A 57,671-nucleotide genomic window follows, 5' to 3' on the forward strand; every position below is an offset into this window, starting at 1 on the left:
AAGCCACCTTTTATAATTGAACCATGCGGTTCAATCAAGCATCCGGTATTAGCCCCGGTTTCCCGGAGTTATCCCAGTCTTACAGGCAGGTTACCCACGTGTTACTCACCCGTCCGCCGCTGACCTAAGGGAGCAAGCTCCCGTCGGTCCGCTCGACTTGCATGTATTAGGCACGCCGCCAGCGTTCGTCCTGAGCCAGGATCAAACTCTCCATGAAGTTTGATAATGACTACGCACATTCGCATGTGCGATTTATTTAATGAATTAACAGGTACGTTTTGTCTTGTTTAGTTTTCAAAGAACTTCGTTGCCGCTCTCAAAGCGACCACTTAAATATAACATTTATGAGACAAGCGGTCAATACTTTTTTTGAAAAAGTTTTTGTTGTTACTTTTATAAGCGACCAAAAGAAATTATAGCACATGATCTTTCTGATGAAAAGATAATATTTGAATTTGAATAGAAAAACATGCAGCCCTTTGGCTGCATGTTTTTATGATTCGTCTGCTTCCTGTTCCTGTTCTTCTGCATCGTTCTCTTCATCTTTTTCAACTAAAGCGACAGTCGCGACATGCTCTTGTTCACCTAAGCGGATAAGACGCACACCCTGAGTGACGCGGCCGGTCGTGGAAATATCTTTAATATCCATCCGAATGATCACGCCGCTGGCAGTGATGATCATTAAATCTTCTTCTCCTGTTGTTGCTTTCACTGTCACAAGAGATCCGTTATTTTCGGTGATTTTGCAGGTTTTCAGCCCTTTTCCTCCACGGCTTTGAACCCTGTATTCTGAAGCCGGCGTCAGTTTTCCGTAGCCTTTTTCAGTTACGATTAGCACATGATAATCCTCTTCCAAAATCTCCATGCCGACGACAACATCGTCATCTGTCAGAGTGATGCCTTTAACGCCGGCTGCTGTTCTTCCCATTTGCCTTACATCTGTTTCAGGGAAACGGATCAGCAGACCGTTCTTCGTACCGATAATCATTTGTTTATTTCCGTCCGTCAGGCGGACGGCCATCAATTCATCCTCATCGCGGAGGCTTAAGGCGATCAATCCGTTATTGCGGATATTCGCGAATTGGGAAAGCGGCGTGCGTTTTGATATTCCGTGTTTTGTCGTGAAGAACAAATAAGACTCGTCATCAAATTCGCTTACCGGGATAATCGCGTTGATCCATTCTCCTTTTTCCACTTCAAGCAGGTTAATAATCGGAATTCCCTTTGCTGTCCGTCCGAATTCAGGGATCTCATATCCTTTCGCACGGTACACCTTCCCTTTATTTGAAAAGAAGAGAATGGTGTCATGGGTGGATGTTGAAATCAGGTGTTCAACGAAGTCGTCTTCGTTTGTCCCCATGCCCTGAATGCCTTTCCCGCCCCGTTTTTGGCTGCGGTAAGTGGAGGAAGGCAGACGTTTGATATATCCGTTATGGGTTAAAGTCACAACGATATTCTCGCGCGTGATGAGATCTTCGTCCTCAATCGTCTCAAGGCCTGATGTCACGATTTCTGTACGGCGCTCATCATTAAAGCGCTCTTTAACTTCCGTAAGCTCTTCCCGAATGATTTCAAGAACCTTTTCTTCGTCTGCTAAGATGGCTTTTAGCTCTGCAATCAACTCAACAAGGCCTTGATATTCCTCTTCGATTTTTTCGCGTTCCAGTCCTGTTAAACGCTGAAGACGCATGTCCAAAATCGCTTGAGCCTGTTTTTCGGTCAAAGAAAACTTCTCGATCAATCCGTTTTTTGCGATTTCAGCCGTTTGCGAATTTCTAATTAGGGAAATAACTTCATCAAGATGATCAAGCGCCACTCTCAAGCCCTCAAGAATATGGGCCCGCGCTTCCGCTTTGCGAAGCTCGAATGCCGTGCGCCTTCTGATCACGACTTTTTGATGGTCAAGATAATGCTCCAGACACTGCTTCAGGCTCAATACTTTCGGCTGTCCGTCAACAAGCGCCAAAAGATTAATGCCGAATGATGTTTGAAGAGCGGTCTGCTTGTACAAGTTATTTAACAGTACATTAGCGTTTGCGTCCCTTCTCAGTTCAATGACGATGCGCATTCCGTTTCGGTCTGATTCATCGCGGAGATCCGTAATGCCGTCGATTTTCTTATCGCGCACTAGATCCGCGATTTTTTCGATCAGCCTAGCTTTATTCACCTGGTACGGTATTTCCGTAATAATGATTACCGGTTTGCCGGAAGATGTTTCTTCGATTTGAGCTTTGGCTCGAAGCGTAATAGATCCCCGGCCTGTTTCATAGGCTTTCCGAATGCCGCTTCTCCCCAAGATCAGCCCTGCTGTTGGGAAATCAGGCCCAGGAATGATTTCCATCAATTCCGGCAGCGTGATTTCAGGGTTCTTGCTGACCGCCAAGACCCCGTCAATGACTTCACCGAGCTGATGCGGCGGAATGTTCGTAGCCATACCTACAGCAATACCGGCCGCTCCGTTGACAAGCAGGTTTGGAAATCTCGCGGGCATGACAACCGGCTCTTTTTCCGATCCGTCATAGTTGTCCTGGTAATCGATTGTGTCTTTATTGATGTCGCGCAGAATTTCCATTGATATTTTAGACATTCTCGCTTCTGTGTAACGCATGGCCGCAGCCGAGTCGCCGTCAACAGAACCGAAGTTTCCGTGGCCTTGAACGAGCATGTACCGATAGTTAAAATCCTGCGCCATTCTGACCATCGCTTCGTAAACAGCAGAATCACCATGCGGGTGGTACTTACCGATAACTTCGCCGACAATACGCGCGGATTTTTTATACGGCTTATCACTTGTCATCCCAAGGTCGTTCATCGCATACAATATTCTTCTGTGCACCGGCTTCAGACCGTCTCTTACGTCCGGAAGAGCGCGGGAAACAATAACACTCATTGCGTAATCTAAAAAAGATGTGCGCATTTCCTGACTGATATTGACTTCCTGAACTTGGGGCTTATGTTGTTCACTCATTAAAAAACCTCCCTGGAGAATCTACATGAGTTGTGTGGGAGTAGATTTGTATTTATACTCTTCAACGAATTAGGCTATTCTCCATTATATCAATAATCTTGATTTTATACACATCAAATGACTAGAGCGCCAAAGGCTCATTCTAGAAAAGACCTTATTTCAAATAAGCGAAAATAAGGTCTTACAATCATTAAATATCCAAATTCTTCACATATCGGGCATTCTCTTCGATAAAGTTGCGGCGCGGCTCAACCTTGTCGCCCATCAGCATTTCAAAGGTTTCATCCGCATCGATCGCATCTTTGAGCGTTACTTGAAGCAATGTCCGCGTTTCAGGATCCATCGTCGTTTCCCAAAGCTGTGTCGCGTTCATCTCGCCCAAACCTTTATAGCGCTGCAGGCCTGGCTTCGGATTTTGCGGAAGCTCTTTTAAAATTTCTTCGAGCTGCTGGTCATTGTACGCATACTCAACGCGTTTCCCCTGCTGTATTTTGTAAAGCGGCGGCTGAGCGATGTAGACATATCCTTGTTCGATGATCTGCCTCATGTAGCGGTAGAAAAAGGTCAGCAGCAATGTTCTGATGTGGGCACCGTCGACATCGGCATCCGTCATAATCACGACTTTGTGGTAGCGGGCTTTTTCAAGATTGAAATCTTCCCCGATTCCGGTGCCAAGTGCGGTGATCATAGAACGAACCTCATTGTTGGACAAAATTTTGTCCAGGCGTGCTTTTTCGACGTTCAAGATTTTCCCTCTCAAAGGCAAAATGGCTTGGAAATGACGATCGCGGCCCTGTTTTGCCGATCCGCCCGCAGAGTCACCCTCAACGATGTAAAGTTCGGAAATCGTCGGGTCTTTAGAAGAACAGTCAGCCAGTTTCCCCGGCAGATTTGACACTTCAAGGGCGCTTTTTCTGCGCGTCAATTCGCGCGCTTTCTTTGCAGCCATTCGTGCTCTGGCAGCCATAACCCCTTTTTCAACGATTTTTTTCGCTGAATCCGGGTTTTCAAGCAGAAACTTTTCGAGCGCTTCTGAAAATAGCGCATCTGTTATCGTACGCGCTTCTGAGTTGCCAAGCTTTGTTTTCGTCTGACCTTCAAATTGAGGATCCGGGTGTTTGATTGAAATGATCGCTGTCAACCCTTCCCGGACATCTTCCCCGCTTAAGTTTGGATCGCTTTCTTTGAAGACGCCGTTTCTTCTCGCGTAATCATTGATGACCCTCGTCAAACCTGTCTTAAAGCCGGCTTCATGCGTTCCGCCTTCATACGTATGAATGTTGTTAGCAAACGAATAAATGTTGCTGGTATAGCTGTCGTTGTATTGAAGCGCCACCTCGACGGTAATGCCGTCTTTGGATCCTTCAATGTAGACCGGCTCTTCATGAACAACTTCCCGCGAACGGTTCAAATGTTCAACATAGCTTTTAATACCGCCTTCATAGCAGTATTCATTCTTGCGTTCTTTTCCATCTCGTTTATCTTCGATCGTGATTTTGACGCCTTTTGTCAAGAAAGCGAGCTCCCGGACACGAGTGGCAAGCGTATCATAGTCGTATTCAGTCGTTTCCGTGAATATTTCCGGATCAGGCTTGAAGTGAGTGGTCGTTCCCGTCACTTCCGTCTCTCCGATGACTTTCAGATCAGCTTTCGGAACGCCCCGTTCAAATTCCTGATAATGGACTTTTCCATCTCTGTAAACCGTTACATCGAGCTCGGTTGAAAGGGCGTTAACAACAGAAGCACCAACGCCGTGCAGACCGCCTGAAACTTTATATCCGCTTCCGTCAAACTTTCCTCCGGCGTGCAAGACAGTCATGATGACTTCAACAGCGGGACGGCCCATCTTCTCGTGAATACCGACAGGAATCCCCCGTCCGTTGTCTTTTACAGTGATGCTGTTGTCTTTTTCAATTTCGACATTGATTTCAGTGCAGTAACCGGCCAATGCTTCATCGATGCTGTTATCGACAATTTCCCATACTAAATGGTGCAGACCTTTGCCGCTTGTCGACCCGATGTACATTCCGGGTCTTTTCCGAACGGCTTCCAATCCCTCTAGAACCTGTATCTGATTTTCATCGTAATTATTTTGCTGTTCCATTGCCACGCACATTCACCTACACTTTTCTTCAAACATAATAAATTTATAGTTAAGATTCTTTTATGAATCGATTTCCGGCTTGGATTGCGCCCGTTTTTTCAACGTGCTTGAGGCTAAAGGAGAAAAATAAATCGATTGTAATGTGACAACAATTGACTTCGGCGTGCTGTTAGAAGAGACAATCAGCTGTTTTTGCTTGTTTAAAAACTCTTCAACAATCGGCGATGTCTTTGCCTTGTAATCAAAAATAGCCACAATTTCACGCGTTGAGACGACAAAATCGTCACCTAAGTGGATATACAATCCCTCACCCCATTTTCTCAGTCCGATAGCGTGCCATTTTCAACTCGAAAGATTTCCGCTTCGTTTAAGGTTTTATGATCAATTCCATCAACGCTTGTCGTTGTTACGAAAGTTTGAACACGGCCTTGAATGGTGTGGAGCAAGTGAGACTGCCGATAGTCGTCCAGCTCTGATAAAACATCATCCAAAAGCAAAATCGGGTATTCTCCTATCTCTTCCTGAATCAAATCGATTTCAGCCAATTTAAGCGACAATGCAGTCGTTCGCTGCTGGCCCTGCGATCCGTAAGTCTGCACATCACGGCCATTGACGTAGAAGAGAACATCATCCCTGTGGGGACCTGACAGAGATACCCCCCGTTCTATTTCTTTATCTCTTAATTTAGAAAACGTTTCTTGATAACTATTGATCATTTTCGACAAATCGGGCGAATCTGATACGTGAAGAGACGTATGATACTTTAGCGTCAGCTCTTCCAGACCTCTTGAAATTCCGGAATGAATGGGCTGAGCCCATTTTTCAAGCTGATCGACAAACTGAAGCCGTTTCATCACAACCTTTGCTGCGAATTCCGTCAGCTGTTCCGTCAGCACGTCAAGCATCGTTTGATCGGTTTGCTTTCTCGTTTGAAGCTGTTTCAGGAAATGATTCCGTTGTGAAAGGATTTTTTGGTAAAGAGAAAGGTCATGAAGATAGACAGGTGATACTTGGCCGATTTCCATATCGAGAAACCTTCTTCTGACCTGAGGACTTCCTTTTACAAGGTTTAAATCCTCCGGCGCGAACATAATCGTGTTGACAGCCCCGACATACTGGCTCAGCTTCTGCTGTTCAATATGATTAACTTTACCTTTTTTTCCTTTTTTGGAAATCACGAGCTGAATGGGAACAGAACCGTTTTTTTTAATGACCCTGCCTTCTATTTTAGCATAGTCTTCATCCCATCGTATGAGTTCTTTATCATTTGACGTCCGATGGGATTTGGCCATCGCAAGCACATAGATCGCTTCCATCAAATTCGTTTTTCCTTGAGCGTTCTCTCCGATAATCACGTTCACTTTGTTCTCAAATTGAAGGTCAAGGCGCTCATAATTACGGTAAGACGACAATGTTAGATTTTGGATATACAATCAATACCACCTGCTTTTAGCCGACGACTTGAAATGAACCGAATCCTTCAATCGTCACCACATCTCCGACATACAGTTTTCGTCCGCGGCGGTTATCCGGCTCGTCATTGACGAGTACTTCATATTCCGATAAAAACCATTTTGCCATTCCTCCGGACTGAATGACATCCGCCAATTTCAAAAACTGGCCGAGGGTAATCATCTCTGTATCAATAGCCACCGTCTTTGTCATTATATCGACCTCTTTCAATATCACTAATATCTAATTGTACTAAAAAACAGGGAAAGAAGGAAAGGGGAAACTTGCGGTATGAACAACCAAGGCAGGGCGAGAGCGCTTTTCTCCCGAAAAAATAAGAGAAGCTGCCGGACCAGCCGGCAACTTTCTATTCCAACAAATTAATACGTCCGGACAGGAAGAATTAATTGGACGATCGAATCGTCATTCGGCGTACGGATCAGAAAAGGCCTCATAGCGCCCGTGAAACTCACGTGAATGTCCTCTCCTTCAAGAACTTTAAGGGCATCCAGCATATATTTCGGACTAAAGGATATCTTTAAGTCTTCCCCTTCAATCTGCTCGGCATTCACCGTCTCGACAACCTTTCCGATTTCCGGAGAGTTTGAAGAAATTTCGATCGACTCATTGGCAGCTGCGGAAAGTTTCACCACATTGTTTCGTCCTTCTCTCGCCAAGAGCGAAGCCCTGTCGATCGCCTGAAGAAACTCCTTTGTATTGACGATCAGGTTCGTTTTGCTTTCCTGAGGAATCAGGCGGTTTGTATCCGGATAGTTTCCGTCAAGCAGCCTGGAGAAAAACAGCACGTTTTTTGTTTTAAACAACACTTGTGTTTCGGTAATCACAATATCGACTAGCTCCTGGTGGTCATCAAGGATCTTGCTCAGCTCGGTTAAGCTTTTTCCTGGGATGACGACATTGTAAGAACTGTCTTCGTGAATGTCGAGCTTAGCTTTTCTTAGCGCCAGACGGTGACTATCCGTCGCAGTGCATATTAATTCACCGCCCGCGACATTCCAGTTTACACCTGTCAAGATCGGGCGTGTTTCTGAGGTGGACACTGCGAAAACGGTTTGGCGGATCAGGTTTTTCAGCAGATCGGTCGGAATTTGAAAAGCGTGATGCTCTTCAATTTGCGGCAAAAGCGGATATTCGCTCGCATCTAAACCGTTTAAGTTAAACTCTGCTTTGCCGGAGCGGATGATCGTTAAGTATTGATTTTGAACCTCGATTTCCACCGTTGACATCGGCAGCTTTTTGACAATTTCACTGAAAAAACGGGCTTGAAGCACAATGCTGCCGGGCTGTTCAATTGTCACGACCTCTAAATCGCCGTCTTCTTTCGGGATAAACGATTCAATCGAAATATCGGAATCGCTGCCCGTCAGAGAGACACCTTCATCAGAGGCCACAATTTTAATACCGGTTAAGATCGGAATCGTCGTTCTTGAAGAAACGGCTTTTAACACATCTTGGACACCTTCGACTAGGCGGTCTTTTTGAATTGTAAACTTCATAATCATCCTCCTTGCAGGAATCTATTAATTATTATGTTTTATAAAAATAGCAGAAGTACTAGTAGGGGCTGTGGATTTGTGGATAAGTGTAAAAAACGAACGGAAATACAGCCTATCCACATGTGGACAGACTGTGTAAGACTATGTTCAAGTTATTCACACTTTCCCGCTCACCACTTATCTCAGCTGCTCTTTAATTTCTTTAATCTGCTGCTGGAGCTGTTCATCATCGCTCAGCAGTTTTGATATTTTCTCATGGGCATGGATGACCGTCGTGTGGTCGCGTCCGCCAAACTCTTCGCCGATCTTCGGAAGAGAAGAATCTGTCATTTCTCTTGATAGATACATAGCGATCTGCCTCGGAAAAGCTACCGATTTTGTCCGTTTCTTCGCCTTGAAATCTTCCAGCTTGATATTGAACTGCTGGCCGACGATTCTTTGGATGTCTTTGATCGTAATGACTTTCGGCTTTGAAGACGGAATGATATCTTTCAAAGCTTCGGCAGCCAGATCGGCGTTGATGTCTTTATTGATCAGGGAAGAATATGCGACAACCCTGATTAATGCTCCTTCCAGCTCCCTGATATTGCTGTCGATCTGATTGGCAATATAAAGCATGACTTCATTCGGGATATCAAGTCCTTCTGCTTTTGCTTTCTTTCTTAAAATCGCAATTCTTGTTTCCAGATCAGGAGGCGTGATGTCTGTGATCAATCCCCATTCAAAACGGGAGCGCAAACGGTCTTCAAGCGTTGGGATCTCTTTTGGAGGCCGGTCGCTGGAAATGACGATCTGCTTTGTTTCTTCATGCAGCGTATTAAACGTATGGAAAAATTCCTCTTGCGTTTGTTCTTTTCCGGCTAAAAATTGAATATCATCTATCAAAAGAACGTCAACATTTCGATAGCGATTGCGAAAATCGACAGCTTTATTGTCACGGATCGAGTTAATGAACTCATTTGTAAATTTCTCAGATGACAAATAAACCACTTTTGCAGATGGATTGTGATCGATGACATAGTGCCCGATCGCATGCATTAAGTGAGTCTTTCCAAGTCCGACTCCCCCATAAATAAACAGCGGATTGTAAGCTTTCGCCGGGGCTTCGGCCACTGCCAAAGACGCCGCATGGGCGAATCGGTTTCCTGAACCGATAACGAACGTATCGAATGTATATTTGGGATTCAGCATGTTTTGCGGAAAATCAGCCGGTTCTTCTTTCGACATTTTTTTTATTGGAGACTTAGGCATAAAATCTTCTTCATTTTGATTCTGAGGAATGACAAATTTAATGCTCAATTCTTCTCCTGTCAGATCGTAGATCGTATCGGCGATCAGGTGCAGGTATCTTGATTCAAGCCAGTCTCTGGCGAACTCGTTCGGTGCGGTGATGATCAGCGTATCGCCCTGCAATGAATGGGCCTTTGTCGATTTCATCCATGTTTCAAAGCTGGGTTTGCTCAATTTTTTTTCGATCTGCCCCAAAGCTTGATTCCAAAGATCCGATATGTTTTTCATAATGGCGGTTCGTCCCTCCTTTACCAGCAATATTTGCTTGTCCAACCTGTTATAGAACACAAAAAAAGAGCAAATGGATGAGTCCATTCGTTAATGAAATGTTGAAAACATATAATATAGTAGAAAAACGTCTTTTCGACATTCTTCACAAGATGTGGACAAATTACTGCACACCCTGTGAAAAAACTTTCCACAACTTATCCACAGTTTGTGGATAATGGATTGGCAGCCAATTTGTTATCAAGAGTTAAAACACAAATATAATATCAGAATAAGCGAGTGGTTGCAATGGTTGCGAGGAACTTATCCACACACTATACAAACTGTTGAAGAAATATTGTCCACAGCAGTTAGTTTTGTGAAAATGTTGTCGATAATGATTGTGGATAGAAAAAACGAGGCGAAAGATATCCACATTGGCTTTTTTTCGCTGCGCTCATTCCATTTTCCCGCTTCCAAAAAAATCTTTTAAGCTAAAATTGAGGAAAAATGAAATTAGGCTTTCGAAGAAAATTGATATGTGTTATCCTATTATGGTGCAAAAAAGAAATGTGTGAGCGAAGTTGACAATGAACTGCTCATCCCAATATAATAAATTAGACTGTCTTTAACAGCTATTCCTCGAGGGAGGTGTCATACATGAAAAGAACATTTCAACCAAATAACCGTAAGCGCAGCAAAGTTCATGGCTTTCGCAGCCGTATGAGTTCTAAAAATGGACGTCTTGTATTAGCACGTCGTCGCCGCAAAGGAAGAAAAGTATTATCAGCTTAGGCCACTGAATAATGTCAGTGGTCTTTTTTACATAGAGGAATGACCAGGCCCATTTGCCAGCTTGTTATCGGAGTGAAAGAAGATATGAAAAAGCGAAATCGATTAAAGAAAAATGAAGATTTTCAAAAAGTATTTAAAAAAGGCAAATCGATGGCAAACCGGCAATATGTTTTATACGTGCTTCACCAGCCTGAGGCGAAAGAGTTTCGGGTGGGACTGTCGGTCAGCAAGAAAATCGGAAACGCAGTCGTGCGCAACCGGGTAAAGCGGCTGATTCGCCAGGTCATCCAAGAAGAGCGGGATCTGTTAAAACAAGAAAATGACTACATTATCATCGCAAGAAAGCCTGCAGCTGAATTGTCATATGAAGAGACGAAAAAAAGTTTGCAGCACCTTTTCAGAAAGTCGTTTGTCTACCGGAAAAAACCGAATCAGCCATCATAGTCCGGGTTAAAAAGATGTTATGGCCCTCATTTTTAAGCGCTTCCTTTAGCTCCTGAAAAATGTCGTCGCCCATTCGGGGAGAAAGATGATAAAATACGAGAAAGTATGTCTTTTTAATGGTCATAACCGAATAACACCGGTTGAAGAATGAAGATTTAGGAGGAAATATTGTTGAAGAGGCGAATTTTATTATTGTTCAGTATGATCGGCGTTATCGTGCTGTTAGCTGGATGTACGGAAATCAACCAGCCGATCACTGCAGAAAGCGAAGGGTTTTGGAACACGTATATCGTATACCCGCTGTCACAGCTGATCACGTATGTAGCAAATTTAACGAATGAAAACTTCGGACTCGCGATTATCATCGTCACGATCTTAGTCAGACTTTTAATTTTGCCGCTGATGATCAAGCAGACGAAGAGTTCGAAAGCGATGCAGGCCCTCCAGCCTGAAATGCAAAAACTTCGCGAAAAATACAGTTCTAAAGATCAAAAAACGCAGCAGAAGCTTCAACAGGAAACGATGGCTCTCATGCAGAAGCACGGGGTTAACCCGCTTGCCGGATGTTTCCCGATCTTAATTCAAATGCCGATTTTAATCGGATTCTATCATGCCATTATGAGAACGCGGGAAATCGCAGAACACAGCTTTTTATGGTTTGACCTTGGGGAGCGTGATCCGTATTTCATTTTGCCGATTCTCGCCGGTGTGTTCACATTCATTCAGCAAAAGCTGATGATGGCGGGAACAGCGCAGCAAAATCCGCAGATGGCGATGATGCTTTGGCTGATGCCGATCATGATCGTTGTATTTGCGGTCAGTTTCCCGGCGGCTCTTTCCCTGTACTGGGTAGTCGGTAACTTATTCATGATTGCTCAAACCTTCTTTATCAAAGGGCCTGATTTAAAGGCAGAGAGGCAGGAAGCGGCAGCCGGAGGAAAAAAATCCGGAGGTAAGAAAAAGTGAAGGAACTGACTGCTACTGGACGTACCGTCGATGAAGCAGTGCAATCCGGGCTTGAACAGCTGGGCCTTCATGCAGATGATGTCGAAGTCGACGTAGTTGATGAAGGAAAAAAGGGATTATTCGGCATTTTCGGTCATCGGTCTGCAGTCGTGAACATTCGGGAAAAAATAGACCCGGTTAAAGAAGCGAAACAGTATTTGGAAAATGTAATTTCGAATATGGGAATACAAGCCCAGGTGACGGCAGAAGAGGAGTCAAAACGAGTGGTTTTTCAGTTGAAAGGCGATAAAACAGCCCTTTTAATTGGAAAAAGGGGACAAACTTTAAATGCCCTTGAAACGCTGACGCAGCTCGTGCTCAATCGTCATTCCGACAAATATATCCAAGCGGTGGTTGACGCCGAAGGATACCGCGCAAAGCGGAAGGAAACACTGGCTCAGCTTGCATTGAAGCTTGCTGACCAGGCGGCCAGGCAGAAAAAAGACATTCACCTGGAGCCGATGCCTTCCAGTGAGCGCAAGGTCATCCATGATACGCTTGCGGGCTACTCGCAGCATATCGAAACTTATTCTACCGGAGAAGACCATAACCGGCACCTTGTCATCTCATATAAAAAATAACATGAAAACCGAAGTTCCCAAAATTGGGGCTTCGGTTTTTTGCCGTTGCAAAATCGATAAATGCAGACCAAATTGGTTTAAGCTTTAGTTTCTTCGGTGTAAGCTGTTGATGAAAATGAAATTTAATTGTTATTCACATGTGGATAAGTTAAAGTAAGTAATGATGGCTTAGAACGGTTGTGGATAACGGTTCAAGTCACTTCCACTTCAATTGAAACTATGTTATCTTTAAATTTTGATTACAATAAAAGTTTTTCATCCATATACGATGTTTGGAAGATGATCCGGACAAATGGGGATAATAGATAGAGGAATGAAAAAGAGAGGTGAAAGCCATGGATACCATCGCTGCGATTTCAACGCCGATGGGAGAAGGGGCGATTGCGATCGTCCGGATGAGCGGCCCTGAGGCTCTTGCGATCGCCGATAAAGTATATAAAGGACCCCGCGGGAAAAGGCTGAGTTCCGTCGATTCACATACGATTAACTACGGTCATATCGTTGATCCCGAAACGGAAAAAGTCGTGGAAGAAGTCATGGTTTCAGTACTGAAAGCGCCGAAAACTTTTACGCGGGAAGATATTGTAGAAATCAACTGCCATGGCGGAATTGTAACCGTCAACCAGGTGCTTCAGCTCGTTTTGAGAGAGGGAGCGCGCCTTGCGGAACCGGGGGAATTTACGAAAAGAGCCTTTTTGAACGGAAGAATCGATCTTTCCCAGGCTGAGGCTGTCATGGATCTCATCAGGGCCAAAACAGACCGCGCTATGAATGTGGCCATGAATCAGATGGAAGGAAGGCTGTCTTCACTGATCAAACGGTTGCGAGCCGAGATTCTTGAAACATTGGCCCATGTTGAAGTGAATATAGACTATCCGGAATACGATGATGTCGAAGAAATGACCCATAAGATGCTGATTGAAAAGGCGACAAAGGTCAAAAAGGAAATCGAGGCGCTGCTGACGACTTCAGAGCAGGGTAAAATATTAAGAGAAGGCATCTCGACGGTTATCATCGGGCGGCCAAATGTCGGCAAGTCCTCGCTTTTAAACAGTCTCGTCCATGAGACAAAAGCGATTGTAACGGACATTCCGGGTACGACGCGGGATGTCATTGAAGAATATGTGAATGTCAGGGGCGTGCCGCTGCGGCTTGTCGATACAGCCGGGATCCGTGAGACCGAAGACATCGTCGAACGAATCGGCGTTGAACGTTCAAGACAGGTATTAAAAGAAGCCGATTTGATTTTGCTTGTCCTCAATTACAGCGAGCCCCTTTCGGAAGAAGACATCAAGCTCTTTGAAGCAACGAAGGGAATGGACATCATCGTCATCGTCAATAAGACCGATCTTGAGCAAAAGCTTGATCTTGATCGGGTTCGGGAATTGGCGGGAAATCAGCCTGTCGTCACGACATCCTTATTGAAAGAGGAAGGGATTGATGAGCTGGAGGAAGCCATTCAATCGCTGTTTTTCACAGGAACGATCGAGAGCGGCGACTTGACATATGTCAGCAATACAAGGCACATCTCACTGCTGCATGAGGCGAAGCGCGCCATTACTGACGCATTGGAGGGCATCGAAAACGATGTCCCGATCGATATGGTTCAAATTGATTTAACAAGATGCTGGGAAGTTCTCGGAGAGATCATTGGCGATGCTGTACACGAAAGCCTGATCGATCAGCTCTTCTCTCAATTTTGCTTAGGAAAATAAAGGAGGAACAAAGCATATGGGCTATGAAGCAGGCCAATATGACGTCGTTGTCGTCGGCGCCGGACACGCCGGTGTTGAAGCGGCGCTGGCGTCAGCCAGACAAGGCGCAAAAACGCTTGTCTTAACGATCAACCTTGATATGGTTGCTTTCATGCCATGTAACCCGTCTGTCGGCGGACCTGCAAAAGGAATCGTCGTCCGCGAAATCGATGCGCTCGGCGGGGAAATGGCTAAAAATATCGATAAAACTCATATTCAAATGAGGCTTTTAAATACAGGAAAAGGACCTGCCGTCCGGGCGCTGCGGGCTCAGGCTGATAAATTCCAATATCAGCATGAAATGAAAAAGACACTTGAAAATGAACCGAATTTGACCATGCTGCAAGGAATGGTCGAACGCCTTCTTATTGAAGACGGGGAATGCCGGGGCGTTGTAACCCAAACAGGGGCGGAGTACCGTTCTAAGACCGTTGTTCTGACGACGGGGACATTTTTGAGAGGAAAAATCATTCTTGGTGATCTGTCATACTCGAGCGGACCGAACAACCAGCAGCCGTCCATCAAGCTGTCAGAACATCTTGAAGAGCTCGGCTTTGATCTCGTCCGCTTTAAAACAGGAACGCCGCCGCGGGTCAACAGCCATTCAATTGACTACAGCAAAACGGAAATTCAGCCCGGCGATGAAGTGCCGCGGGCCTTTTCGTATGAGACGGTGGAATATATTACAGACCAGCTTCCATGCTGGCTCACATATACAAGTCCGGAAACGCACGAAATCATTGACAACAATCTGCATCGCTCACCGATGTATTCCGGTATGATTAAAGGAACGGGGCCAAGATATTGTCCTTCTATTGAAGACAAGGTCGTCCGCTTTAACGACAAGCCGAGACACCAGATCTTCCTTGAGCCTGAAGGGCGCAACACCCAGGAAGTATATGTCCAGGGATTGTCGACAAGTCTTCCGGAAGATGTGCAGCGAAAAATGCTTTCAACTATTCCCGGTCTTGAAAATGTGCAAATGATGCGGGCAGGATACGCGATTGAATATGATGCGATCGTACCGACACAGCTGTGGCCGACACTGGAAACGAAAAAAATTCCGGGACTCTTCACAGCCGGACAGATTAACGGAACATCAGGCTATGAAGAAGCGGCCGGACAGGGAATTATGGCCGGCATCAATGCGGGCCGGAAAGCGCTTGGCAAAGAAGAGGTCATTCTCAGCCGTTCTGACGCTTATATCGGCGTATTGATCGACGACCTTGTGACGAAAGGAACAAACGAACCGTACCGCCTGCTGACTTCGCGTGCGGAGTACAGGCTGCTTCTGCGTCACGACAATGCAGACTTGCGCCTGACCGAGATCGGCTATCAAATCGGCTTGATTTCTGAAGAACGATATCAAAAGTTCCAAGAGAAAAAAGCGGCCATTGAAGCAGAGAAAAAACGCCTTCATTCTGTTATTATCAAACCGACAAAGGAAAATCAGGAATATATCCGTTCATTGGGCGGCAGCGAGCTCAAAGACGGCATTCGCGCGACCGACCTGATGAAGCGGCCGGAAATGAATTATGAAACCGTTACTGCTCTTGCGCCGCCTGAACAAAAAGTCGCCGGCGACGTTGCTGAACAGGTTGAAATTCAAATTAAGTATGAAGGATATATTGAAAAGTCCTTGCAGCAGGTCGAAAAACTAAAGAAAATGGAAAACAAAAAGATTCCTGACAGAATCGACTATGACGCGATCAAAGGTATTGCAACGGAAGCGCGCCAAAAATTGAAAGAGGTCAGACCGCTGTCGGTCGCACAAGCCTCACGGATTTCCGGCGTCAATCCTGCTGATATTTCCATTCTGCTCGTCTACTTAGAGCAGGGACGGATTGCCAAGGTTGCGGAATAGAAAGGGTGACGGCATGAACATTGAGCAATTTACAGCCGGTTTGGAGGAGAAAGGCATCTCCCTTTCCTCCTTCCAGCTGGAGCAATTTGAGACCTATTACGAATGGCTTGTTGAGTGGAACGAAAAAATGAATTTAACCTCGATTACCGAGAGAAAAGAAGTGTATTTAAAGCATTTTTACGATTCCATCGCCGCTTCTTTTTATGTTGATTTCAAAAAGATGAACAGTCTCTGTGATGTTGGAGCGGGCGCCGGATTTCCAAGCCTTCCGATAAAAATCTGCTTTCCTCACCTTCACGTCACAATCGTTGACTCACTGAACAAACGGATTCACTTTTTGAATCAGCTGTCAGATGCTTTGAAGCTGGAAAACACAGCTTTTCACCATGACCGCGCGGAAACATTCGGAAGATCGAAAGACCACAGAGAAAGCTATGACGTCGTGACGGCCCGCGCTGTCGCCCGCCTTTCGGTTCTCAGCGAGCTCTGCCTTCCGCTTGTGAAAAAAGACGGTTTATTCGTAGCGTTAAAAGCAGCTTCGGCTGATGAAGAAATTGAAACGGGCAAAAAAGCCATCAAAATGCTTGGAGGCAAAATTGAAACCGTACATTCTTTTCAGCTGCCAATTGAAGAAAGCGACAGAAACATCATTGTCATCAAAAAACAATCGCAGACACCGAAGAAATTTCCAAGAAAGCCTGGAACACCTAATAAATCTCCTATTGAAGGTTAAATTATTCGTTTTCTTCAAATTTCGTGATGTCACAGAAGGAAAATTCATGAGAAAATAGAATTATAAAAATGGCAGTGTTTAAAGGTGGTGTAGGTACATGAAGCATTCATTCTCTCGTCTCTTCGGACTTGGCGACAAGGAAGAAGAAGCAGAGATTGCTGAACATGATACGAATAAAGAAGAAATTCAAGAGATTCCAGTAGGCGATATAATTCCTAACCGTTTTCAGCCGCGCACCATTTTCTCAGAAGAAAAAATTAAAGAATTAGCTGCAACCATTCATACACACGGCATTATCCAGCCGATTGTCGTCAGAAAAACAGAGCGGGAAGGCCAATATGAACTCATAGCCGGAGAGCGGCGCTGGCGGGCGGTTCAAACGCTCGATTGGGAGAAGGTTCCCGCTATTATTAAGGATTTTTCAGATACGGAGACCGCTTCCGTCGCTCTAATCGAAAACCTTCAGAGGGAAGAATTATCTTCGATTGAAGAAGCGCATGCTTATGCAAGGCTTTTAGAGCTTCACGATTTAACGCAGGAAGCCCTTGCACAAAGGCTTGGAAAGGGCCAGTCAACAATCGCCAATAAACTCAGACTGTTGAAGCTTCCGGAAGAGGTGCAGGAAGCGATCTTGAAAAAAGAAATTTCAGAGCGCCACGCAAGAGCGCTCATACCGTTGAAACAGCCCGACCTTCAAGTCAAGCTGTTACATGAAGTCATTGAAAAGAATTTAAATGTAAAGCAAACCGAAGACCGTGTCGTCAAAATGCTTGAGCAGGATAAACGCAAGCCGAAACCGAAGAGAAAAGCGTACAGCAGAGACGCAAGAATCGCGATGAATACGATTCGCCAGTCCTTATCAATGGTGGAAGACAGCGGCGTCAAACTGAATACGGAAGAAGAGGAATTTGAAGAATATATTCAGTTTACGATCCGGATACCGAAATAAAAGCTCCCTCTAGAGCTTTTATTTTTTTAGGCAAAATATCAATGGGGGAGCATCTATGGAATACTATCGACAATATCATTCTTTGCTTTTTTCAATTGCTTACCGTATGCTCGGGTCTTTGCAGGATGCAGAGGACATCGTCCAGGAATTGTTCGCAGACCTCCAGGAAAAAGATATCGGTCAAATTGACCATATTCAAGCCTATTTGACGAAATCTATCACAAACCGCTGCATAAATGAACTGCAGTCTGCCCGCAAGAAGCGGGAGGTGTATATCGGGGAATGGCTTCCTGAACCGCAGGTGGAGCTTTCAGCTCAAAGTCCGGCGGAATACGTTGAAGAAAAAGAAAATGTTTCCTATGCGTTTTTGGTAGTTATGAGCCGGTTAAATCCTGTGGAAAGAGCCGTTTTGTTGTTTAGGGAAGTATTCGGATATCACTATAAGGAAATCTCGTCCATAATTGAGAAGTCGGAAGCGAACTGCCGTAAAATTCACAGCCGGCTGAAACAGAAGCTAAATGGGGATATTTCGGTATTATCACAGCCGGTCGAAGAACAGCAACTGGCCCGGCTGTTTATCGAATCAGCGAAAACCGGTGACTTTGAGGAGTTTTCCAAAACATTGATTGAAGATGCCGTATTGTATACGGATGGCGGCGGAAAAGTACGCAGCGCGTTGAGACCGATCTATGGAAAGAGCCGCATTTATGCGTTTTTTACGGGAGTTGTTTCAAAGGGAAGCTTTTTCGGCCGCTTTATACCTGTCGATATCAACGGCCAAAAGGGCGTTTTGATCATAAAAAACAACCGCCCGGCTTACGCTGTTTGCTTTGCTTGGAACCCGGAAGGCGATTCCGTCAAAAATGTGTTTATCGTGTCAAATCCCGATAAACTGAAGCACATTAAAATATAACGTTTTCTGTCACAAACGTCGTTCCTCACTTGTTATATAAGTGAATCATTTAAAGGAGGAATAGACATGGAAACGAGATTTCTAATGGAAAAAGTAAACCCTGAGGGCTACAGAGGAATGCTGGAGCTTGAAAAAGCGCAGGCTTCCTCAAGCATTGATCCCGTCTTAAAGGAACTGATCAAAATCCGGGCTTCACAGCTGAACGGATGTGCTTTCTGCTTAAATATGCATACGAAAGATGCAAGGCAGAACGGTGAGACGGAACAGCGGATCTATGCGCTCAATGCGTGGCGGGAAGCGCCTTTTTTCACGGAAAAAGAGCGGGCGGTATTGGCGCTGACTGAAGCCGTTACGCGAATCGGCGAGCACGGGCTGCCGGATGAAGTATACAACGAAGTCAGGATCCATTTTACAGAAGCTGAAACAGCCGAACTGATCATGGCAGCCGTCACAATAAATGCCTGGAACAGAATTGCCATCGCCACCCGGAAAATGCCCGCAGCAGATTGATTGAAATCCCCCTAAGACAGGGGGATTTTTTATATTAATATAATAATAAAACTATCTTTCATTTCACTTGAACATCTCTTCTCCTTTTTCTGAGATAAAAAAATGGTTTCTTTATGTCGAAAAATAGAAAAAACGGATCTCTTTGAAAAAACAAAAATTCAAAAAAAGCAAACGGCCGATTCTTTTTTTGTTAAAATAGAGAAATGAGAGAAACTTGTTCAATGTGAAAGTAGGTGACATTGTGGGGAAAATTATTGCGATCACAAACCAAAAAGGTGGCGTTGGTAAAACGACAACCTCTGTTAACCTGGGAGCTTGTTTAGCTTACATCGGGAAAAGGGTTTTGTTAGTCGACATAGACCCGCAAGGAAACGCAACAAGCGGTATCGGCGTTGAAAAAGCTGATGTTGATCAATGTGTGTACGATATATTAGTAGATGATGCAGATGTGAAAGATGTCATCAAAACAACATCCGTAGAAAATTTGGATGTCATTCCTGCCACGATTCAGCTTGCGGGGGCGGAAATCGAACTCGTTCCGACCATTTCCCGTGAAGTCCGGCTGAAAAGGGCTTTGGAATCGGTTAAACAAAACTATGATTTTATGATTATTGACTGCCCGCCGTCATTAGGGCTGCTTACAATCAATGCGCTTACGGCTTCCGATTCCGTCGTGATTCCGGTCCAGTGCGAATATTATGCACTGGAAGGGCTGAGCCAGCTGCTCAACTCAGTCCGGCTCGTGCAAAAACATTTAAATACGGATCTGATGATAGACGGTGTATTGCTGACAATGCTTGATGCAAGAACGAATTTAGGCATACAGGTCATCGAAGAAGTGAAAAAGTACTTCCGCGATAAAGTATACCAAACGGTTATCCCCCGGAATGTCCGGCTCAGTGAAGCGCCGAGCCATGGAAAGCCGATCATTTTATATGATCCTCGTTCCAGAGGAGCGGAAGTCTATTTAGAATTAGCAAAGGAAGTGGCTGCGAATGCCTAAAGGTCTCGGAAAAGGGATTAATGCATTGTTTTCAAATGTTGATTTATCCGAAGAAACGGTTGAGGAAATCAAGCTGCAAGACTTGCGGCCCAACCCTTATCAGCCGAGAAAAACGTTTGATGACCAATCGTTAAAAGATTTGAAGGAGTCCATTTTGCAACACGGTGTTTTGCAGCCCATCATCGTCAGAAAGTCAATTAAAGGCTATGATATTGTAGCCGGAGAACGCCGTTACCGGGCTGCTGAAAAAGCCGGATTGGAAACCATTCCTGCGATTGTGCGCGAGCTGTCGGAATCCCTGATGATGGAGATTGCCCTATTGGAAAATCTTCAACGAGAAGACCTGTCTCCGCTTGAAGAAGCAAAAGCCTATGAATCTTTGCTCAAACATCTCGATATGACCCAGGAACAGCTGGCAAAAAGGCTTGGAAAAAGCAGGCCTCACATCGCCAACCACTTACGGCTGCTGACACTTCCTGAAGACGTTCAAAAGCTAATTGACAACGGTACGTTATCGATGGGCCATGGCCGAACATTGCTTGGATTGAAAAACAAGCAAAAGCTTGAGCCGCTTATTCAAAAGGTCGTGTCCGAACAGCTGAACGTCCGCCAGCTTGAAAAGTTAATTCAACAGTTGAATGCTGATGTTCCACGTGAAACAAAGAAGCCGAAACAAGTAAAAGATGCAGTGATCAAAGAACGAGAGTCGTATTTGCGAAACTATTTTGGAACACCGGTGACCATTAAAAAGCAAAAGAAAAAAGGCAGAATCGAAATCGAATTTTATTCAAATGAAGACTTGGAGCGTATTCTCGAATTGCTGGCCCAAGAAGACGCATAAGCTTAAAAACCATCTGATCATGTGCAGATGGTTTTTTTATGACATCCTTCCGGTCATTCTTTGAATTGGTGACACATGGCGCCGCTGCCACCCGGCTTTCTCCAGATGCGACAGCCCGTCAGCGAGCACATCCGCCATGCTCATGACAAGGTTGAGCCTTGTATTTTGCAGGACAAAATACTCCATAAAGCCGCTGACATTGACAATGCCGTTAATATGCACGTGGCCGACTTCAGGCAAGCTTTTCTGAACGCCTGCTCCCGGCTTCAAAGGTCCTTTGCCGATTTGAAAAGACCCCACGCTTTTGGTTCGTCCAAGACAGGCATCGATTGCAATCATAAATGGATTTTGATGCTGCTGATGAATATGATCAATCTTTTCATTTAAGTTTACGGCGTGAACCGGGTCGGCAAGCGTTCCATAGACATGAAAACGTGTCAGCTGTTTTGCGGAGAGTTTCATTCCTACGAGGGGACCGAGCGAATCTCCGGTGGAGCGGTCTGTACCGATGCAAACGATCACGATGGGCCGGTCTTCGGCTTCCTTTAAATAGACGGAAAGAACTTTCTCTATTTGTTTCACAGCTAGCGGATCCGAATGAGAAATATATTCATTTATTGGTTCTTGAGAAAAAATTCCGCCTTTTCGATTCATAGGCTTCACATCCTTGTCATCATGGTAACAGCAGTGCCTTGGTGTGTTTTTCGAGTATGAATGGTTGTTTACAGTATATCCAGCTGTCTCTTTTTTTATGCTTTGGATGAAACGATTTGGTCAGGCGGAAAAATTACTTTACTAAAAGAAGATATGATAATTTATTTTATTATATTGATATAATTAATTCGTTTGAATGAGAAAAGTCGAAAGGGGATTCATGAATTTTTATAGAGGACCGGCAATATAGTGTCATAAGCGGAGAAACAAGCTTAAAAACTATATTGCTGGGGTGAGCAAATCGTGTGGAGAGCCGGGATGAAGTGGATGCTTCTTATTTTAGGAAGCTTAATAGGTGCGGGATATGCGTCCGGCCAGGAAATATGGCAGTTTTTTGGTGATGAAAGCGGACTGGCTATCCTGTTGTTTACGATCATGTTCAGCCTGTCAACTTATATTGTGATGAAGATCAGCTACGAACAAAAATCAGAGCATTTTCTGCCTGTGCTCGAAACATTAATCGGTCCGCTGCTGGCTAAAGTATACGATGTGCTGATCATCCTGTACTTGTTTACGACGACGATTGTGATGATTGCAGGTGGCGGGGTAACGCTGCAAATTTTTCATATCCCGTTTTGGACTGGCGTCATCTTGTTTTGTTTATGCACAGGGTTGTTGTTTTTCTGGGGGCTTAATGGCATATTGTCCGTTAACAGCTACTTAATCCCGATTTTGGTGGCTGGGCTGCTGTATGCGCTGATTTCTTTTCAAACCGCTCATCATCAGCCGTGGCTGCTCAATTTGACTCATCAATACAACTGGCCTGCCGGCATCGCATTCACTTCGCTGAACATATTATCTGTTGTCGCTGTATTGTCTGCGGTCGGCAAAGAGATGAAGGGAGTCGGAGAAGCGAAGATTGCCAGCATATTAAGCGGCCTGGTGTTTGGCGCTATTTCATACATGTACAATGAGACCCTTGTTGAGCTTGCCGGTGAACTGGCCCATTATGAAATTCCTTTATTCGCGGTTTTGGAGGGCGCGCCTTTTCCGATTTTTATTTTTATGACGGCTGTTCTTTGCGTCGCGATCTACACAACGACGATCTCGAGCATTCTCGGGCTGTCCAGCCGTTTTCTGTCACTTGTAAACTGGCCGAGATGGGTAATCGTCCTCCTGCTTCTGTCGATCATGGTGCCTTTTACATCAATCGGCTTTTCAAATTTAATCGCTTTTTTATATCCAATTTATGGGCTGTTAAATTTGTATTTATTGGTAAATATTTTACTCTATCCGATTTTAAGTAAATGGAAATAAATATATTTATGGTTATGAAGAATTGCTCTTTCGCCGTGGTTTTTTGTACAATAAGATCACAACAAGGAAGCAAAGAGGTGAACGATGTTGGCCGATAAAGAATTTGGCCTGAATGACGTGGTCGAAATGAAAAAGCCGCATCCCTGCGGGACGAACCGCTGGAAGATCATTCGGATGGGAATGGATATCCGGATCAAGTGCGAGGGCTGTTCACACAGTGTCATGATCCCGCGTAAAGAGTTTCAAAGAAAGCTGAAAAAGATATTAGTTAAGCATGAGGAGTCCGAATCTTAATTTTTGCGGACCCCCTCATGCTTTTTTTTCGATCTCAACGAAAAAAAGAATTTTCACCTAGATTGTATGCTTGAAAAGCAAGTTTTGTCAGCTTGTCTTTTACTGTAATCATCCTTATAATTGTTGCAGGTTTAACATTTACGACTACACATGGATGTTCATTATAGAGGAGATGAAACAATGGCTTTAACAGCTGGGATTGTTGGTTTGCCTAACGTTGGGAAATCAACCTTATTTAATGCAATTACTCAGGCCGGGGCAGAATCGGCCAATTACCCGTTTTGTACGATTGATCCAAACGTCGGAATCGTAGAGGTTCCTGATGAGCGTCTGCAAAAGCTGACAGAGCTTGTCAATCCGAAGAAGACGGTCCCTACCGCATTTGAATTCACCGATATCGCCGGCATTGTAAAAGGAGCATCAAAAGGAGAAGGGCTTGGAAACAAGTTCCTGTCCCACATCCGCCAAGTGGATGCAATCTGCCATGTTGTCCGCTGTTTTGCCGACGACAATATCACGCACGTGTCCGGGAAAGTAGATCCGATTTCAGATATCGAGACGATCAACCTTGAGCTGATACTGGCTGACCTTGAAACCGTTGAGAAGCGGATCGGCCGGGTCGGAAAGATGGCCAAGCAAAAAGACAAAGAAGCCGTGTTTGAATTTGAGATTTTGACAAAGTTAAAAGAGGCCTTTGAACAGGAAAAGCCGGCCCGTTCTGTCGAGTTCTCAGAAGAGCAGCAAAAGGTGTTGAAGCAGCTTCATCTGCTGACGACAAAACCTGTCTTATATGTAGCGAATGTCAGCGAGGATGAAGTGGCTGATCCTTCAGGAAACGAGTACGTCCAGAAGGTCCGGGAATTTGCTGCTGCTGAAAACGCGGAAGTCATCGTCGTCTGCGCCAAAATTGAGTCCGAAATCGCAGAGCTTGAAGGCGAAGAGAAGGCAATGTTCCTTGAAGAACTCGGCATCGAAGAATCCGGTTTGGATCAGCTGATTAAAGCGTCCTACTCCCTCCTTGGACTCGCCACTTATTTTACAGCGGGAGAACAGGAAGTCAGAGCCTGGACATTTAAAAAGGGAATGAAAGCCCCTGAATGTGCGGGTATCATCCATACGGACTTTGAACGCGGATTTATCCGTGCGGAAACAGTCGCTTACGACGATCTGCTGGAGGCGGGAAGCATGGCCGCAGCAAAAGAGGCCGGAAAAGTCCGCCTTGAAGGGAAAGAATACATTGTGAAAGACGGCGATGTCATTCATTTCCGTTTCAATGTATAACACAGTTGAAATAGGACAAGAGCTTTGATATAATATAAAATTGTGAGTAATAGGATTATTGCTCCTTGCCCAATATAATGGGCCGCTTAGTCCAAAAGGAGGTGCAAATACAAATGAGAAAGTACGAAATCATGTACATCATCCGCCCAGACGTTGATGAAGAGTCTAAAAAGGCTGTTGTTGAGCGTTTTAACAACATTTTAACAACTAACGGTGCGGAGGTCACTGAAACAAAAGATTGGGGAAAACGCCGTCTTGCGTACGAAATCAACGATTTCCGCGACGGATTCTACCAAATCTTAAACGTTCAAGCTGGTGCTGAAGCAGTTCAAGAATTTGACCGTTTAGCTAAAATCAGTGATGACATCATTCGCCACATCGTGGTTAAAGAAGAAGAATAAACAGAATTGAATTATATACTCTAAAGCAAAAGGATGGTCTCTCAATATGCTTAACCGAGTTGTTTTAGTCGGCAGACTGACAAAGGACCCAGAGCTTCGTTATACTCCAAGCGGTGCAGCTGTTGCCACCTTTACGCTTGCTGTCAATCGTACGTTTACGAATCAGCAGGGTGAACGTGAAGCTGATTTCATCAACTGTGTTGTCTGGAGAAGACAAGCCGAAAACGTTGCGAATTTCCTTAAAAAAGGAAGTCTTGCGGGTGTAGATGGACGTTTGCAAACGCGCAGCTATGAAAATCAGCAAGGACAGCGTGTATACGTCACGGAAGTTCAAGCTGAAAGTGTTCAATTTCTGGAGCCTAAAGGCGGCGGTTCTGGTTCAGGCGGTTACAGCGGAGGCCAGGGAGGCCAACACTTTGGCGGCGGACAGAATGAACCGGCTCCATTCGGCGGCAGTCAAAACAATCAGAATCGCAATCAAGGCAACAGCTTCAATGACGATCCATTCGCAAACGATGGAAAGCCGATTGACATCTCTGATGACGACTTGCCATTTTAATGGATGACGGACGAATAAAAAAACAGAATAGAAAGGAGGGAAATAACGATGGCAGGAGGACGCAGAGGCGGTCGTGCGAAACGCCGTAAGGTGTGTTATTTCACTTCTAACGGCATTACGCACATCGACTACAAAGATGTAGATCTTCTTAGAAAATTTATCTCTGAGCGCGGTAAAATCTTACCACGCCGTGTAACAGGAACAAGCGCGAAATACCAACGTAAATTGACTGTTGCAATCAAACGCGCTCGTCAAATGGCTTTACTTCCATACGTAGCAGGCGAGTAAGCCGATAAAAGGAACAAGACCCAATACGGTCTTGTTCTTTTTTTATCATCAAAAGCCAGTCCGTTTTCTGCGGCATTCAGGTTTCTTGCTTGCCAATCTGAATCCGTTTGATGTCGCCGAGGACTGCAAGGTAGAACACGAGTCCAAGCAGTAATACAAATCCGGCTACTAAAAAGCTGAGCGTAAATGAACCGGTCACATCGACCAGATAACCTGTTAAAGAAACCGCGATAATCCCTCCGAATAAGTTATTTGCCAAATTGACCATTGAGCTGAGCAGAGAGATGGAACCAGCCGGTGCAATATCAGCTGATATCGACCAGCCGACAGGCGCAGTCGCAGATATTCCGGCTAAGCCGACGGAAATGCAGATGATCGCGATCGTGATGTTGTGCGTGAAGACAGCTCCCAAAAAGGCAAATCCAAGGCTCATGCCGATTGCGATAATGGTCTGGTACACTTTTGTATTCGAATGCCCCTTTTGAATTAAAAAATCGACGAGCCATCCGCCCACTACGATTCCGGAAACCGTCGATATCAGCCAGGGAACCGCTGTAAACAGCCCTGATGACATAATATCCATTCCGTATGTTTCTTTAAAGAAAGTCGGGAGCCAGGTTAAGAGCAGGTTGAATGTATAACCGTAACCCGTGAATCCGATCATCAGCCCCCATGCTTTGCGGTTTGCCAGCATTGCTTTTAAAGCAATGAGCGTCCGTTCCGTGATGTCTTCCTCTGATACGGCATTATGCTTTTGAATATAATGAAGCTCTTCTTTTGAGATTCGTTTGTGCCGATCGGGTTGTTCATAATACATCCAGAAAAATACGGTGAACAGTACATTGATGATTCCGATCGTTAAAAAAGCGGCTCGCCAGTCAAATGTCGTGACTAAAAAGGCAACGAGAGGTGCGCCGATGACATTTGCGAACTTGGCTGCCGAGTCAAACAGAGAATTGGCAAGACCGCGCTCATTTGGCGGAAACCATAATGCCGTGGCTTTGGAAGCGGCAGGAAATGCTGAAGCACTCGTCAGCCCGATTAAAAATCTGACAATATAAAGAAGCAATTTCCCCTGTAAAAAAGCCAATATAATGGTTAGAAAACTCCATACGGTCATTCCGATCCTTGTTACCCAGGCAACGCCGTACTTGTCCAAGAGACTCCCGACCGGAATCTGCATCAGCGTGTATGAGTAGGTATAGATGGAAAAGACGATGCCTAATTGGGTTGCCGTCAATTGAAAGGAATCCTGTATCGCAGGAGCCGCGACTGAAATGGCAACACGGTCAAAGTAATTTAAAATGATCATGCTGCTTAATAAAGAAGAAATATACCATCTTGTATGCCCCGGTCGTTTTTCCAGCTCTTGCGCCATATTGAAACCTCCTCTAATGATTAGATTGGACTCTTTTCAAAATTACATTCTTAATTTCTTCGTGTTCATTTCCACGGGATTGCGGGGAGTAAACGGCCGCGGAAAAAAAACCATATAGACATTTTGATACAAGTTTGCTAAAGTGAAACATGTTAAAAACAGATGGCTTCTATGAGAGTTAGAAGCAAATGATTACGAACGAGGTGTTGAATCTTTGAATGTTAAACAATTAAATAGCGAATGGTTTTCTAATGTACGGGGGGATATCCTTTCGGGTATCGTCGTAGCGCTTGCTCTCATTCCTGAAGCCATAGCGTTTTCCATCATTGCGGGTGTAGACCCGATGGTCGGTTTGTACGCATCTTTTTGTATTGCCGTTGTCATTTCCTTTACGGGCGGCCGTCCGGCGATGATATCAGCTGCGACTGGGGCGATGGCTCTTTTGATGGGATCTTTGGTCAGGGATCACGGGCTTGATTATTTATTTGCTGCTACGATTTTAACGGGAATCATCCAATTGATATTTGGGGTGCTGAAGATTGCGCGCTTTATGAAATTTATTCCGCGGTCGGTTATGGTAGGTTTCGTAAATGCGCTCGCCATTTTAATCTTTATGGCGCAGGTTCCTCATTTTGTTGGAGTTTCGAATATGACGTATGTTGTGGTCGGGATTACGTTGTTGATTATTTATGTTCTTCCCCGCTTTACAAAAGCCGTTCCATCTGCACTTGTTGCCATTATTGCGATGACTGTATTTGCTATTTTTGGCCATTTTGATCTCCGCACTGTCGGTGATTTGGGAGAAATGAAGCAATCATTGCCTGCTTTTATGATTCCCAATATTCCTTTCAATTTTGAGACGTTGGCCATTATTTTTCCAACAGCCTTTGCGCTTTCCATCGTCGGCTTGCTTGAGTCATTATTAACCTCTTCTATTGTTGATGATATGACAGATACGGAAAGCGATAAAAACAGGGAAAGCCGCGGACAGGGCATCGCCAACATTGTCGCCGGATTTTTCGGTGGCATGGCGGGATGCGCGATGATCGGCCAGTCTGTGATCAATGTGAAATCTGGAGGAAGAGGCCGCTTGTCCACTTTTGTTGCCGGCGTTTTCTTAATGTTTTTGATCTTGGTGCTGGGCGACTGGGTCGTACAGATTCCGATGGCGGCCTTGGCTGGTGTGATGATTATGGTATCGATCGGTACGTTTGACTGGTCTTCGTTCAGCATGTTGAGAAAGGTGCCGCTGACAGATTCCATTGTCATGCTTGTGACCGTTATTACCGTTGTGGCGACCCACGATTTATCAAAAGGGGTTTTTGCCGGCGTTATTTTGAGCGCGATCTTCTTTGTGGCGAAAATCTCCAAATTGAAAATTGAAGAAAAGTCAGAAGAACATGCGGTCAAGTACATCATTAAAGGGCAAGTTTTCTTTGCATCTGTTCAAGATTTCGTAAAGTCTTTTAAAACAGATGAGCAAACGAAAAAGGTCATTCTTGATTTTTCAGAGGCCCATATATGGGATGATTCCGCTGTGGCGGCTATCGATAAAGTCGTTTTGAAAATGAAAGATCAGGGAATAGACGTTGACTTGATTGGTTTAAATGAGTCCAGCTGGAAGCTGGTCGAAAAACTGGCAACTTATGATCAGCCTCATCGTTCAGTGTCAAATCACTAAGAAACGGGTGATGAAGGGTGTATAAAAATATATTGCTGGCTGCTGACGGCTCAAAGCATTCTGAAAGAGCGGCCGATCATGCGATTCATTTGGCTTCCATGTCAAAGCAGGCGGTCGTCGACGTTATTTATGTATTGGATTATGCGAAAGCAAAACACGAAGTTCTGCATAGCGAAAACCGTGCAGAACTCGAACGTGAACGGCGCAGCAGGCTGCTGTCGATAGAAAATAAATTCAAACAATCGGCCGTTCCCTATCAAATGACGATGCAGCACGGGGATCCGGGCCCGACGATCGTATCGTACGCCAACCATCATGAGGTGGATATCGTGATTATCGGAAGCAGGGGGCTGAACACTTTGCAGGAAATGGTGCTGGGAAGTGTCAGCCATAAAGTGGCGAAAAGAGTGAAGTGTCCGGTTTTAATTGTAAAATAGCCTAAAACAGAGCCAGTGAGGATCCTATCCTTGCTGGCTTTTTTTATCTCATCGATATCGCTTTTTGGGCGTGCATGGCGTCGCCTTTTAGCAGGTCAACGAGATTATAGGCGGGATATAAGCCTTTCTGGTACATAAAATAAAAAATTTGTTCATGCAATTTAATAGCCGCATTGATTTGTTTAACAAACACTCTTCTGAGCTCGGGCGTCGCCGTTTCCGTGATCGCAATCGCATAGTTTCGAACGGTCGTTTTCGCCAGTACCAACAGATCACCCGCATCAAAATACAGGTCGGCCCGTTCTTCCTCCCGATGAAATGCCGGAGCTTTTGGCAAAAAGGGAAGAAGCTCCCGTAAATTTTGCTCCAATGCCTTCGCTGAAACACTGTAAAGCTGTCTTAACTGAGGATCGCTGATTTTTTTCATGCTTTTCTTGATCTTGACCAATCCGACAGACTGGGCCGCGATCAGTTCATGCAACTCCATCGTTTCATGCCAAGCCAATGTTTTTGTTGTCATGCATATTCTCCTTTATTGCTTTTTCTCAGCATATGCCCATTGCCGTCTAAAGGTTAATAGAAGAATCAGAGGGACGTTTTAGACCGTTTTGGAAAGGGGAAATCAAATCATACGGGATTTTTGCATCTAAGTGACAACAATGAGAGGTGATCAATGTGTTGGATGTGTTGAAGGACTTTTTTCTATTCTTGAGCGGCGGGCTTCGCGTGACGCTTCTGATCGCAATTTTGATTATATTGTTGTTGATCAGAAAAGCGAGAAAGAAAAATAAAGAGAAGTCGGGGTTTCTCGACTGACAGTGTTTCACATGGAACATTTACTCGTTTTCTCAAGCCTTATGATCGTTTTACTTGCGATTTGACCTTATGTTAGAATAAAGAAACAATGAGAGAAGGCCGAGACCTGCTCATCTCATCGTCTTTATTTGAAAATGAAATTTTCGGCGTTAGAAAAGAGCAGTCGTCTATGCTGCTCTTTTTGATTCATGACATTTAAACATACGAGGTGAACAAGTGAAACAAACAAGAGCTTTAGTAGAAGGCGCTATCATGGTCAGTATTTTTGCCGTTTTGCTGATGATCAGCCTCTATATTCCTTTCGTCGGAACCATTCTTGTATTGACGCTGCCGCTGCCTGCCATGGTTCAAACAATCAGGTACGGTCTAAAGCCGGGGATTTCGGTAGGATTGGTCAGTTTACCCGTTTCGTTGATTGCCGGTTCCTTAGGCGGACTGATGTTTGCTATTCCGGTAAGTGCTGCGGGGGTGATCATGGGCTTTTTCTACAGAAGAAAAGAGCCAGCCCAAGCGATTGCTGCAGCAGCCGTTACATACATGATTTCGCTCGTGCTGCTGCTTTTCATCAGCATTCAGTTTCTTGGGTTAAACTTAATAGAGACGGCCAATCAAGCATATAATGAAACAATCAAAACCTTTGAATCAAGTATCAAACAGTTTGGAAATGATAAAGAAGCGGCTAAACAGATCGAATTGCTGAATGAACAATTCAAACAGGCGCAATATTTATATCCGACAGCCATTGTGATATTTTCCGGAATCACCGCGTTTTTGAATCACCTGCTCGCTAAGCCGGTGCTTCGGCGCATCATCCAAATACCGTCCTTGAAACCGTTCAGGGATATGAGGCTTCCGCAAAGCATGATTTGGATCTATTTATTGACGATTCTTCTGTCGCTTGCTCCCGTTGAAGAGGGCAGTATATATTACTCCATTCTGCTAAATGCGAGTCTCATCATGGGCTTTGTCTTGATCATTCAAGGGTTTTCATTTGTGTTTTACTTTTGCCATGCCAAGAAACTGCCAACTGTCCTGCCGGTTCTTTTTTTAATTATCGGGTTGTTTTCGCCCCTGATGTACCTTGTTCGCATCTTAGGTATAATTGACATAGGCTTTAACTTGAGAGAAAGAGTAAAAAAATCGTAGCCACGATGTTCTCCAATGGTGAGGAGTTGATTTGAGTGCCAAGTTTTTATGAAAAACCGTTATTTCGATACCCCATATATTCTTTAATCGTCGTCACAATCATTTCTGTCCTCATCAACATTTATTTTAATTGGGTGGCAGGAGCGGCCGGCGTTCTGATTCTGGGTGTCATATTGTACTTTTTGAGACGGGCGGACTCCCAAATCAGAAAAGAGCTGGACGATTATATATCGACGCTGTCTTACCGTCTGAAAAAAGTCGGGGAAGAGGCGCTGCTCGAAATGCCGATCGGGATCATGCTGTTTAACGATCAGTACTATATCGAGTGGGCCAATCCTTTTATGGCGTCATGCTTTAATGAAAATACGCTCGTCGGCCGGTCGCTTTATGATACTTGTGAATCTGTCGTCCCTTTGATTAAGCAGGAAGTGGACACAGAAACGATTACGCTGAATGAGCGGAAATTTAATGTGGTCATCAAACGGGAAGAAAAGCTGCTTTATTTCTTCGATGTCACAGAGCAGACGCAGATTGAGAGACAATACGAAAATGAAAGAACGGTCCTTGCCTACATCTTTCTCGATAATTACGACGATGTGACACAAGGGCTTGATGACCAGACAAGAAGCTCGATAAACAGTGAAGTGACATCGCTTTTGAACCAGTGGGCCCAAGAGTACGGCATTTTCTTAAAACGGGTTTCCTCTGAGCGGTTTATCGGAGTATTAAACGAACACATTTTAAGCGAGCTTGAAGCATCAAAGTTTTCGATCCTTGATGAAGTTCGGGAGAAGACATCCGTTCATACGATCTCCTTGACGTTAAGCATCGGAATCGGTGCATCTGTTGCATCATTGAAAGAGCTCGGCGACTTGGCGCAATCCAGCCTTGACCTGGCGCTGGGACGCGGAGGAGATCAGGTGGCAATCAAGCAGCCGAACGGGAAAGTGAAGTTTTACGGCGGCAAGACGAATCCGATGGAAAAACGGACGCGCGTCAGAGCCCGGGTCATTTCACACGCCCTCAAGGAAATTGTCTCTGAAAGCAGCAATGTGATTATCATGGGTCATAAGTTTCCCGATATGGATTCGATCGGATCAGCCATCGGGATTTTGAAGGTCGCTCAAGCAAACGGCAAAGACGGTTTTGTCGTGATCGACTCCAATCAGATCGGTTCAAGCGTTCAAAGACTGATCGGGGAAATTAAAAAATACGAAGAACTGTGGTCCAGGTTTATTACGCCGGAAGAGGCGCTTGAGATTGCGAAAGACGACACGCTGCTCGTGATCGTTGATACACATAAGCCTTCCTTTGTCATTGAAGAAAGGCTGGTCAATAAAATTGAAAATATCGTCGTTATCGATCATCATAGAAGAGGGGAAGAGTTTATTAAAGACCCGCTGCTCGTCTATATGGAGCCGTACGCTTCATCTACAGCGGAGCTTGTGACAGAGCTGCTCGAGTACCAGCCGAAGCGCTTAAAAATTAACATGATCGAAGCAACAGCCCTTTTGGCCGGGATTATTGTCGATACGAAGAGCTTCTCGCTGCGCACCGGTTCCCGTACGTTCGATGCGGCGTCATATTTGCGCGCAAAAGGCGCTGACACCGTATTGGTGCAAAAATTTTTAAAAGAAACAGCCGATCATTATATTAAAAGGGCGAAGTTGATTCAGCATACCGTTTTCTATCAAAACGGCATCGCCATCGCATCGCTGCCGGACGATGAGGCGGACGAGTATTTTGACCAGGTTATCATTGCGCAAGCCGCGGATTCTCTCCTGTCCATGAGCGATGTCGAAGCGTCATTTGCTGTGGCGAGAAGAGATGAGAATACAGTATGCATCAGTGCGAGGTCGCTCGGCGAAGTGAATGTTCAAATCATCATGGAAGCGCTCGAGGGCGGCGGTCATTTAACCAATGCCGCGACACAGCTGACCGATATCACGGTTGAGGAAACGCTCCGCCGACTGAAAGAAGCGATTGACGAGTATTTCGAAGGAGGCATTCAGAAATGAAGGTAATTTTCTTACAGGATGTTAAAGGCAAAGGGAAAAAAGGCGAAGTGAAAAATGTAGCAGATGGATACGCGCACAACTTTTTGATCAAAAAAGGGCTGGCTGTTGAAGCGACATCCTCCAATATCAGCGCGCTTGAAGGCCAGAAGAAAAAAGAGAAGAAAGAAGCCGCTGAAGAACTGAAACACGCGAAAGAGCTGAAAAAACAACTTGAGGACATCACGGTGGAACTTTCAGCCAAGTCCGGAGAAGGCGGCCGTCTATTCGGCTCCGTGACAAGCAAACAAATCGCGGATGCGCTGCAAAAAAGCCATCAGTTAAAGATCGACAAACGTAAAATCGAATTAAACGATGCGATTCGCTCATTGGGATATACAAATGTTCCCGTGAAACTCCATCCAGAAGTACAAGCAACACTGAAAGTTCACGTGAAAGAGCAATCATAAAATAACAAAGCCCCTTCATGCAGTGCAGAAGGGGCTTATTTTTTATTCTGTGCGTTTTCTCATTTCATTCGCCAAGAATTCAACGTCTGTACCGATGATCACCTGTACATCGTGCTGATTGAGCTTCACGAATCCTTTTGCTCCCATAGCTTTCATCGCGCTTTCATCCAGTTTGGAAGCATCGCGGACCTTGAGGCGGAGGCGGGTTACACAATTGTTCAGCGTCTCAATGTTTTCTTTTCCGCCAAGCGCTTCGATGTATTTGTCCGCAAGGGTATCGTATTTGGACGATCCTGTGTCAGGGCTGACAGGTGTGTTTTCCTGGTCATCGTCCTCCTCTCGGCCAGGCGTTTTCAAATTGAGCTTCGTAATCAGGAAATAAAAGATGACGAAATAAATAATGCCGTATACAAGACCGACCGGCAGCAATAGCAGCGGCTTTGTGGCGATTCCAAAGTTTAAAAGGTAGTCGATCGTCCCGGCTGAAAAGGTAAAGCCGTGGTGGATGCCGAGCATATTGGTTACGGTCATGGCGCTTGCGGTTAACAAGGCGTGAATACCGAAGAGCAGCGGCGACAGGAACATGAATGTGAACTCAATCGGCTCCGTGATACCGGTTAAAAATGATGTGAACGCCAATCCGATTAGCAATCCGGCCGTTGCTTTGCGGCGATGCTTTTTCGCGGCGGCGATCATTGCCAGACATGCCGCAGGGAGACCGAACATCATGATCGGGAAGAACCCTGTCATAAAGGCGCCGGCGCTTGGATCTCCGGCAAAGAACCGGTTCATGTCTCCCGTTTTGCCAGCAAATTCTCCAAAGACCATCCAAACCATATTGTTTAAAATGTGATGAAGGCCTAGCGGCAGGAGCAGCCTGTTTAAAAGACCGAATATGCCGACTCCCAATGCCCCCGCATGAATGATCCAGCCGCCAATGGCGTCAATGGCCTGCTGTGCGTAAATCCAGACGAAGCCGAAAATGCCTGCAAGAATGATGGAACAGAAGGCTGTCATAATCGGAACGCTGCGTTTTCCGCCGAAAAACCCGAGCCAGTCAGGCAGTTTTGCATCTTTAAAGCGGTTATACATGACGGCGGCGACGACACCTGAAATAATCCCGCCGAGAACGCCCATGTTCAGGTCCTTATTGATGGCTGCTAAGCCGCCTGTCAGGACAAAATAACCGATGGCTCCGGACAGTGCGGCGGCCCCGTGGCCATCCTTTGACAACCCGATTGCAACGCCTATCGCAAAGATGATCGGCAGTTGGTCAAGAATCGATTGTCCTGAAGCGGCGATAAACGGAATGTTTAACAGGTCTTCTCTTCCCAGCGCAAGCAGGAGGCCCGCAGCAGGAAGAACGGCAATCGGCAGCATGAGCGCGCGGCCGATATTTTGAAGAAATCCCAACATAGTTAAAACCCCTTTCGATGATATTGAATCGCTTTTTTCAAATGTCCATTTTCATGGGATAAACAGCGGCGGGCATCTTCAAGTGTTCCGTTTGTCAACACCATAAAGATCGCTGCCTTGATGTCATTGCCGCTTTCTTTTAAAGCTTGCTGGGCCTCATTCTGTGATAATCCGGTGGTATTCATCAGAATGGTGACAGCGCGCCCGGCCAATTTTTGATTGAGCAGTCTCATATTCACCATCTCGTTTTGATAGACGCGGCCAAGCCTCGCCATTGCAGCTGTTGACAGCATGTTCAAGATCATTTTTTGAGCGGTTCCTGCTTTCAGCCGCGTTGAACCGCGGATAATTTCCGGTCCTGTTTGCACCTCAATCGCGATATCGCTTAATTTGCCCGCTTCTGTATCGGCGTTGCAGCTGATCGAAACAGAAGCGGCTCCGAGCTGTTTGGCATAGGATAATGCGCCGAGGACATAAGGTGTCGAGCCGCTCGCTGTGACGCCGATTAAGACATCATCTTCCGAGAATGATTGCGCTTTCAGTTCGGCGACGATTTTTTCACGGTCATCTTCATTTTCTTCAAGAGGTCTCCACATCGCGTCATATCCGCCGGCGATAAGACCGGTCCAACGGCTTTCGTCAATAGAGAAGGTCGGCGGCAGTTCTGCGGCATCAAGAACTGCGATTCTGCCGCTTGTGCCGGCGCCAGCTGTAAACACTCTTCCGCCTTGCTTAAAGCGGCTGACAATCGTATCCGCCGCCTCGGCGATCAGGGGAAGGCAGGGCGTAATGGTGCGAGGAACTGTATAGTCTTCCTCATTCATCAAGGTGACGATATCTAAAGCATTCATTTCATCAAGTGCTTTGCTTTTGTCGTTCGTATCTTCTGTCTTCCTCATTGTTCTTTCCTCTTCATATCGATGACGAATTTATAGCGGTCGCCTCTGTAAATGGATTTGACCACTTCAAACGGTCTGCCGTCGTCCAAATAGCTCAAACGTTCGATGAGCAGGACGGGTGCGCCTTCCTCGATGTCGAGAGGCTCGCTCTCTGCCGGAGAGGCAATCGCCGGCTCGAGTGTTTGTGCGGCGCGGTCAATCGTAAGGGAGAGCTTATTTTCGACATAGTCGTACAAAGATGCGCTCATAATGTCTTCTGTCAGGCCGTTGATGAGGTCGGCGGGCAAATAGGAGATTTCATAAGCCATCGGGATGTCGTCTGCGAGACGGATCCGTTTGACTTCATAGACGGAAGCCCCTTCATGTATCTCCAGTTTGCGTGCTGTGCTCTGGTCACACGGAATGACGCCGAAGCCGAGCATTTTTGTGCCGGGTCTCATGCCTCTTGATTTCATGTCCTCGGAAAAGCTTGTCAATCCTTTGAGAGGCTGCTCAATTTTAGGCTCGGCAATAAATGTTCCTTTTCCCCGCTGCCGGACGAGAATGCCTTCATTAACGAGGTTGTTGACCGCCTGCCGGACAGTCATCCTGCTTACCTCATATTTTTCTGCGAACTCTCTTTCAGAAGGAATGAGGTCGCCGGGCTTCAAATCTTTTGTTTCGGCAAGCTTTTTAATCTCGGTCTCAATCTGATAGTAAATCGGAATGTGGGAATCTTTTTTGATCAAAAGGCCATACCCCTTTCTTTCACGATTGATAAAGCATCGCTGTCCGCTATGATGACGACGTTCTGGTGTGTTTTTAAGACAGAAGCGGGCGTGTCTTCATTTGGTTCTTCACTGAGCAGCTTCGCCAGGATGCCCGCTTTTTTCTCTCCTGAAACGAGCAGCAGGATCTGCTTGCTTTTCATGATCGTGGAAATGCCCATCGTTATGGCTTGCGACGGGACGGCGTCATAGGAATCAAAATAACGGGCATTGGCTTCTTTCGTTGATTGTGTCAGTTCGACTGTATGCGTTTTCGATGAAAACGGGGTGCCCGGTTCGTTAAACCCGATGTGGCCGTTCAAGCCGAGGCCGAGCACTTGGAGATCAATGCCTCCAAGCCGTTCGATCAGCGCTTCATAGCGGCTGCATTCGGCATCGAGGTCACAAGCCATCCCGTCCGGAAGATGGGTATGGCTGAGCGGAATGTCAATGTGATCGAAAAGCTGTTTTTTCATATAGAATGTATAGCTGTTTTCATGATCCGGGGAAACGCCGACATACTCGTCTAAGTTAACGGTATAGACGTGCTTGTAAGTCGTTTTGTTATGCGCATGGTCTTCCCTTAAAACCTGATATGTGCCGAGAGGCGTTCCTCCGGTTGCAAGGCCGAGAACAGGCGCAGATAAGCGGTTTACTTTCTCGATGATGAGTCGGGCGGCCGTTTGGCTCATGTCCTGATAATTTTTAGCTTCAATGATTTTCATGGTGAAACCTCCCTTTTGCTGAAAGCAATCACGCCTTTGCAAAGCGTCATCACAACTTCATTTTTTTCATTTAGGATGATCAAATCGGCATCTTTCCCGCTCCGTATGCTGCCTTTTCGGTCAAACACATGAAGCTGCTTGGCGGGATTGACCGCTGTCATGTAGACGATATCTTCGAGTGAACATCCTGTAAAATCGATCATGTTCAGAGCCGCCTGGTTCATCTTCAAGATGCTGCCGGCAAGCGTACCATCCTGTAAGACGGCTTTTTCGCCTTTCACGAACACCTCCTGTCCGCCTAATGTATAGGTTCCATTTTTCAAGCATTTTGCGCGCATCGCATCCGTAATTAAAATGATGCCTTCTTTCTGTTTTTGCTGAAATGCGAGCTTGACGACGGCAGGGTGAACATGAATGCCGTCGGCAATGACTTCGGCCTTCAGTTCATCATGCAAAAGGGCGCTTCCGGCCGTCCCCGGCTCGCGATGGTGCAGCCCCCGCATGCCGTTGAACAAATGGGTGACATGGGAAATGCCGGCCTTAATCCCGTCTGCCATTTCTTTGAGTCCGGCGTCGGAGTGGCCGGCGGAAGCCGTGACACCTGTTTCTTTCAAAAAGGAAATTAGTTCCAAAGACCCTTCCAGCTCTGGCGCAAGTGTGACTAATTTAATGTTATTCCCCGAGATGCGCTGCCATTCTTTAAATAACGAGAGATCCGGCGGGATAATATCATCCGGCGGCTGGGCGCCGCACCGCTTTTCTGAAATAAAAGGTCCTTCTAAGTGAACGCCTAATACTTCGGCAGTTCCGGGCCGGGCGCCGGCTTCCTTATAGCGGTGAACGTTTGCCAGCGCATGCTCGATCGTGGCTTTATCCTGTGTCATCGTCGTGGCCAGGAAGCTTGTCGTTCCTTCTTTCGGCAGGGCTTCGGCCATTGTTTGCAAAGCCTCGGCTGTTCCGTCCATGACATCTGCGCCGTTTGCTCCGTGAATATGAACATCAATCATGCCCGGCAGCACTTTGAAGTTCTCCGGAAATGTCAGCTGTTCTGCCGTTGCGGCGGAAGCGGGAATATCTGTCATTGGTCCGTAAGCCTCGATTTTTCCCCCGTTCGTCAGAAGAAATCCGTCTTCTATCGTTCCATTTTCACTGTAAATATGAAGATGTTTAAACATATAGCGTTGAGAAGGTATAGTTTTCACAGTCAAAAGTCCTTTCTTGAAAACGTTATCATCAGTATAGAACATTACAACTCTAGTTGTCTAGACCATTAAGAGAATTATTTTTGTCAAATCTGATCATACAGCATCACACTGCATTTAGCCGCTGTGTTGTCAGGTTATATTCCAAAAAAAAGCCGGCTTATCTGCCGGCTTCGTTATGCTGCTTTAGCATAAATATATTGATTTCTTCCTGCACCGAGTCCTGCACCGATCAAAGCGACCAGCGCGCCGATGAACAGTAAAATCGGTCCGTTCCATGAGTGCATGTGATCGTAAAGAAAACCGACAAAGCTTGGACCAATCGCTGCCAGCAAATATCCGGCTGATTGCGACATTCCTGATAATGCCGCGGCTTGATCGGCATTTTCGCTTCTCAGCCCGATTAAAGTCAAGGCTAAACTGATGCTGGACCCTTGTCCGATTCCGATTAAAATGACCCACAGCGTCAGCATCGCAGTATTGCCTCCGTACAATAGCCCTGACATCCCCGCCAAGTATAATATGCCGAGAGCCAGCACAATGCTTTTTTGGTTTCGGAACCGTCCGGCAAGAACCGGAGTCAAAAATGTCGACGGGAGGCTGGCAAACTGCATCAGCGACAGCATCCAGCCGGCAAGCGACATGCTCATCCCGTGCGAGCGGAGAATTTCGGGCAGCCAGGCGATCGTGCAGTAAAACAAGAACGACTGTATGCCCATAAAGAATGTGACCTGCCAGGCGATTTTCGAGCGCCAGACCGTTTGGCCGCCCGTCTTTAAGCTGACCGTGCGGTTTCCCGTATCATGATAGCGGAGCTGGGGAACCCAGATCAAAATCGCAACAAACGCGAGACCGGCCCAGACCATAAGCGATGCGCTCCATCCCCACGCTAAACCGTGCGACAGCGGAATGCTGATCCCTGAAGCGAGCGCCGCAAAAATCGACATGGCTGTCGTATAGTAACTTGTCATAATTCCCGCTTTGTCAGGAAATTTATGTTTGATCAGGCTGGGCAAGAGCACGTTGGAGATAGCGATGCCGATTCCGATCAATGCGGTCCCCGCAAATAGTGTGAAAGCTTCTCCGTAAGAGCGCAGCAAAATCCCGATCAATAAGATGACCAATCCGACCCAGAGGGTTCTCTCATTGCCCAGCTTCTGTCCGAGCTTAGGGGCGATTGGGGACAGGACGGCGAAAGATAACAGCGGCAGCGTCGTCAAGAAGCCGGCCATGCCGTTCGTCAAATCCATGTCCGAGCGGATCGAACTGATCAATGGCCCGACAGATGTAATAGCCGGTCTTAAATTAAAAGCGATAAATATGATTCCTGCAATCAATAAGATATTGTTCAAACGGGCGCGTCGAGCGTCAATGTAATGCATGCTGTATTCTCCTTTGCTTTCAGGTGGAAAAGTGACATGAAAAAGAAACCCGGAACATCATCCAAGGTTACTTTTTTGATCTTGCTTCTGAATTTCGGCAATTTTCGCAAGCAGGATATGCTGCGGCATATGCATGATTTGTTCAAGAGGAAGATTTAAGCTTTCCGAAAGTTTTTGCGCCGTTTCGGCAGATATTTGTAAAGGTTTCATAAAGTCCTCCATTTTATATTGTACCCCAGCGTACAGAGTACGCAACAGTGAATATTGACTCCGATATATATTGTAACATCATATGACAAGTGAGTTGGAAGAAAAAGAAAAAAGCGATATAAATAAAGAGGAGGTGATCGCCTTGAATTCGACATTATCTGCGCTGAAAAAGAAATTGTATGAACAGCAGATCAGAGCGAAAGGGCTTTACACATTTGAAGAGTACAAAGATATGCGCAATGTGCTGCAAACGCTGCGGATGAAATTTGCGGCATATGAAGAATGGGATTTGTATCAACTTGCGACCGATTTGATGGTCAGCATGCTTTTGAAAAACAATTGGAACAGCAGGCTGGATTAATAGTAGGATCTAAAAAAACACCTCGGCCGAGGTGTTTAATAAGACCGTTCGTCTTCTTTGTTGTCCTGCCGGTCATAGATGACAAGCTTCGCAGGACGATTCTCTTTCGCCATCTTTTCTCCTTTTTCCACGGCCTCTGTCCTTGTGTCATAAAGCTCAACAGGCGCCGTATCTTCCAGTTTCAAAAACCATCCTTCCGTCTCGGCATTCGGTGTCACCGTATAGACCTTTATGAAAAACAACCTCCCCAAACATGTTTACTGATTTGTTTTCCCGGATAGATCAGGGGAGCAAACATCCTCACTGCCGTTCTCCCTTTCTATGAAAATATTTCTACAAAAAGCGAGTCTACTTTTTTTCTGTAAAAATGGTAAAATAGACGTTGGATTATTTTTAAATGGGAGGACGGTGCTTAACATGACAGATCTTCTGAATGACAGGCTGCCGCCGCAAAATATCGAAGCCGAACAGGCCGTGTTAGGTGCTGTTTTTTTAGAACCATCAGCTTTAACATTGGCGTCAGAAGTCTTGATTCCAGATGATTTTTACAGAATGTCGCACCAAAAAATATATAACGCCATGCTTGTTCTTGGAGACCGCGGCGAGCCTGTAGACCTGGTGACGGTGACATCAGAGCTTGCGAACACGGACCTTTTGGAAGAGGTTGGCGGTATTTCTTATTTGACGGATATTGCAAATTCTGTGCCGACTGCGGCTAATATAGAGTATTATGCAAAAATCGTGGAAGAAAAATCGATTCTCCGCCGCTTGATCCGTACGGCAACGACGATTGCCCAGGACGGATATACAAGGGAAGATGAAGTCGAAGACCTCTTAAGCGAAGCAGAAAAAACGATTATGGAAGTAGCCCAGCGCAAAAACTCCGGGGCCTTTCAAAATATTAAAGATGTGCTCGTTCAAACTTACGATAATATTGAACAGCTCCACAACAGAAAAGGAGACATCACCGGGATCCCGACAGGTTTTACCGAGCTTGACCGAATGACGGCGGGCTTTCAAAGAAACGATTTGATCATCGTAGCTGCCCGTCCGTCAGTCGGTAAAACCGCTTTTGCCTTAAACATCGCCCAAAACGTGGCGACTAAAACCGATGAAAGCGTCGCGATCTTCAGCCTTGAGATGGGCGCCGAACAGCTGGTCATGCGGATGCTCTGTGCGGAAGGCAACATCAATGCTCAGAATCTCCGGACCGGAAACCTGACGGAAGAGGATTGGGGCAAGCTGACAATGGCGATGGGAAGCTTATCAAACAGCGGAATTTTCATCGATGATACACCGGGGATCCGCGTCAGCGAAATCCGTTCCAAGTGCAGACGGTTAAAGCAGGAGAACGGCCTCGGCATGATTTTGATCGACTACCTGCAGCTCATCCAAGGAAGCGGCAGATCCAGTGACAACCGTCAGCAGGAAGTGTCGGAAATATCCCGTGCGCTGAAAGCGCTGGCGAGGGAGCTTGAAGTTCCGGTCATCGCCCTTTCACAGCTTTCCCGGGGCGTCGAGCAGCGCCAGGACAAGCGTCCGATGATGTCGGACATCCGGGAATCGGGAAGTATCGAGCAGGACGCCGATATCGTTGCGTTCCTGTATCGCGATGATTACTATGACAAAGAATCTGAGAATAAAAACATCATTGAAATCATTATTGCAAAACAAAGGAACGGCCCGGTCGGGACCGTCTCACTCGCTTTTGTAAAAGAATATAATAAGTTCGTCAACCTGGAACGCCGGTTTGATGACGCAGGTGTTGCGCCCGGTGCTTAAATCCCTGAGACATGCTCTCAGGGATTTTTCTTTTTTCTTGCATTGCGGTTTTTACCGATTTCAAATAACCCCGTTGCTGTTAACCCGGCCAGTCCTCCGGACCATAAACGGAGCACGAGTTCAAGGTCTGTAAAAGGATATGCTGCGGCTCCGATCAGCAAACCTATCAAGAGTGAAACGAGCGGAATCAAGTTTTTCGGCACCTTGACCGTCTTCTTCACCAATTCGACCAGCGCCAAAATGATCGGCGATAAAACGGATGCAAAAATTAATACTGTCTCCATCGGCATCTCCCTCCTTACTTTATTGAATATTTGCGTTGCCGGTTTTTTATGTATCTTTGTCCAAGAAAAAACGTTTTTTTTAAGATTTAACTTACAGACTGTCTATTAAAAAGAAAATATATGAAATTCGCTTTATAATAACGAACGAAAATGTTCTGTTTTAAAATTAATGTTCGGATTTCCAATTGACTTTAGGGGATGACACTGATAAACTGAATGTGTTTGATATTGATATCGTTTGAAAAGGTTAACGGAGGTGCACGGATATGTCTTCAGTAGTTGTTGTAGGTACGCAGTGGGGTGACGAAGGAAAAGGCAAAATCACCGATTTCCTTTCCGAAAACGCAGAGGTAATCGCACGGTACCAAGGCGGAAATAACGCAGGACATACGATTAAATTCAACGGGGTAACGTACAAACTGCATTTGATTCCATCCGGTATTTTTTATAAGGATAAAACGTGTGTGATCGGCAACGGAATGGTTGTTGATCCGAAAGCATTGGTGACGGAGCTGGCTTATCTTCATGAGCGGAACGTCAGCACGGACAACTTGAGAATCTCCAACAGGGCCCATGTCATTCTGCCGTATCATTTAAAGCTTGATGCGGTCGAAGAAGAGCGGAAAGGGGCCAATAAAATCGGCACGACGAAAAAAGGAATCGGCCCGGCTTATATGGACAAAGCCGCTCGCGTCGGAATCCGCATCGCCGATCTGTTGGACAGGGAGGTCTTTGAAGAAAAGCTCGCCCGCAATTTGGAAGAAAAAAACCGTCTGCTGGAAAAAATGTACGATGCGGAAGGGTTTAAAATAGAAGACATTTTAGACGAATACTATGAGTACGGCCAGCAGATCAAACAATATGTCTGCGACACATCCGTCGTCTTAAACGACGCGCTTGATGACGGCCGCCGCGTTTTATTCGAAGGGGCGCAAGGGGTTATGCTTGATATCGACCAAGGGACATATCCGTTTGTTACGTCTTCAAACCCTGTCGCCGGCGGCGTGACGATCGGCTCAGGTGTGGGACCGACAAAAATCCAGCATGTCGTTGGTGTATCGAAAGCTTACACAACGCGTGTCGGAGACGGGCCGTTCCCGACAGAGCTGAACAATGAGATCGGAGACCAGATCCGTGAGGTCGGCCGCGAATACGGAACAACTACAGGGCGCCCGCGCCGCGTCGGCTGGTTTGACAGCGTGGTTGTCCGCCATGCCCGCCGCGTCAGTGGAATAACCGACCTTTCATTAAATTCAATTGACGTATTGACCGGTATTGAAACGTTGAAAATCTGTGTCGCTTACAAATACCGCGGCGAGATCCTCGAAGAGTTCCCGGCAAGCTTAAAAGCGCTCGCTGAATGTGAGCCTGTCTATGAAGAAATGCCGGGTTGGACAGAAGATATCACAGGAGCGAAAAGCTTGAGCGATCTGCCTGAAAATGCCCGCCATTATTTAGAGCGAGTTTCTCAGCTGACAGGCATTCCGCTTTCTATTTTCTCAGTCGGTCCTGACCGCTCTCAAACAAATGTGGTGAGAAGCGTTTATCGTCCGAACTAAATTCCAGAAGAGCCTCTGCAGTTCGCAGGGGCTTTGTTTTTCATGACAAGGAGGGCAAACGGGTGGAACGTGTCGATGTTGTATATTCATTCGCGGAAGAGAACGGAAACATCCTGATGGTGAAAAACAAGAAAAATCAATCGTGGACGCTGCCGGGCGGCAAGGTGGAAGCTGGAGAATCGCTGACAGAAGCCGCGGCGAGAGAAATGAAGGAAGAAACAGGCTACGGGATTCAGCCTCTTGATATATTAGCTGTAAATGAAGCGATAATCGGCGGCGAGCATGTATATTTCATCGTCTTTAGAGCCCGGATCACCGATCGTCCGGATGTCATCACGTTTGACGAGAACATTGTTGAAGCCAAGTGGATGTCGCTTCATGAAGCTGACCGGCTGCTGTCTGTATTTCATCCGAATGGAATCATGCACTGGCTGAACCGCGAAGGGGCGGAGTATCATCACGAAGGGAAAAAATAATAGAAAAAAATAAAAAAATATATTGCCACTTCTGTTCGTTCTATGATAATATAAATCTCGTTGTTGCGAAAACAACGAAACGAGCCATTAGCTCAGTTGGTAGAGCACGTCCGAATACGCTTCGGAGAATTCGCTTCAGCGTACACTCGAGAGACATCCCGAAAAAACTTCCTGAGATGTGGACGTCGTTATTTTAGATTGAAACTAAGGGTGTCATTTAATCTTGAGCCATTAGCTCAGTTGGTAGAGCATCTGACTTTTAATCAGAGGGTCGAAGGTTCGAGTCCTTCATGGCTCACCATTTCCCTGGCCCGTTGGTCAAGCGGTTAAGACACCGCCCTTTCACGGCGGTAACACGGGTTCGAATCCCGTACGGGTCATTGATTTACTTTAGCGTAATTGCTAAATCCCCGCTTGCTCCGGAGGAGACCACGATTCTTCTCCGAAGCAGGTACTGTAAACATGCAAGGTCCGGTAGTTCAGTTGGTTAGAATGCCTGCCTGTCACGCAGGAGGTCGCGGGTTCGAGTCCCGTCCGGACCGCCATTTTAAAAAAGTTACATACCCGGCTCGGTAGCTCAGTTGGTAGAGCAACGGACTGAAAATCCGTGTGTCGGCGGTTCGATTCCGTCCCGAGCCACTCTAAAAAGCGCGTCTGTTTTTAAGCAGATGCGTTTTCTTTTAGCTGAAATCAAGGAAATAAAATGCTGAAGGAATAAAAAGGAGAAAAAAAGGGAGGCCGGTAACCCGGCCGAAGAAGAAGACGTTACTATATAGACGGTCTTGAAGGGGAAGATGTTTCATTTTTCAGTAAAAAAAGTCACAAAAATTTAATTGTTGTGATAAAAGTGGAAAAATTGCAGGTGGATTTAATTTCCAAACGTTTTCCTTTGAACTATTTTTTTAACTTTTGCTTCATAAACGTTATAATGTATAAGAAATCTATTTTCTAGAAAGTGTTTTTTAATGACGACATGCAGTGTACTTGATATAAAACTTAGGCAGCCATCCGCTGGCTGTATTGTATCCAAACTCTGAACCAGGAGGAACGAATAATGGAAAAAAAGATACTAGTTGTAGATGATGAAAAGCCGATTGCTGATATTTTAGAGTTTAATCTGAAAAAAGAGGGCTATGAAGTCCATTGCGCATACGACGGCAATGAAGCGATTCAGATGGTTGAGGATCTCAACCCTGATATGATTCTGCTCGACATCATGCTTCCGAACAAAGATGGTGTGGAAGTGTGCCGTGAAGTCCGCAAAAAATATGATATGCCCATCATTATGCTGACAGCAAAGGATTCGGAAATCGATAAAGTCATCGGCCTTGAACTGGGCGCTGACGACTATGTGACAAAGCCGTTCAGCACCCGCGAACTGCTGGCGCGTGTCAAAGCGAACCTGAGAAGACAGAACACAGCGGCTCCTGCCGAAGAAGAATCGTCTTCAAACGAAATTCAAATCGGATCGCTCGTCATTTTTCCGGATGCCTATGTCGTTTCAAAACGCGACGAGACAATTGAACTGACGCATCGGGAATTCGAACTGCTGCATTACCTTGCCAAACATATCGGACAGGTCATGACGCGTGAGCATCTGCTGCAAACCGTGTGGGGATACGACTACTTTGGAGATGTCCGGACAGTTGACGTTACGGTCAGACGCCTTCGTGAAAAAATCGAGGATAATCCGAGTCACCCAAGCTGGATCGTCACAAGGCGCGGTGTCGGCTACTATTTGAGAAATCCGGAACAGGACTAATACCGAAATGAATAAAGTCAGTTTTTTCCGCTCGATTCATTTTAAGTTTACCTTAATATACGTTCTGCTGATTATCGTTGCCATGCAGATTATCGGCGTCTACTTTGTCAATGAGATGGAGAAGTCACTTCTTAAATCGTATAATGACTCTCTTGACCAGCGGGTGAACAACCTCTCGTATTATCTGGAACAGGAAATGACGAAGGATAGAAGCACGTCTTCCTCGACTACTTTGAAAGAAGACGCAGAGAGGATTCTAAATGATTTCAGCAAGGAAGGCGAAATTCTCGAAGTCAGTCTGATTGATAAAAGCTATGAAGTCATCGCGACCTCCAATCCTTATAACCGTGAGGTGGCGGGGAAAAAGACAACAGAGGGCATTATTAAAAGGACACTGCTTGTCGGTATTCCGTACGAAAATAAATTTTTCGACCCGGAGCGGGACAGCAAAGTACGGATTTCAGTCACGCCGATTAAAAAATCGAATCAAGAGACGATCGGGGCCATTTATGTCGTGGCATCGATGGATAATGTCTACAACCAAATCCGGACGATCAACACCATTTTAGCGTCTGGAACTTTTATTGCGCTTGGAATCACTGCATTCCTCGGGATTTTTGTCGCGCGAACGATTACACATCCGCTGTCAGATATGAGAAAGCAGGCCATTGAACTGGCGAAAGGAAATTTCTCAAGAAAAGTCAGGAAGTACGGAAACGATGAAATCGGCCAGCTGGCCACAACGTTTAATTATTTAACGAGAGAGTTGAAAGAAGCTCAGTCCATGACAGAAGGCGAACGAAAAAAACTATCTTCTGTTATTGCCTATATGACAGACGGGGTTATCGCGACAAACCGAAATGGCGCGATTATTTTGCTTAATACGCCGGCACTGGAGCTTTTAAATGTTTCACGTGAAACGGCTCTCGAAATGCCGATTACCTCACTGCTCGGCCTTGAAGACGAATACACGTTCGAAGATTTGGTTGAACAGCAGGATTCGCTCCTTCTTGAAATTGAACAGGAAGAACGGACGTCTGTGCTTCGCGTCAATTTCTCGGTCATCCAAAAAGAACATGGAAAAATTGACGGGTTGATTGCGGTTATTTACGATGTCACAGAACAAGAGCAGATCGATCAAGAACGGAGAGAGTTTGTGGCAAATGTCTCCCACGAACTCAGAACGCCGCTCACAACGATGCGCAGTTATTTAGAAGCGCTTGCGGAAGGCGCGTGGCAGGATCCAAACATTGCGCCGCGCTTCTTGAATGTGACACAGAATGAAACAGAGCGTATGATCAGGCTTGTCAACGACTTGCTGCAGCTTTCGAAGTTTGACAGCAAGGATTATCAATTCAATAAAGAATGGATTCATTTTATCCGTTTCTTCTCATTGATTATTGAGCGCTTTGAAATGACGAAAGAGCAGCATGTTGAATTTATCAGCAATCTGCCGGATAGAGAGTTGTATGTTGAAATCGACCCGGACAAGATTACGCAAGTGCTGGATAATATCATTTCAAACGCATTGAAATATTCCCCTGAAGGAGGCCACATCACGTTCTCTGTTGATGTAAATGAAGAAGAAGAGCTTCTTTATATCAGTGTCAAAGACGAAGGTGTCGGCATTCCGAGAAAAGACATGGAAAAGATCTTCGAGCGTTTCTATCGAGTAGATAAAGCCAGAACAAGAAGACTCGGCGGTACGGGGCTCGGTCTTGCGATCGCAAAAGAAATGGTACAAGCCCATGGCGGCGACATCTGGGCCGACAGTATCGAAGGAAAAGGAACAACGATCACATTTACCCTGCCGTATAAAGAAGAACAAGAGGATGATTGGGATGAAGCGTGAAACAATTAAAACGATAATACTGTCCCTTTTGGTTTTGATCAGTCTTCTTTTTACTTTTAATATTTGGGGATTTCAGGGGAATTACGAAAAAGTGGAAGATTCACAGGCTCAGGTCAGCGACAAACAGCCGATTACAAATCAGACAAAATTGTTAAATGAAGCCGTCAAACCGCAGCAAATGTTCATTCATGAGAATGGACAGCATTATTTGCTGAATGATACGACGCTCTATTTTCAGCTCTGGGATGACATGAGCCGATGGGAAGTCAAATCGTTAAAGGATATCTCAGACAAATTTGACAGGCAGCAGTTCAAAAACTGGCTGTACGCTAAAAATAAAGAATCCAAACTGGATCTCGTCTTTAGCGACAATATTCCAATCGATGTGCTGCAGCCGCTTTTCAAATGGTCCGCCAATTCTTATGAATACAACTCTTTTGACAGAATCGTTCTTCCTTTCAATGAAGGACGGGGCATGAAAAAAATCTACTTTGTATCCTTCAGCAAAGAGACGGTTGTTGAAGCGGTGATTGAATCTGCTAATTACCGCAACATCCTTGCAGACATTGAAAAAGAAAAATCGCAGATGCCTCTTTATGAGGATTTTGCAATCAATTCGCGCAGAGATGTTTTGCTTCCGGTTAATAGGCTGAAGCTGTCTGAAAAAGAGTATTTTACAGAAACGATCAGCCCGACGCGTTTTAAAAAAGCTTTATTTGATGATCCGCAAACCGTCCGGCAGGAAACCAACTTAAACCGACCGGTATATACGGATGGAACAAGCCTATTGGAGGTCTACTCGAACAACAGACAGATTAAGTTCCAGCACCGCAACTTGGAACCGAGTTCTGCGTATCAAAATGGAGAGCTGATCAATAAAAGCTTTAAATATTTAAATGACACGGGAAGCTGGACGGATGATTATCAATTTTTCGGCTTGAATGAAAATCAGCAGATCAACTTTAATCTGTTTATGGATCAGCTTCCGGTGGTTAACAGCCAAAACCAGCCTTTCGGAACGACATCGATTGAACTTCGCTGGGCAAACAACGACATATTGGATTATAAACACCCAACATATGTCTTGGGCGCAAACGCTAATCCGGTCAGCAAAAAGGATAAAGAAATCATGAGCGGAGAAGAATTGATTCAGTTCCTGCAAGACAATGAAGAGTATGACTTTGATAAGATTGAGCAAATTTTTCCTGCCTATGAAATGGTCTCAGTATCAGAGGAACAAGACCCTCTTGTAAAACTTGTACCGACATGGTGCATTAAAATAAACGGTACGATAAAGCCGGTATCAAAGAAGGATTCAGCGGTGAAGGAGGGCATTGAGAATGGAGTGGAATAGAACAAAAACAATCTTCATTATCGTCTTCCTCATCCTTGATATCTTTTTGGCCTTTCAATACTTTGATAAGCGCAGCAACAATCAGTTTCCGATTTTAGAAAAATCAACGCTGCAGGAAGATATGAAAGCAGACCATATTTCATACGGCAACTTGTCTAAAGAGACGTCAAAAGGCTCCTCAATCTCTGCACAAAAGCGAGTCTTTAAGCAGAGCGAGATTAAATCGTTAAAAGGGCAAAAGCCGAAGGCGTTAATGAATACTGCAAAAAATAACGCTTTGACGGAAATAGAAATGGAATTTGAAACACCCATTGCACTTCCGAAAACGGATATGAAGACAAAAGCAAGGGAAATCGTCAACGAAGAGATAATCGACGGCAACAAGTACAAGCTTTGGAAAGTCGATAAGTCCGGAAAACAGATCGTTTTCTTCCAAACCTATAATGGAAATTACATTTTTCAGGATCGGCAAAACGATGATAACAACGAGATGGGCGAGGTTGTTCTGTACCTGAATAATAAAAACGAAGTTGTTTCGTATAAGCAGTCGATGCTGCAGGATATAAAAGAAGTCAAAACGGAAAATCTGGTCTCTGCAGTCGGCGCGGTTGAAGCTTTGTACTATCCGGATTATTTGAAGAAGTACAGCAAAATTAAATCAGCCGAGCTTGGCTATTTCACGCAGTATCCGCTGGCAAGCGCGCAAATTTTCGTGCCCGTTTGGCGGATCGAAGTGGAGCGCAAAACGGACGATAAAACCATTCACGAAGAATTTATCGTGGATGCGAGGGATGGAGCGCTTCTTCAATCACAAGAGAAAAAGGAAAAATCATAATGGAGTGAGAAACCATGAGCCTGCAATTTAGCGTACTTGCGAGCGGGAGTACGGGTAATGCTTTATATTTGGAAACCGATGATCACGCTTTTTTAGTTGACGCAGGACTTAGCGGGAAGGCGATGGAAGGGCTGATGGCGCAAATTGATCGAAAGCTTGATCAGCTTGACGGCATTTTTGTTACGCATGAGCACAGTGATCATATTAAAGGACTTGGTGTGCTGGCAAGAAAATATGAGCTGCCCGTTTACGCCAATGAAAAAACGTGGAAGGCGATGGAAGGGCATATCGGCAAAATGGATAACGGCCAAAAATTCGTATTTCCAATAGAAACCGTCAAATCGTTCGGCTCCCTCGATGTCGAATCGTTTGGCGTATCCCACGACGCCGCAGAGCCGATGTTTTACGTTTTTCATTATAATGGCCGAAAGCTCGCTTTGATTACGGATACGGGCTATGTCAGCGACAGAATGAAAGGCATTATCCGCTCGGCAAACGCTTTTGTTTTTGAAAGCAATCATGATGTCGGCATGCTGCAAATGGGCCGCTATCCGTGGAATATCAAGCGCCGGATTTTAAGCGATGTCGGACACGTTTCCAATGAGGACGCGGCACTCGCAATGACCGATGTAATCGGTGATGAGACATCGAGAATTTATTTGGCTCATTTAAGCCAGGACAACAACATGAAAGAGCTGGCAAGAATGTCCGTCCAGCAAACGTTGGCTGCCAAAGGATTTGCGGCGGGAGAAACGTTTGACTTATATGATACCGATCCTAAGAAACCGACACCTCTTGTAGCGGTGTAAATTTTACTGATTGAATGATTAATCTGCGGGTAGATGATCCACACTATATACATATATCGTTCCTTGAAAGGATTTGAATATAGTGGAGTTTAATCATGATGAGGAAAAGTTCGTTCGGGAAAAGCCGGTGAGAAATTGGAGAAGCTTTTTGTTTTCAAGCCTGGTCGGCGCCGTTATCGGCGCTCTTTTAACAGTGTTTGCCTTGCCGTACCTCTCGCAGCAGGGATGGCTGCCGTACAATCTGCAAGTCATTGAAGCGCGCGGAGGTCAAGGAGCTCAACAGGGCGGTGCGGTCCGCAATGTATCCGTCAACGTGAACAATGAAGTCACACAAGTGGTCTCTAAGGTTTCTGATTCTGTTGTCGGCGTTATCAACATCCAAAAAACCGGTGTATGGGATGGAGACAGCGAAGCGGGAACAGGCTCGGGCGTTATTTATAAAAAGAACGGCAACACGTCCCACATTGTGACCAACCACCATGTCATTGAAGGGGCATCCCAAATCGAAGTCAGCCTGAATGACGGAACGCGGATTCCGGCAAAACTGATCGGCAGTGATAAACTGATGGATCTGGCCGTCCTGCAAGTCAGCAGCAATAAAATAAAAGCGGCTGCTGAATTCGGAAATTCTGATAAAGTGAAAACAGGCGAGCCTGTCATCGCGATTGGAAACCCGCTCGGCCTGCAGTTTTCAGGATCTGTTACACAAGGAATCATCTCAGGAACCGAACGCGCTGTTCCGGTCGATTCAAACGGAGACGGGCAGCCGGACTGGAATGCCGAAGTATTGCAGACGGATGCTGCCATTAACCCGGGCAACAGCGGAGGCGGGCTGTTTAATATTGATGGAAAAGTCATCGGTATTAATTCGATGAAAATCGCTGAGTCAGCCGTCGAAGGAATCGGCCTGAGCATTCCGGCCAACCTTGCCATTCCGGTTATCGAAGATTTGGAAACGTACGGAGAAGTAAGACGGCCGTATTTCGGAATTGAGATGAAATCACTTGGCGATATCGCAAGCTACCACTGGCAGGAAACGCTTAAACTGCCGAAAGACGTAACATCAGGCGTCGTTGTGATGGGCGTTCAGCCGGTGTCTCCTGCAGGCAGAGCCGGTTTGAAAGAGCTTGATGTCATCGTCGAATTCAACGGTGACCGCGTTTACGATATCGTTGATCTGCGTAAAAAGCTTTACACCAAAAACGTCGGCGATAAGGTGAAAATCAAATACCTGCGGGGCGGAAAAGAAAAAACAACAGAAGTAAAGCTGTCCCGATCCAAATTGGGAAGCTGATCAAGACAGTCTGGCCGGTACGGCCGGGCTGTTTTTTTATTATGCCAAGTCTGGGGAATGATCGTCAAAAGGAAAAAATGGGATAGTTAGAGAGGGAAATAAGACTTTCCGGGTGAATAACTGGATTTTTGGATGTGAATTCCAAGTTTTTGCTTCAATAAAAATGGCAGTTTCTTAAAAATGGACAAAGTATCATATTGCGTTGCAATTTCGCGTACGATATGATGATTGAAACATTTTGACAATGGCCGCGGAGTTTGAAAAATCAGGGCGGAAAGGGAGATAAGGATGAGTCAGCATGCACTTGTATTACAATCTGATTTTGGCCTTGATGACGGGGCGGTAAATGCGATGTACGGCGTGGCTTATTCGGTTGACCGTTCACTCCGGATTTTTGATTTGACGCACAACATTCCTGTTTTTCACATTTGGGTGGCTTCCTATCGGTTGCTGCAGTCCGTTTCTTATTGGCCTGCAGGCACTGTCTTCGTGTCGGTCGTCGATCCAGGGGTCGGCTCGGAACGCCGCAGCGTCGCAGTCAGAACCTCTTCCAATCAATATATCATCACACCGGACAACGGAACACTCACCCATATCAGCCGGAAAAATGGGATTGCCGAAGCGCGCTATCTTGATGAAGCGCAAAACAGGCTTCCGAGATCAGGCGAATCACATACATTCCATGGCCGTGATATTTACGCTTACACCGGTGCAAGACTGGCAGCCGGGATTGTCAGCTTCGACCGGATTGGTCCGGAAGTTTCAAAAGATTCCATTGTCAAACTTCCGGTCATGGAAGCTTATATCGAAAATGATGGGATAACCGGAACGATCGACATTTTAGATATCCGGTTTGGAAACCTTTGGACAAATATCAGCCGTAAACTTTTCAAGTCACTTGATGTTCAATACGGAGATCCTGTAGAAGTCGTCATCAAACACGAGGACACCAAAGTCTATCAGCAAACGATAGCATTTGGACGGTCGTTTGCCGATATGCCGGTCGGCAAGCCGGTTGTTTATATCAATTCATTAGACCGCTTGGGTATTGCCCTCAATCAAGGATCGTTTGCCAAAACACACCATATTGGCACCGGCATCAACTGGCAGATTTCTCTTCAAAAAAGTATACAGCGTTAAACAAAAGAGCCTGAATTCCATCAGGCTCTTTGTTTTTTGTTTCATTCTTATGACATAAAAACGGTTGTCACACATTTTTCAGCTAATCGAGAAGGCGGCAATCCTCTTTAAAAAATAGTACATTTGTCATACTGGTACCTAAGTCATATTGTCTAAAACAAGAGAAAAGAATATATTGAGGGGGTGTGCCGCTGCTATGAAAAAATTCATTCAATTCATTTGTTTGGAAAACGAGTGTCCGGAGGAATGATATGAACGACAATGTGCAGACTGCGTTGAAAACGCTGTCTAATGTAAAGAGCAGAAGTATCTTGTCCGTTTTTGTGCTATGTCTGATCACACTGGGGGTTTACATACCATACTGGTTTCTATCCAGGAAAAAAAGCTTCGATTTGCTGCCTTATCATGATATTCCCTACACCACGTTAAAAGCTATCATATTTTATCATTTATTTTCGATTCCAATTAGAATATCAGCAAAAATCGCTTTTCCTGACATGCATTACAGCCTTTATATGCTGCTCGACCGCGTGATTTTGATTCTGTCCGCAGGTGTTTTGATTTACTGCGCGCTGGTGGTGACCGCTTCATTAAACAAGCTCTCAGGAAAAGAACCTGCGAATGGATCCATTTTTGCGTTCCTTTTGAATGTCATTTACATTCAGCACAGAATCAATAAACTTTCCGAGCCGAAAAGCGAATGGCTGAGCAAAGCATCATGATCAATAAACAAGGAAGTGAAGCATTGGTGAAATCAAAAATTAAAATTGACTTAAACAAACCGAGAAAAAAACCGGCAATCCGTCTAATGCCAATGACAGAAGAAGGCTTTAAGACTTACCAGACCTATTCCATCCAGCATTACGCCATGGAGAAAGTAAAAGCGGGCACATGGACAGTGGCGGAAGCGATGGAGAAAGCAGAAGAGCAGTTTGCAGCCCTTTTGCCAAACGGCATTGAAACGGTCAACCATCATCTATGGTCAATTATGGACGACAGCGGGGATGCCGCAGGCTGGCTTTGGATCTACGCTGACCCGCACCATCCTCAAAAGGAAGCGTTTATTTACGATTTCGGGCTTTATGAAGCGTACCGCGGGCAGGGAATCGGCCAGCAGGCTTTAGCCGTCTTAGAAGAAGAGGCAAAGCAATTAGGAGTCAAAAAGCTGTCCTTGCATGTATTCGCCCATAATAAAAAGGCGAAGCGGCTTTATGAAAAAATGAATTTCGAGACGACGGATTTGCATATGAGCAAGAGGCTGTAAGATCAAAGCTGTGAAGCTTTGATCTTTTTTCATGGCCAATGTTCCACATGAAACACAGTATGTCATTATTCCTAGTTGAGAGACGCGGAACATAACGAAAAAAAGACAAAATGATCCGATTGAACCCCTTTATGTTACGCAATGACAGATTGCATATTACAAAGGTAAAAATATGACGAATAATGTCCTATTGATTGTCGAATTTCTGCAGGTGAATACGAAATAAGGATCAGGCAAAAGGATACAGTTTTTTTATTTCGGTCAAAAAAAAGAATCTATATACCTAAGGAAATCCCAATTTGACACTGCAATGGATTTTGATTTATTGCATTCAATATAGTACATTTTGATATGGAAAGTGGAAAAGTATAGATGACAAGGATAAAAAGACCTGGAAGAACAGTTTTAAGGAAAGAAGAGTGTTTCAGCATGAGTAAGGAATTAGAAAAATTTCCGAAAATAAAAGCCATATATGCGGTGTTATTAACAATCATAACGTCCGGCATATACATCCCGTATTGGTTTCTTTCAAGAAGAAAGAATTTAGAACGATGCCAAATTAAGCTTCCGTATGTCGCCATTAAAGTGACACTGCTGTTAAGCGTCTTTTCAATTTTGGAGCCTTTTTGGACTTTTTATTCAATCACATTTCAAAGTGAAGACCTACTGCCATACAGCAACAGCATTTTGCTTCTCCCGCTGCGCCCCGGACACAGCTTTCTCCCGCAGCTCTCATTTCTCCTTTTTTGGACGATAAATTTAGTTAGCGCATTTAAGGTTAGAAAAGCGTTTATGGGGTTGTCTAAAAAGCCGGTTAACGGGTTTTTGACTTTCATTCTTAACGTTTCATATTTGCAGCATGTCACGAATCAGCATTCTTTAATTGTTCAGGAGAAAAGAGAAGTAGTATAAAAACAAGATTAAAGCATCAGCGGGGTTAGCTGGTGTTTTTTATTTAGAGAGAACAGAGTTATCCAGAGGAATATAAAAGCTTGTGGATAACCTTATGAAGTCATGCTAAAACCTACTAACATGTGCATAAATAGGGTATATTGAATAAGGAGCTTTTTTATAAAAGAGCCCAATGATACAGATATTGGAGGGACTTTTATGAAGTCTTGCGAAGAGCATATTGAAACCGTCATTGACATGTATGTGGATGAAGAAGAATTGGCCCCTGAAATCAGAAAAATCGAACATACACACAGTTTATCCACAACCTGTGAATTGTGCGATAAGCCTGCAGTATATATAGTGGGGAACGAATGATCGGACACTAAATACACAACCATTATCCACAATTGTGGATAATGCATCTGAATAACTTGTTCTTAAAGTGGGGATGACCTGTGAATATATCAATCGTAGCAATCGGAAAACTAAAAGAAAAATATTTAAAACAAGGAATCGACGAATACATAAAACGGCTTTCGGCATACGCAAAAGTCGACATCATCGAACTTCCGGACGAAAAAGCCCCGGAAAACCTAAGCGACCAGGACATGAAAATCGTCAAAGACAAAGAAGGCGAACGAATTCTCTCAAAAATCAGCCCCGACGCCCACGTCATCGCCTTGGCAATCGAAGGAAAAATGAAAAGCTCAGAAGAATTAGCCGATAATATGGATAGACTCGCCACATATGGAAAGAGCAAGGTAACCTTCGTCATCGGCGGCTCACTCGGCTTGAGCGACGCCGTCCTGAAGCGCGCAGATGAGAAGCTGTCGTTTTCACGGATGACGTTCCCGCACCAGCTGATGCGGCTGATTTTGCTCGAGCAGGTTTATCGGGCGTTTCGGATTAACCGGGGGGAGCCTTATCATAAATAGAGGCAAAAAAGTTAAAGATTAAGGTAAAATTTTATTGTAGGAGGCGGTTACTATAAACAAGTTTTTCATACCCATTTCATGTGGATGAGTGTAAACGTTTGTGAATATTTACTTCTGAAGAGTCGAACTCTAACTATATTTTATCTATATAGGAACTTATCAATTTGTTTAAATAATATTGAAGCTATGTCAATTTGCTAGATATATGAACTTTTAAAGGACATGCAAATCTTGTCGAAAAGTTATATTAAGATAGGAGAGTGGTTTGAGGTCGTGAACCGAATTAGTGATATAACAAAGCGTGAAATTCTTGATTTTTTTCGGGACGGAATTGATATAGATGAAGTATTTGAAACGAAAAAAGTTACTTACCCTTATTTTGGACGAATGAATGAGCTTGATTTTCTCAAGAGATTATATGATTTGAAAAGTATGCCGAGTTTAGATTTTAGGTTTTCAAATGCCGAAGGTGAAATATGGCAACATACAGTAAACAACGATGATTACCCGCATTGTTGGATATTTGAGGACGAACGATTCCAATTAACAAATGGAAACGATGAAATATACTTAAGATTTATTTGTGAGGTATTTAATCCAGCAGTCAGGTTTGAGAAAGGATATTGGAAGGAGTTTCTTACTGAGATAAACAAATTGTTACAAAATGATGGGTACGAACTCTATCCTGCAAAAAAAATATCTAACCGTGACATCTATAGTTGGAAAGTTTATCAACCAGAAAATGAGATTTTCATTCCTTTCTCTCAGAGGAATGAAAAAGCGATAAAACAGAAAAAAATAGGCTTTACAATTAATCGAAAAGCAAGAAATCAGATTTATCAAA

Annotated in this window: 60 protein-coding genes, 4 tRNA genes and 1 rRNA gene (1 of these 65 running past the window's edge); 45 read left to right on the forward strand and 20 right to left on the reverse strand. The window is 45.1% G+C overall.

Annotation, left to right across the window (positions count from 1 at the left end):
- The 8 genes from MST20_RS07295 to dnaA all read right to left on the reverse strand — a co-directional run.
- A 16S ribosomal RNA gene (locus MST20_RS07295) occupies nucleotides 1-217 on the reverse strand; the annotation flags it as partial.
- A 276-nt stretch (nucleotides 218-493) separates the two neighbouring features.
- Complete coding sequence (gyrA, locus tag MST20_RS07300) at nucleotides 494-2,968, reverse strand: DNA gyrase subunit A (protein ID WP_243941217.1); 2,475 nt, start codon at nucleotides 2,966-2,968, stop codon at nucleotides 494-496.
- A gap of 190 nt (nucleotides 2,969-3,158) precedes the next feature.
- A complete protein-coding gene (gyrB, locus tag MST20_RS07305) occupies nucleotides 3,159-5,072 on the reverse strand; it encodes a DNA topoisomerase (ATP-hydrolyzing) subunit B (protein WP_020449766.1) in 1,914 nt (637 codons plus the stop codon).
- Between the two features lie 60 nt (nucleotides 5,073-5,132).
- Nucleotides 5,133-5,375: an extracellular matrix regulator RemB gene (gene remB / locus MST20_RS07310; RefSeq protein WP_243941219.1), complete on the reverse strand. Its 243-nt coding sequence runs from the start codon at nucleotides 5,373-5,375 to the stop codon at nucleotides 5,133-5,135.
- Between the two features lie 17 nt (nucleotides 5,376-5,392).
- On the reverse strand, nucleotides 5,393-6,505 hold the full coding sequence (gene recF / locus MST20_RS07315; RefSeq protein ID WP_003178089.1) for a DNA replication/repair protein RecF: 1,113 nt from the start codon (nucleotides 6,503-6,505) through the stop codon (nucleotides 5,393-5,395).
- A gap of 16 nt (nucleotides 6,506-6,521) precedes the next feature.
- The gene (yaaA, locus tag MST20_RS07320; protein ID WP_003178084.1) at nucleotides 6,522-6,737 is read right to left on the reverse strand and encodes a S4 domain-containing protein YaaA; all 216 of its coding nucleotides are present in this window, start codon (nucleotides 6,735-6,737) and stop codon (nucleotides 6,522-6,524) included.
- Nucleotides 6,738-6,904: 167 nt separating this feature from the next.
- Nucleotides 6,905-8,041: a DNA polymerase III subunit beta gene (gene dnaN, locus MST20_RS07325; protein ID WP_165428571.1), complete on the reverse strand. Its 1,137-nt coding sequence runs from the start codon at nucleotides 8,039-8,041 to the stop codon at nucleotides 6,905-6,907.
- 177 nt (nucleotides 8,042-8,218) lie between these two features.
- Complete coding sequence (dnaA, locus tag MST20_RS07330; protein ID WP_009330034.1) at nucleotides 8,219-9,559, reverse strand: chromosomal replication initiator protein DnaA; 1,341 nt, start codon at nucleotides 9,557-9,559, stop codon at nucleotides 8,219-8,221.
- 639 nt (nucleotides 9,560-10,198) lie between these two features.
- On the opposite strand from dnaA, the gene rpmH reads away from it, so the two are divergent.
- The 12 genes from rpmH (at nucleotide 10,199) to MST20_RS07390 (ending at nucleotide 20,930) form a co-directional block, all read left to right on the forward strand.
- On the forward strand, nucleotides 10,199-10,333 hold the full coding sequence (gene rpmH / locus MST20_RS07335; protein ID WP_003178075.1) for a 50S ribosomal protein L34: 135 nt from the start codon (nucleotides 10,199-10,201) through the stop codon (nucleotides 10,331-10,333).
- Between the two features lie 84 nt (nucleotides 10,334-10,417).
- The gene (rnpA, locus tag MST20_RS07340) at nucleotides 10,418-10,777 is read left to right on the forward strand and encodes a ribonuclease P protein component (protein WP_020453656.1); all 360 of its coding nucleotides are present in this window, start codon (nucleotides 10,418-10,420) and stop codon (nucleotides 10,775-10,777) included.
- Nucleotides 10,778-10,942: 165 nt separating this feature from the next.
- Nucleotides 10,943-11,743: a YidC family membrane integrase SpoIIIJ gene (gene spoIIIJ / locus MST20_RS07345; protein ID WP_243942506.1), complete on the forward strand. Its 801-nt coding sequence runs from the start codon at nucleotides 10,943-10,945 to the stop codon at nucleotides 11,741-11,743.
- Nucleotides 11,740-12,363 (forward strand): RNA-binding cell elongation regulator Jag/EloR, encoded by a 624-nt coding sequence (gene jag, locus MST20_RS07350; protein WP_243941221.1) that lies wholly within the window; start codon nucleotides 11,740-11,742, stop codon nucleotides 12,361-12,363. Before spoIIIJ ends, jag begins: the two co-directional genes overlap by 4 nt.
- Before the next feature lie 335 nt (nucleotides 12,364-12,698).
- Nucleotides 12,699-14,078, forward strand: coding sequence for a tRNA uridine-5-carboxymethylaminomethyl(34) synthesis GTPase MnmE (gene mnmE / locus MST20_RS07355; RefSeq protein ID WP_035338140.1), 1,380 nt, complete (start codon nucleotides 12,699-12,701; stop codon nucleotides 14,076-14,078).
- A gap of 16 nt (nucleotides 14,079-14,094) precedes the next feature.
- On the forward strand, nucleotides 14,095-15,981 hold the full coding sequence (gene mnmG, locus MST20_RS07360; RefSeq protein ID WP_035338138.1) for a tRNA uridine-5-carboxymethylaminomethyl(34) synthesis enzyme MnmG: 1,887 nt from the start codon (nucleotides 14,095-14,097) through the stop codon (nucleotides 15,979-15,981).
- A gap of 13 nt (nucleotides 15,982-15,994) precedes the next feature.
- A complete protein-coding gene (gene rsmG / locus MST20_RS07365; protein ID WP_243941223.1) occupies nucleotides 15,995-16,714 on the forward strand; it encodes a 16S rRNA (guanine(527)-N(7))-methyltransferase RsmG in 720 nt (239 codons plus the stop codon).
- A gap of 97 nt (nucleotides 16,715-16,811) precedes the next feature.
- Nucleotides 16,812-17,663, forward strand: coding sequence for a nucleoid occlusion protein (noc, locus tag MST20_RS07370; protein ID WP_145653701.1), 852 nt, complete (start codon nucleotides 16,812-16,814; stop codon nucleotides 17,661-17,663).
- A gap of 55 nt (nucleotides 17,664-17,718) precedes the next feature.
- Nucleotides 17,719-18,576, forward strand: coding sequence for an RNA polymerase sigma-70 factor (locus MST20_RS07375; RefSeq protein ID WP_243941225.1), 858 nt, complete (start codon nucleotides 17,719-17,721; stop codon nucleotides 18,574-18,576).
- 66 nt (nucleotides 18,577-18,642) lie between these two features.
- Entirely contained in the window at nucleotides 18,643-19,086 is a 444-nt protein-coding gene (locus tag MST20_RS07380; RefSeq protein ID WP_243941227.1) for a carboxymuconolactone decarboxylase family protein, read from the forward strand.
- Between the two features lie 241 nt (nucleotides 19,087-19,327).
- Nucleotides 19,328-20,089, forward strand: coding sequence for a sporulation initiation inhibitor protein Soj (gene soj / locus MST20_RS07385; protein ID WP_020453647.1), 762 nt, complete (start codon nucleotides 19,328-19,330; stop codon nucleotides 20,087-20,089).
- Nucleotides 20,082-20,930: a ParB/RepB/Spo0J family partition protein gene (locus tag MST20_RS07390; RefSeq protein ID WP_243941229.1), complete on the forward strand. Its 849-nt coding sequence runs from the start codon at nucleotides 20,082-20,084 to the stop codon at nucleotides 20,928-20,930. The genes soj and MST20_RS07390 overlap by 8 nt, the downstream gene beginning before the upstream one ends.
- Before the next feature lie 36 nt (nucleotides 20,931-20,966).
- Here the strand turns inward: MST20_RS07390 and yyaC are convergent, their stop codons facing one another.
- The gene (gene yyaC / locus MST20_RS07395; RefSeq protein WP_145652019.1) at nucleotides 20,967-21,584 is read right to left on the reverse strand and encodes a spore protease YyaC; all 618 of its coding nucleotides are present in this window, start codon (nucleotides 21,582-21,584) and stop codon (nucleotides 20,967-20,969) included.
- Nucleotides 21,585-21,887: 303 nt separating this feature from the next.
- Between yyaC and MST20_RS07400 the strand changes: the two genes are divergently transcribed.
- From MST20_RS07400 to rpsR, 6 genes are all read left to right on the forward strand, one after another.
- A complete protein-coding gene (locus MST20_RS07400) occupies nucleotides 21,888-22,901 on the forward strand; it encodes a YkvI family membrane protein (RefSeq protein WP_023856802.1) in 1,014 nt (337 codons plus the stop codon).
- An 87-nt stretch (nucleotides 22,902-22,988) separates the two neighbouring features.
- Nucleotides 22,989-23,195, forward strand: a complete 207-nt coding sequence (locus MST20_RS07405) for a DUF951 domain-containing protein (RefSeq protein ID WP_011201785.1) — start codon at nucleotides 22,989-22,991, stop codon at nucleotides 23,193-23,195.
- Between the two features lie 180 nt (nucleotides 23,196-23,375).
- Entirely contained in the window at nucleotides 23,376-24,476 is a 1,101-nt protein-coding gene (ychF, locus tag MST20_RS07410; RefSeq protein WP_075751803.1) for a redox-regulated ATPase YchF, read from the forward strand.
- Between the two features lie 113 nt (nucleotides 24,477-24,589).
- The gene (gene rpsF, locus MST20_RS07415; RefSeq protein WP_020453642.1) at nucleotides 24,590-24,877 is read left to right on the forward strand and encodes a 30S ribosomal protein S6; all 288 of its coding nucleotides are present in this window, start codon (nucleotides 24,590-24,592) and stop codon (nucleotides 24,875-24,877) included.
- A 46-nt stretch (nucleotides 24,878-24,923) separates the two neighbouring features.
- The gene (gene ssbA / locus MST20_RS07420) at nucleotides 24,924-25,436 is read left to right on the forward strand and encodes a single-stranded DNA-binding protein SsbA (protein WP_003178024.1); all 513 of its coding nucleotides are present in this window, start codon (nucleotides 24,924-24,926) and stop codon (nucleotides 25,434-25,436) included.
- A gap of 48 nt (nucleotides 25,437-25,484) precedes the next feature.
- A complete protein-coding gene (rpsR, locus tag MST20_RS07425; protein ID WP_003178022.1) occupies nucleotides 25,485-25,724 on the forward strand; it encodes a 30S ribosomal protein S18 in 240 nt (79 codons plus the stop codon).
- A 76-nt stretch (nucleotides 25,725-25,800) separates the two neighbouring features.
- On the opposite strand, the gene MST20_RS07430 is transcribed toward rpsR, so the two are convergent.
- Nucleotides 25,801-27,102, reverse strand: a complete 1,302-nt coding sequence (locus MST20_RS07430; RefSeq protein ID WP_243941231.1) for an MFS transporter — start codon at nucleotides 27,100-27,102, stop codon at nucleotides 25,801-25,803.
- 214 nt (nucleotides 27,103-27,316) lie between these two features.
- Here MST20_RS07430 and MST20_RS07435 point away from each other — a divergent pair, with 214 nt between their 5' ends.
- Both MST20_RS07435 and MST20_RS07440 read left to right on the forward strand, forming a co-directional pair.
- Nucleotides 27,317-28,783, forward strand: a complete 1,467-nt coding sequence (locus MST20_RS07435; protein WP_165428562.1) for a SulP family inorganic anion transporter — start codon at nucleotides 27,317-27,319, stop codon at nucleotides 28,781-28,783.
- Between the two features lie 17 nt (nucleotides 28,784-28,800).
- Nucleotides 28,801-29,220, forward strand: coding sequence for a universal stress protein (locus MST20_RS07440; protein WP_243941232.1), 420 nt, complete (start codon nucleotides 28,801-28,803; stop codon nucleotides 29,218-29,220).
- Nucleotides 29,221-29,263: 43 nt separating this feature from the next.
- Here the strand turns inward: MST20_RS07440 and MST20_RS07445 are convergent, their stop codons facing one another.
- Nucleotides 29,264-29,740 (reverse strand): spore coat protein, encoded by a 477-nt coding sequence (locus MST20_RS07445; RefSeq protein ID WP_026580413.1) that lies wholly within the window; start codon nucleotides 29,738-29,740, stop codon nucleotides 29,264-29,266.
- 155 nt (nucleotides 29,741-29,895) lie between these two features.
- Between MST20_RS07445 and MST20_RS07450 the strand changes: the two genes are divergently transcribed.
- The 4 genes from MST20_RS07450 to rplI all read left to right on the forward strand — a co-directional run bounded on the left by MST20_RS07450 (nucleotide 29,896) and on the right by rplI (nucleotide 33,646).
- Entirely contained in the window at nucleotides 29,896-30,036 is a 141-nt protein-coding gene (locus tag MST20_RS07450) for a hypothetical protein (protein ID WP_020453636.1), read from the forward strand.
- Nucleotides 30,037-30,252: 216 nt separating this feature from the next.
- On the forward strand, nucleotides 30,253-31,182 hold the full coding sequence (locus MST20_RS07455) for a YybS family protein (protein WP_243941234.1): 930 nt from the start codon (nucleotides 30,253-30,255) through the stop codon (nucleotides 31,180-31,182).
- A 35-nt stretch (nucleotides 31,183-31,217) separates the two neighbouring features.
- Complete coding sequence (locus MST20_RS07460) at nucleotides 31,218-33,200, forward strand: DHH family phosphoesterase (protein ID WP_020453634.1); 1,983 nt, start codon at nucleotides 31,218-31,220, stop codon at nucleotides 33,198-33,200.
- Nucleotides 33,197-33,646, forward strand: a complete 450-nt coding sequence (rplI, locus tag MST20_RS07465; RefSeq protein ID WP_020453633.1) for a 50S ribosomal protein L9 — start codon at nucleotides 33,197-33,199, stop codon at nucleotides 33,644-33,646. The genes MST20_RS07460 and rplI overlap by 4 nt, the downstream gene beginning before the upstream one ends.
- A gap of 42 nt (nucleotides 33,647-33,688) precedes the next feature.
- Here the strand turns inward: rplI and nagE are convergent, their stop codons facing one another.
- The 7 genes from nagE to MST20_RS07500 form a co-directional block, all read right to left on the reverse strand.
- Nucleotides 33,689-35,062 (reverse strand): N-acetylglucosamine-specific PTS transporter subunit IIBC, encoded by a 1,374-nt coding sequence (gene nagE / locus MST20_RS07470; protein WP_243941236.1) that lies wholly within the window; start codon nucleotides 35,060-35,062, stop codon nucleotides 33,689-33,691.
- A gap of 2 nt (nucleotides 35,063-35,064) precedes the next feature.
- Nucleotides 35,065-35,961, reverse strand: a complete 897-nt coding sequence (gene murQ, locus MST20_RS07475; RefSeq protein WP_243941238.1) for an N-acetylmuramic acid 6-phosphate etherase — start codon at nucleotides 35,959-35,961, stop codon at nucleotides 35,065-35,067.
- Nucleotides 35,958-36,689, reverse strand: coding sequence for a GntR family transcriptional regulator (locus MST20_RS07480; RefSeq protein WP_243941240.1), 732 nt, complete (start codon nucleotides 36,687-36,689; stop codon nucleotides 35,958-35,960). The genes murQ and MST20_RS07480 overlap by 4 nt, the downstream gene beginning before the upstream one ends.
- Complete coding sequence (gene nagB / locus MST20_RS07485) at nucleotides 36,686-37,432, reverse strand: glucosamine-6-phosphate deaminase (protein ID WP_165428553.1); 747 nt, start codon at nucleotides 37,430-37,432, stop codon at nucleotides 36,686-36,688. The genes MST20_RS07480 and nagB overlap by 4 nt, the downstream gene beginning before the upstream one ends.
- Complete coding sequence (gene nagA / locus MST20_RS07490) at nucleotides 37,429-38,679, reverse strand: N-acetylglucosamine-6-phosphate deacetylase (RefSeq protein ID WP_243941242.1); 1,251 nt, start codon at nucleotides 38,677-38,679, stop codon at nucleotides 37,429-37,431. Before nagA ends, nagB begins: the two co-directional genes overlap by 4 nt.
- 131 nt (nucleotides 38,680-38,810) lie before the next feature.
- On the reverse strand, nucleotides 38,811-40,016 hold the full coding sequence (locus MST20_RS07495; RefSeq protein ID WP_243941244.1) for a CynX/NimT family MFS transporter: 1,206 nt from the start codon (nucleotides 40,014-40,016) through the stop codon (nucleotides 38,811-38,813).
- A 57-nt stretch (nucleotides 40,017-40,073) separates the two neighbouring features.
- Nucleotides 40,074-40,226 (reverse strand): YycC family protein, encoded by a 153-nt coding sequence (locus MST20_RS07500; protein WP_020453626.1) that lies wholly within the window; start codon nucleotides 40,224-40,226, stop codon nucleotides 40,074-40,076.
- 133 nt (nucleotides 40,227-40,359) lie between these two features.
- Between MST20_RS07500 and MST20_RS07505 the strand changes: the two genes are divergently transcribed.
- Nucleotides 40,360-40,587, forward strand: a complete 228-nt coding sequence (locus MST20_RS07505) for a hypothetical protein (RefSeq protein WP_377924097.1) — start codon at nucleotides 40,360-40,362, stop codon at nucleotides 40,585-40,587.
- A 35-nt stretch (nucleotides 40,588-40,622) separates the two neighbouring features.
- Here MST20_RS07505 and MST20_RS07510 read toward each other — a convergent pair whose 3' ends face one another.
- A complete protein-coding gene (locus MST20_RS07510) occupies nucleotides 40,623-40,805 on the reverse strand; it encodes a DUF2188 domain-containing protein (protein WP_481747910.1) in 183 nt (60 codons plus the stop codon).
- Nucleotides 40,806-41,004: 199 nt separating this feature from the next.
- Here MST20_RS07510 and dnaB point away from each other — a divergent pair, with 199 nt between their 5' ends.
- Complete coding sequence (dnaB, locus tag MST20_RS07515) at nucleotides 41,005-42,369, forward strand: replicative DNA helicase (protein WP_020453623.1); 1,365 nt, start codon at nucleotides 41,005-41,007, stop codon at nucleotides 42,367-42,369.
- A gap of 17 nt (nucleotides 42,370-42,386) precedes the next feature.
- Here dnaB and MST20_RS07520 read toward each other — a convergent pair whose 3' ends face one another.
- Nucleotides 42,387-42,653, reverse strand: coding sequence for a holin (locus MST20_RS07520; RefSeq protein ID WP_003177977.1), 267 nt, complete (start codon nucleotides 42,651-42,653; stop codon nucleotides 42,387-42,389).
- Nucleotides 42,654-42,919: 266 nt separating this feature from the next.
- Here MST20_RS07520 and MST20_RS07525 point away from each other — a divergent pair, with 266 nt between their 5' ends.
- From MST20_RS07525 to MST20_RS07615, 19 genes are all read left to right on the forward strand, one after another.
- On the forward strand, nucleotides 42,920-44,212 hold the full coding sequence (locus MST20_RS07525; RefSeq protein WP_020453621.1) for an adenylosuccinate synthase: 1,293 nt from the start codon (nucleotides 42,920-42,922) through the stop codon (nucleotides 44,210-44,212).
- A gap of 62 nt (nucleotides 44,213-44,274) precedes the next feature.
- Nucleotides 44,275-44,688, forward strand: a complete 414-nt coding sequence (locus MST20_RS07530) for an NUDIX hydrolase (protein WP_243941246.1) — start codon at nucleotides 44,275-44,277, stop codon at nucleotides 44,686-44,688.
- 225 nt (nucleotides 44,689-44,913) lie between these two features.
- Nucleotides 44,914-44,989, forward strand: a tRNA-Lys gene (locus MST20_RS07535).
- 7 nt (nucleotides 44,990-44,996) lie between these two features.
- Nucleotides 44,997-45,068: transfer RNA gene (locus MST20_RS07540), tRNA-Glu, on the forward strand.
- Nucleotides 45,069-45,156: 88 nt separating this feature from the next.
- Nucleotides 45,157-45,233 (forward strand) — tRNA-Asp (locus MST20_RS07545).
- 21 nt (nucleotides 45,234-45,254) lie between these two features.
- Nucleotides 45,255-45,327 (forward strand) — tRNA-Phe (locus tag MST20_RS07550).
- 415 nt (nucleotides 45,328-45,742) lie between these two features.
- Nucleotides 45,743-46,450, forward strand: a complete 708-nt coding sequence (gene walR, locus MST20_RS07555; protein ID WP_152850118.1) for a cell wall metabolism DNA-binding response regulator WalR — start codon at nucleotides 45,743-45,745, stop codon at nucleotides 46,448-46,450.
- Nucleotides 46,451-46,457: 7 nt separating this feature from the next.
- Nucleotides 46,458-48,302, forward strand: a complete 1,845-nt coding sequence (gene walK, locus MST20_RS07560; protein WP_020453619.1) for a cell wall metabolism sensor histidine kinase WalK — start codon at nucleotides 46,458-46,460, stop codon at nucleotides 48,300-48,302.
- On the forward strand, nucleotides 48,292-49,656 hold the full coding sequence (locus tag MST20_RS07565; protein ID WP_243941248.1) for a YycH family regulatory protein: 1,365 nt from the start codon (nucleotides 48,292-48,294) through the stop codon (nucleotides 49,654-49,656). Before walK ends, MST20_RS07565 begins: the two co-directional genes overlap by 11 nt.
- Nucleotides 49,643-50,491 carry a two-component system regulatory protein YycI gene (locus MST20_RS07570; protein ID WP_035338116.1) on the forward strand — a complete coding sequence of 283 codons (849 nt, stop codon included), beginning with the start codon at nucleotides 49,643-49,645 and terminating at the stop codon, nucleotides 50,489-50,491. Before MST20_RS07565 ends, MST20_RS07570 begins: the two co-directional genes overlap by 14 nt.
- A 14-nt stretch (nucleotides 50,492-50,505) precedes the next feature.
- Entirely contained in the window at nucleotides 50,506-51,300 is a 795-nt protein-coding gene (locus tag MST20_RS07575; RefSeq protein ID WP_243941250.1) for an MBL fold metallo-hydrolase, read from the forward strand.
- 82 nt (nucleotides 51,301-51,382) lie between these two features.
- Nucleotides 51,383-52,594, forward strand: a complete 1,212-nt coding sequence (locus MST20_RS07580) for a S1C family serine protease (protein WP_347880857.1) — start codon at nucleotides 51,383-51,385, stop codon at nucleotides 52,592-52,594.
- A gap of 288 nt (nucleotides 52,595-52,882) precedes the next feature.
- Nucleotides 52,883-53,734, forward strand: a complete 852-nt coding sequence (locus tag MST20_RS07585; RefSeq protein ID WP_243941252.1) for an SAM hydrolase/SAM-dependent halogenase family protein — start codon at nucleotides 52,883-52,885, stop codon at nucleotides 53,732-53,734.
- A gap of 251 nt (nucleotides 53,735-53,985) precedes the next feature.
- Nucleotides 53,986-54,456, forward strand: a complete 471-nt coding sequence (locus MST20_RS07590) for a hypothetical protein (protein WP_075751786.1) — start codon at nucleotides 53,986-53,988, stop codon at nucleotides 54,454-54,456.
- A gap of 86 nt (nucleotides 54,457-54,542) precedes the next feature.
- On the forward strand, nucleotides 54,543-54,998 hold the full coding sequence (locus MST20_RS07595) for a GNAT family N-acetyltransferase (protein WP_243942512.1): 456 nt from the start codon (nucleotides 54,543-54,545) through the stop codon (nucleotides 54,996-54,998).
- Nucleotides 54,999-55,427: 429 nt separating this feature from the next.
- Nucleotides 55,428-55,910: a DUF4234 domain-containing protein gene (locus MST20_RS07600; RefSeq protein WP_243941254.1), complete on the forward strand. Its 483-nt coding sequence runs from the start codon at nucleotides 55,428-55,430 to the stop codon at nucleotides 55,908-55,910.
- A gap of 198 nt (nucleotides 55,911-56,108) precedes the next feature.
- Nucleotides 56,109-56,267, forward strand: a complete 159-nt coding sequence (locus tag MST20_RS07605; RefSeq protein WP_003177948.1) for a CxxH/CxxC protein — start codon at nucleotides 56,109-56,111, stop codon at nucleotides 56,265-56,267.
- An 80-nt stretch (nucleotides 56,268-56,347) separates the two neighbouring features.
- Nucleotides 56,348-56,827: a 23S rRNA (pseudouridine(1915)-N(3))-methyltransferase RlmH gene (gene rlmH, locus MST20_RS07610; RefSeq protein WP_003177946.1), complete on the forward strand. Its 480-nt coding sequence runs from the start codon at nucleotides 56,348-56,350 to the stop codon at nucleotides 56,825-56,827.
- Between the two features lie 273 nt (nucleotides 56,828-57,100).
- Nucleotides 57,101-57,671: the 5' end (the start) of an AbiJ-related protein gene (locus MST20_RS07615; RefSeq protein WP_243941256.1), read on the forward strand. Its footprint extends 722 nt past the window's final position; the window shows 571 of its 1,293 coding nt (coding positions 1-571); the start codon lies at nucleotides 57,101-57,103; the stop codon falls past the right edge of the window.

The sequence above is a fragment of the Bacillus sp. B19-2 genome (assembly GCF_022832475.1).
In the GTDB taxonomy this organism is placed as follows: Bacteria; Bacillota; Bacilli; order Bacillales; family Bacillaceae; genus Bacillus; species Bacillus paralicheniformis.

Bases quoted from the DNA above. Each gene is read 5' to 3' on its own strand.
- gyrB (WP_020449766.1), bottom strand. From the start codon at position 5,072: ATGGAACAGCAAAATAATTACGATGAAAATCAGATACAGGTTCTAGAG.
- gyrA (WP_243941217.1), bottom strand. From the start codon at position 2,968: ATGAGTGAACAACATAAGCCCCAAGTTCAGGAAGTCAATATCAGTCAG.
- MST20_RS07445 (WP_026580413.1), bottom strand. From the start codon at position 29,740: ATGACAACAAAAACATTGGCTTGGCATGAAACGATGGAGTTGCATGAA.
- noc (WP_145653701.1), top strand. From the start codon at position 16,812: ATGAAGCATTCATTCTCTCGTCTCTTCGGACTTGGCGACAAGGAAGAA.
- MST20_RS07525 (WP_020453621.1), top strand. From the start codon at position 42,920: ATGTCTTCAGTAGTTGTTGTAGGTACGCAGTGGGGTGACGAAGGAAAA.
- ssbA (WP_003178024.1), top strand. From the start codon at position 24,924: ATGCTTAACCGAGTTGTTTTAGTCGGCAGACTGACAAAGGACCCAGAG.
- MST20_RS07605 (WP_003177948.1), top strand. From the start codon at position 56,109: ATGAAGTCTTGCGAAGAGCATATTGAAACCGTCATTGACATGTATGTG.
- mnmE (WP_035338140.1), top strand. From the start codon at position 12,699: ATGGATACCATCGCTGCGATTTCAACGCCGATGGGAGAAGGGGCGATT.
- yyaC (WP_145652019.1), bottom strand. From the start codon at position 21,584: ATGAATCGAAAAGGCGGAATTTTTTCTCAAGAACCAATAAATGAATAT.
- MST20_RS07590 (WP_075751786.1), top strand. From the start codon at position 53,986: ATGAACGACAATGTGCAGACTGCGTTGAAAACGCTGTCTAATGTAAAG.
- rpsF (WP_020453642.1), top strand. From the start codon at position 24,590: ATGAGAAAGTACGAAATCATGTACATCATCCGCCCAGACGTTGATGAA.
- dnaN (WP_165428571.1), bottom strand. From the start codon at position 8,041: ATGAAGTTTACAATTCAAAAAGACCGCCTAGTCGAAGGTGTCCAAGAT.
- MST20_RS07575 (WP_243941250.1), top strand. From the start codon at position 50,506: ATGAGCCTGCAATTTAGCGTACTTGCGAGCGGGAGTACGGGTAATGCT.
- ychF (WP_075751803.1), top strand. From the start codon at position 23,376: ATGGCTTTAACAGCTGGGATTGTTGGTTTGCCTAACGTTGGGAAATCA.
- walR (WP_152850118.1), top strand. From the start codon at position 45,743: ATGGAAAAAAAGATACTAGTTGTAGATGATGAAAAGCCGATTGCTGAT.
- rsmG (WP_243941223.1), top strand. From the start codon at position 15,995: ATGAACATTGAGCAATTTACAGCCGGTTTGGAGGAGAAAGGCATCTCC.
- MST20_RS07390 (WP_243941229.1), top strand. From the start codon at position 20,082: ATGCCTAAAGGTCTCGGAAAAGGGATTAATGCATTGTTTTCAAATGTT.
- rpmH (WP_003178075.1), top strand. From the start codon at position 10,199: ATGAAAAGAACATTTCAACCAAATAACCGTAAGCGCAGCAAAGTTCAT.
- nagE (WP_243941236.1), bottom strand. From the start codon at position 35,062: ATGTTGGGATTTCTTCAAAATATCGGCCGCGCGCTCATGCTGCCGATT.
- rpsR (WP_003178022.1), top strand. From the start codon at position 25,485: ATGGCAGGAGGACGCAGAGGCGGTCGTGCGAAACGCCGTAAGGTGTGT.
- MST20_RS07570 (WP_035338116.1), top strand. From the start codon at position 49,643: ATGGAGTGGAATAGAACAAAAACAATCTTCATTATCGTCTTCCTCATC.
- nagA (WP_243941242.1), bottom strand. From the start codon at position 38,679: ATGTTCTATACTGATGATAACGTTTTCAAGAAAGGACTTTTGACTGTG.
- rnpA (WP_020453656.1), top strand. From the start codon at position 10,418: ATGAAAAAGCGAAATCGATTAAAGAAAAATGAAGATTTTCAAAAAGTA.
- MST20_RS07375 (WP_243941225.1), top strand. From the start codon at position 17,719: ATGGAATACTATCGACAATATCATTCTTTGCTTTTTTCAATTGCTTAC.
- MST20_RS07500 (WP_020453626.1), bottom strand. From the start codon at position 40,226: ATGAAACCTTTACAAATATCTGCCGAAACGGCGCAAAAACTTTCGGAA.
- murQ (WP_243941238.1), bottom strand. From the start codon at position 35,961: ATGAGGAAGACAGAAGATACGAACGACAAAAGCAAAGCACTTGATGAA.
- MST20_RS07565 (WP_243941248.1), top strand. From the start codon at position 48,292: ATGAAGCGTGAAACAATTAAAACGATAATACTGTCCCTTTTGGTTTTG.
- nagB (WP_165428553.1), bottom strand. From the start codon at position 37,432: ATGAAAATCATTGAAGCTAAAAATTATCAGGACATGAGCCAAACGGCC.
- dnaB (WP_020453623.1), top strand. From the start codon at position 41,005: ATGACAGATCTTCTGAATGACAGGCTGCCGCCGCAAAATATCGAAGCC.
- mnmG (WP_035338138.1), top strand. From the start codon at position 14,095: ATGGGCTATGAAGCAGGCCAATATGACGTCGTTGTCGTCGGCGCCGGA.
- walK (WP_020453619.1), top strand. From the start codon at position 46,458: ATGAATAAAGTCAGTTTTTTCCGCTCGATTCATTTTAAGTTTACCTTA.
- MST20_RS07600 (WP_243941254.1), top strand. From the start codon at position 55,428: ATGAGTAAGGAATTAGAAAAATTTCCGAAAATAAAAGCCATATATGCG.
- MST20_RS07595 (WP_243942512.1), top strand. From the start codon at position 54,543: ATGCCAATGACAGAAGAAGGCTTTAAGACTTACCAGACCTATTCCATC.
- MST20_RS07380 (WP_243941227.1), top strand. From the start codon at position 18,643: ATGGAAACGAGATTTCTAATGGAAAAAGTAAACCCTGAGGGCTACAGA.
- rplI (WP_020453633.1), top strand. From the start codon at position 33,197: ATGAAGGTAATTTTCTTACAGGATGTTAAAGGCAAAGGGAAAAAAGGC.
- MST20_RS07585 (WP_243941252.1), top strand. From the start codon at position 52,883: ATGAGTCAGCATGCACTTGTATTACAATCTGATTTTGGCCTTGATGAC.
- MST20_RS07430 (WP_243941231.1), bottom strand. From the start codon at position 27,102: ATGGCGCAAGAGCTGGAAAAACGACCGGGGCATACAAGATGGTATATT.
- yaaA (WP_003178084.1), bottom strand. From the start codon at position 6,737: ATGACAAAGACGGTGGCTATTGATACAGAGATGATTACCCTCGGCCAG.
- dnaA (WP_009330034.1), bottom strand. From the start codon at position 9,559: ATGAAAAACATATCGGATCTTTGGAATCAAGCTTTGGGGCAGATCGAA.
- MST20_RS07520 (WP_003177977.1), bottom strand. From the start codon at position 42,653: ATGGAGACAGTATTAATTTTTGCATCCGTTTTATCGCCGATCATTTTG.
- MST20_RS07495 (WP_243941244.1), bottom strand. From the start codon at position 40,016: ATGCATTACATTGACGCTCGACGCGCCCGTTTGAACAATATCTTATTG.